Raw genomic sequence first — 57671 nt, forward strand, 5'->3', positions numbered from 1 at the left:
GAGCGAACTGGATGAGCTGTGGCGGACCAAGCGACCAGAGGTGGTGAAGGCGCTGGCCGCGGCGGCCGCCGAGGGCGACCGCTCGGAGAATGCGGAGTACACCTATCGCAAGAAGCAGCTGGGCGAGATCGACCGCCGGGTGCGCTACCTGACCAAGCGGCTGGAGTCGCTGCGGGTGGTGGATACCGTGCCGACCGATCCGCAGGCCGTGTTCTTCGGGGCCTGGGTGGAGCTGGAGAATGTCGACAGCGGCGATACCACGCGCTATCGCATCGTCGGTCCGGATGAGACCGATGCCGGTGCCGGCTGGATCAGCATTGACTCGCCGCTGGCGCGCGCGTTGCTGAAGAAGCGCGTGGATGATGAATTTGAGGTGGAGCTGCCCAGCGGGCGGACCGGGTTTGCGATCCTGGCGGTGGAATATCCTGCATAACCGCGCGCCACGACCAACGGTCGTGGCCTTCCCGGTAGGTCACGACCGTTGGTCGTGACCCGTGACATCGGGATACACCCGCCCCTCACGCAACGGCCGGAAATACCTCGCATCCGCATAAAACCGCGCGTCCTGCCGCGCCCACCATCCCGGCACGCCCATCAGCGGCAGGGGTCGCAGCTCCAGTGGATCACCCAGCACGCGCCCATCCTGCACGGCGCGCGCCACTGCAGTAACAGCACCGGCGTCATCACAGCCCTGCACCACCACACACTTCCCCACCAGCAACCGATCCGTCAGCAGCGCCTGTTCCATCAGCGCATGACCAAACACGGCGGCAATGGCAATGCGCCCGTCAGCCCAGGCGTCGGCCTGCGCGACAAACAACGCGTCCCAGTCATGCGCATCCCACGGCTGCAACAGCGCAGCATCCATCACGCGCACCACCACACCGCTCTCATCAAACTGGGTAAGAGCCGCCTGCGCGCGGTTGCGCTGGTGCCCGCCCCGCCCCTCGATGTGCCGGCATTGCTGCGCGTTGAGCGCACGTTTGAGCGCCGGATAGCGGGCCCAGACCAGGGCATTGAACAGGTCGTGCCAGTTGTCCGCACGGGTGGCAATTGCACCGAGCGCAATGCGCGTTTCGTAGTGAAGGCCGTCCGCCAGCAGCGCATCGGTCTGCTCAGCCAGGCGTTTATCGCCCAAGGCCAGACGTCGGTCCAACGAGGGCACCGACGGCCACTCAGGGCCTGTCAACAGATCCCGGAACTCGGCGATCTGCGCGAACAAGGGGTGGTCAAACGTAGCCGCGGCAACTTCCGCACGCATCGGCGCAACGAACCGGCGGCGCACGCCGCCGGCATCGGCCGCCGCTGTGGTCACAGCACCTTGAGGTCGAGCAGCTTGCGCGCCGGGTTTTCCTCGATCAGCGCGTCGCCATACAGGTCGTGCTCGTCGCTTTCGGTGATCTCGACATTGACGAACTGACCCACCTGCAGACGCGCTTCGTCGGCATTCTGGATGTGCACCAGACCGTCGATCTCGGGCGCGTCAGCCTTGGAGCGCGCCACGGCGATGCCATCTTCAATCGCATCGACCAGGCACTGCTGCACGGTACCGATCTTGGCCTCCAGACGCGCGGCGGAGATTTCCGCTTGGCGGGCCATGAAGCGGGCCAGACGCTCCTGCTTGACCTCGTCCGGCACCGCGCCGGGCAGATCATTGGCGGTGGCACCGGTGACCGGCGAGTAGGCAAATGCGCCAACGCGATCCAGTTGAGCCTCATCCAGGAACGACAGCAGTTCTTCGAACTCGGCCTCTGTTTCACCCGGGAAGCCGACGATGAAGGTCGAGCGCACGGTGATGTCCGGGCACAGCTGACGCCAGCGTTGCACGCGCTCCAGGGTCTTGTCGACCGCACCCGGCCGCTTCATCAGCTTCAGGATGCGCGGGCTGGCGTGCTGGAACGGAATGTCCAGGTACGGCAGGATGCGGTTCTCGGCCATCAGCGGCACCACGTCGTCCACGTGCGGGTACGGGTACACGTAGTGCATGCGGGTCCAGGCATCCAGTTCGGAGAGCCCTTCGCACAGCGACTTCATCCGGGTCTGATATGCCTTGTCACGCCACATGCGCTCGGCATACTTCACATCCACGCCGTAGGCGGAGGTGTCCTGCGATACCACCAGCAGTTCCTTGACGCCACCGCGCACCAGCCGCTCCGCTTCGCGCAGCACGTCGTCCACCGGGCGCGAGACCAGCTTGCCGCGCATGGAGGGAATGATGCAGAAGCTGCAATGGTGGTTGCAGCCTTCGGAGATCTTCAGATAGGCGTAATGGCGCGGGGTCAGCTTGATGCCGTAATCCGGCACCAGGTCCACGAACGGGTCATGCTTGGGCGGCAGCGCGGCATGTACCGCCTCCATCACGCTCTGGTAGTCCTGCGGGCCAGACACCGCCAGCACGTCCGGGTAGGCCTTGCGGATCTCCTCCGGACGCTTGCCCAGGCAGCCGGTGACGATCACCTTGCCGTTCTCGTTCATCGCCTCGCCGATGGCGTCCAGCGACTCGGTCACGGCCGAATCAATGAAGCCACAGGTATTGACCACGACCACGTCGGCCGAGTCATAGGACGGCACGATGTCGTAGCCCTCTGCCCGCAACTGGGTGAGGATGCGCTCGGAATCGACAAGGGCCTTCGGGCAGCCAAGGCTGACGAAGCCGACTTTGGGGTTCAGCTGGGACATGGATCGCGGGACTCTGGGGGCCTGGGCCGCTGCCGGGAGGGCAGGCAGACCTGGGGGCCGGGGCCTGAAAGGCCGCCAGTATACCGGGGTTGGGGGCTGGGCCCTGAATGGTGGACTTGTCCAGCCCCCGGCTGAAGGACAGGGTCAGTTCTCGTGGTTGGGCGGCCGCACCATGTCTGGCTCGCCGACGGTCACGCTGCCTGAGCCGCCACCGCCACCACCGCCCCCCCCACCGTTACCGCCACCCTGACCTCCGCCGCCGGGGTTGCCGCTGCCGCTACCGAGTCCACCGCCGCCGGGCTGGTCTCTGGGAACCTTGCCTTTGGTCATGTAATCGCCATCGAAGGTCTGGTAGTAAGTGGCGCAATGTGTCGCATTGCATATTGTGTAAGTGGTTTTGGTCAGATACATCCAGAACGGGACGTATCCATCGACAGCCACCAGCTTGGATTCCAGGAATCCCTTAGTATTTGCATCTATATCTGGAGCTCCCAGCCCACAAGAGGCGCAGTGGAGTGGCCCCCTGTCAAATGCCTGTATCCCAGCGCAGAAAAGCATAAGAACAAGGAAGCCCGAAACCATCCAAGCTCTCCTCGAAATCGAGATTACTCGATTAGTTACGACAGCATTCATTGTAGATCTCCTTGGATCTTTTATTTGCATCTTCCAGTTGATTGGCCGTCAGCTCCTTCTGCAGGTACCGCATGTTCAGCGGCACAGCGGAATGGGGATCGACTGTTTGCATCGCCATGTAGTAGGCATAGCTGGCGACGGGATCTCTCTCAACTTTCAATCCGTACAGGTGTGCATCAGCAATTCGCGAAAGCGCATCAACACTCCCTCGTTCAGCCGCAGCATTGAGATACTCCATTGCCTGACGCTTGTATTCTTTAACGGCATCAGGATCCTTGAACATTCCAGATATTCCGCCAAGCACCAGCTCAGCATCCGAGGCGAAGCGAATCTGTGCACCAAGGTGACCTTGACTCGCAGCCAATCGCAACCAATCCACTTCCTGCACCAGCCGCTCCGGCGACAGATCCTTGCATTCCTCCCACTGTGAACCTTCGATAGAGGAAGATGTCCCACTGGGTTTAAGCAGATTGCTGCACTGGAACAACTTGAGGTGGATCGCGTAGGACGCCGCTCCACTGCCCGCACGTGCCTGTGCCTCTAGATTTCGAATGACCGCCTCCGCGTCTCCCTCTGGCGCAGCTCCGAAATCTTCAACAGTGAATGCCTTCGCGCCCAACATTCGCTTGGTCAAACCATTTGCAGATTCCGGGTCACGTGACGCAGATGCACGCCTGGCTCCCTCGGCGACCGCGCTCGCCAGTGGGCTGACCGTCGGCACTCCCTCCTGCTTTAATGGCGTATCAGGTGCCGCACCATGCTCACAGCCGCCCAGCACCGACATCATCCCAACCACCAGCATTGCCTTGCGCATGCAGTCTCCTTTTCGTCAGGGGCCCGGCCCAGTGCCGTTCTGGAAGCGTCCGGGTGAGAGAAAGGATGTCCCGGGCATCGATCGCTTCCCATCGGTCGACTGCGCGATGCGGCATGGGCCTTGCCCTGCCCCAGAGGTAGCCAAAATCCGATGGCGAGGATGCGGCCCGGGATTCAGTCCCGACCCGCCCGATGTGGCACATCCGCTGACACCCCGCTAACCCACCGACAGCCGATAATGAACACCTGAACCATCAGGAGTACGGCAATGGGTGAGTGGGTCACGCTGGATACGCATTACGGTCCCGTCCGGGCCTGGCAGGCACTGCCGGAAGGCAAGCCGCGTGGAGGACTGGTGGTCATCCAGGAGATATTCGGGGCCAACCCGCATATCCGTAAGGTGGCTGAAGGATTTGCTCAGCAGGGCTATGCGGTGCTGGCCCCGTCGTTCTTCGATCTTGTCGATGGCCCCGAGGCCGATCCCGACGCCCTGCCCTACGACCAGGACGGGGTGAAGCAGGGCTTGGAGCGGGTCAATGCGCTCGGAGTGGAGAAGGCGCTGGAGATCGTCCGCGCGGCGGCCTCGAAACTGGCCCCGGCGGGCAAGGTCGGGACCGTCGGCTATTGCTGGGGCGGCAGCATTGCCCTGTTGTCCGCGTTGCGCCTGGGCCTGCCCTCGGTCAGCTATTACGGTGCCCGCAACGTCCAGTTCCTGGATGAGACACCCAAGGCACCGATCATGTTCCACTTCGGCGCGCAGGACAAAAGCATCCCGCCGGAGGCCGTGCAGACCCACCGCGAGAAGCTGCCGCAGATGGCCACCTATGTGTACCCGGCCGACCATGCCTTCAACCGGAGCGTCGGACACGCGTATGATCCAGACAGCGCCGCCCTGGCGCTGCAACGCACCCTTGACTTCTTTTCGGAGCATCTTGGATGAGCGAGTTTGAACTGGATTCCCGCCTGGCCACGGACAGTGTGCTGGTAGACGAAGGCCCGTTGTCGCAAGTGCGGTTGATGAATGATGAGCGGTACCCGTGGTTGATCCTGGTGCCGCGCCTGGCGGATATCACCGAGTGGATCGAGCTGGACGGCGAGCAGCAGGACAAGCTGCGCACCGAGTTGAACCGGGCCTGCAAGGCGCTCAAGGGCACCGACGGCGTGGAGAAGATCAACATCGGCTCACTCGGCAACATCGTGCGCCAGCTGCATTTCCACGTGATCGGCCGCCATCAGGGCGACCCGGCCTGGCCTGCGCCGGTCTGGGGCCATGGGCAGGCGCACCGGTTCGACCCGGATGTGCTGACCGAACGTGTCGCGTACTGGAAGGAACGGCTAGGATATTCGCCCCAGCCCTGAGTCCAGACCGAATCCCATGCGTTTCAATCTTGTCGCTGCCATCCTGTTGATTTTGATCGGCCTGTTCATGCTGGCCAGCAACCTGGGCTGGACCCAGTTGAACCTGTCCCGGCTGTTCCTGACCTGGTGGCCGGTGGGCCTGGTGGCAGTGGGGGTGGCGATGTTGTTCGGTCGCGGGAAATAAACCCGCGGACATGAAAAATGCCGGCCCATGGGCCGGCATTTTTGTTTTGCGGATTCGCCGGGCGGAGCCCGGTGCGGATCAGGTGCGCGGCAGGGTGACGCCGGTCTGGCCCTGGTACTTGCCGCCGCGGTCCTTGTACGAGGTTTCGCAGACATCATCCGGGGCGGCCTGGAAGAACAGCATCTGCGCCACGCCTTCGTTCGCATAGATGCGCGCCGGCAGCGGCGTGGTGTTGCTGAACTCCAGGGTCACGTGCCCTTCCCACTCCGGTTCCAGCGGGGTCACATTGACGATGATGCCGCAGCGCGCATAGGTACTCTTGCCCAGGCACACCACCAGGGTGTCGCGCGGAATACGGAAGTACTCGACGGTGCGCGCCAGCGCGAAGCTGTTGGGCGGAATGATGCATTCGTCAGCGGTGATGTCGACAAAGCTGCCGCTGTCGAAATGCTTCGGGTCGACAATGGTGGAGTTGATGTTGGTGAACACCTTGAACTCGCGCGAGCAGCGCACGTCGTAGCCATAGCTGGAGGTGCCGTAGCTGACGATGCGCTGGCCGTTGGCCTGCTTGACCTGGCCGGGCTCGAACGGCTCGATCATGCCGTGCTGTTCGGACATGCGGCGGATCCAGCGGTCACTCTTGATGCTCATCGGGGGGTCCTGGGTGCGTTAAGGCAAGAATTCTAAGCGGATCAGAGCAGCTGGGACAAAATGGGAATGCTGGCGCGCGGGCGCTTGCCCATTTCCTCGACCAGGCGCTCTGCAGCGGCCAGATAGGCCTTGGCCGCCGGCGATTCCGGCGCAGCGGCCACGATCGGCGTACCCACGTCGCCCTGCTCGCGGATGCCGATGTCCAGCGGCAGCGAGCCCAGCAGCGGCACGCCGTACTGCGCGGCCATGCGCTGGCCACCGCCATCGCCGAACAGGTGCTCGACCTGGCCGCAGTTGCTGCAGGTGTGCACGGCCATGTTCTCGACGATGCCCAGCACCGGCACCTCGACCTTCTCGAACATCTTCAGCGCTTTCTTCGCGTCCAGCGTGGCGATGTCCTGGGGAGTGGTGACGATGACCGCGCCGGCCAGCGGGATCTTCTGGGTCAGCGTAAGCTGGATGTCGCCGGTGCCCGGCGGCAGGTCGATCAGCAGGTAGTCCAGGTCGTCCCACAGGGTGTCGTTGAAGAACTGGGTCATGGCCGAAGTCGCCATCGGGCCGCGCCAGATCATCGGGGTTTCGTCCTCGATCAGATAGCCGATCGACATGGTTTCCACGCCGAACGCGCGCAGCGGCTCGATGGACTTGTTGTCCGGGCTTTCCGGGCGACCGCTCAGGCCCAGCATGGTCGGCACGCTGGGGCCGTAGATGTCGGCATCCAGCAGCCCCACACGCGCCCCCAGCTTCGCCAGCGCCACGGCCAGATTCACCGCCGTGGTGGACTTGCCCACCCCGCCCTTGCCCGAGCCCACCGCGATCACGTTGCGAACGCGCGGATGCGGGCTGAGGCCCTTCTGCACCTGGCTGGCATGGGGACGTCGAGAGGGGCTGGCACTCACTGCGGGCACTCCGGAAAAGCAGAACGGGAAAGCCCGCCACTATACAGGGCTGCCCACCCCGGCCCTGCCGCCAGCGGCTCCCTTTGCGTGAAACGCGGCAATCCAGATTGCGCATTCAGCGACCGCGGATGTCCCGCCGTGTCCCGCGACTGTCCAAGGCGTCAAATCCGGCCTGCTACGCAGCACAGGGACGCAACCGGCCACCCCACAAATCGTACCTACGTCACAGTTTGGATTTTGATCGTTCCAATAGAAACCATCTTTTTACCCAGTTACATCAACGCGTTACACGATTAATGAGAACGAAAGATCCGCTTTGCATATCTTGTCTTTATGACTTTTCGATGAACAGTTGACAGGCTGCGTTAAGCCTGTGTTAACTTCGATTCATCAGCTCGTAAAGCTGGTGATGCAGGGGGCAAAGCAACGCCAACACCTGATCCGAGGGCACACGGAGACGCCTGCTGGTCACTGTCGCCGGTGTTTTACGCAAACGTTCGTTCCAAGGGGATCCATTCATGATCAATCGCAAGTCGCTCAGCCGTAACCCGCTGAGCTTCGCCCTGGCCACCGCCATGGTGTTCGCCGCTTCGGCACCCGTGTTCGCCCAGGACAGCAGCACCTCGACCGAAACGAAGGAAGAGGCAGCCGCGAAGAAGAAGGCTACCGACCTGGGCACCGTCACCGTCACCGGCTCGCGCATCAGCCGCGACGTGTTCAACTCGGTCTCGCCGGTGCAGGTCGTGACCCGCGAAGAAACCACCCTGGCCGGTTTCAACTCGACCGCCGCGGCCCTGCAGAGCAACAGCGTCACTGCTGGCAGCTCGCAGATCAACAATTCCTTCGGCGGCTACGTCACCAACGGCGGCCCAGGTGCCAATACCCTGTCGCTGCGCGGCCTCGGTGCCACCCGTACGCTCATTCTGCTCAACGGACGTCGCATCGCCCCGGCGGGCTCGCGCGGTTCGGTCGGCTCGGCCGACCTGAACGTGCTGCCCAGCGCGATGGTCGACCGCGTTGAAATCCTGAAGGACGGCGCATCGTCCATTTACGGCTCCGACGCCGTGGCCGGCGTGGTGAACATCATCACCCGCAAGAACGTCGACGGCGTGGAGTTCGAGTTCCAGCACAACGCCACCGAAAGCGGCGGCGGCGACGAAACCCGCTACTCGCTGGTCTTCGGCAACACCGGCGAGCGTTCGCACTTCTCCGGTTCGTACGAAAACTATCGCCGTAACGAAATGACCATCGGCGACCGCGGCTGGGCCAGCTGCCCGATGGACCGCCTGCGCGACCTGGATGTGGGCGACTACTTCGGCAGCGGTGACTACATCGACCCGACCACCGGCAAGTCCAAGTGCTTCACCCTGGATTCCGGCGGCGTCACCATCAACACCCTGGGTACGGCGACCTTCAGCGGCGCGAACCGCTGGCGCCCGAACCCGGCCGTCACCACCGGCCGTCTGCCGGGCTATGAGGCTGTCGGCTACTACGACCGCGACACCTTCGACCCGGGCCTGCTGAAGGAATCGCTGGTCTCGCCGGCCGAAACCCACACCCTGTTCTTCCAGGGTGGCGTGGACCTCGGCGTGATGGGTGATGCCGAGTTCTACTACGAGTTCCTGGGCAGCAAGCGCAAGTCGACCCAGACCGGTTACCGCCAGCTGTCGTATGACTACTCGGTAGGCAACCCGCTGCTGGGCAACCTGTCTACCCTGCCCGCCTTCGCGCTGCCGACCGAAACCTCGAATGGCCGCAACGTCGCTGCCCGTACCTTCATCGGTTTCGGCAACGACCGCAGCAAGCAGAACGTGGACTTCTACCGCGCGACCGCCGGTGTGCGTGGCTCGCTGGGCTCGGAGTGGAACTATGACTTCATGGTCAGCCACGCCGACTCCGATGCGGACTACACCTTCAACAGCTTCCTGACCAATCGTCTGGCCCAGAGCTTGAACGTGGTCTCCGACGGCGCTGGTGGCTTCAGCTGCGTCGACCCGTCCAACGGCTGTGTCGCTGCACCAATGCTCAACGCACAGACCCTGGCCGGCAACCTGCCGGTGGCCTGGAAGAACTTCGTCTACACCCAGGTGACCGGCAACACGACCTACAAGGAATCGACCGCCAACCTGAACGTCAACGGCCCGCTGTTCGACATGCCGGGTGGCACCGCTGCCGGTGCGTTCGGTATCGAATACCGCAAGGCCAAGATCGACGACACGCCGAGCATCGAGTCGATCAACCGCAACCTGTACAACCTGACCAGCTCCGACCCGACCCGCGGTAGCGACTCGGTATGGGAAGCCTACGGTGAAATCGAACTGCCGCTGCTGTCGGGCGTCACCGCTGCCGAAGAGCTGACCTTCAACGCATCGGCCCGCTACACCGACTACAAGTCCTACGGCGATGACACCACGTACAAGATCGGTGGCCTCTGGACCCCGGTGAAGTGGCTGTCGTTCCGTGCGTCGTATGGCACCTCGTACCGCGCTCCGGCGCTGTTCGAGCAATTCCTGGGTGCCACCAGCGGCTTCCTGGCAGCGTCCAGCGATCCCTGCAACAACTACGGCTCGCGCAACCCGACCACCCCGCGTTACATCAACTGCGCCTCCGAAGGCCTGCCGACCAGCTTCACCGCCACCAACTCGGTGCGTGTGGATTCGATCGGTGGCGGCCTGGTCGGTGCCAATCTGAAGGCTGAAACCTCCACCGCCAAGACCATCGGCATGGTGATCCAGCCGGAATTCGGCAGCGGCTTCGGTGACCTCTCCTTCGCGGTCGACTACTACGACATCGAAGTGGAGAACGGCGTGGCCCAGATGGGTGCCAGCTACATCCTGAGCACCTGCTACAACGGCACCACCGCTGATTTCGCCGCCAACAACGGCGTCTGCCGCCTGATCTCCCGTTCGGCCAACAACACCCTGACCGTCCAGAACGGCTATGCCAACCTGGCCACCGACAAGGTGCGCGGCCTGGACTTCACCACCCGCTATGTGCGTGACATCGGTCCGGGCGAGTTCCGTACCAACATCCAGATCTCGCGCTTCCTGGAGCAGTCCGGCAAGGTGTTCGAAGATGATCCGCTGGTCGATTCCAACGGCCTGATCAACAACCCGAAGTTCACCGGCCAGCTGGACCTGAGCTACAAGTTCAAGGAATGGCGCGTGCGTTACGGCCTGAACTGGGTGGACGACATGTCCAGCTATGCGTACTACGAGGAAGATCCCGCAACCTCGGCGTATGACCTGGCCGTGCCGAACTACATCACCCAGGACTTCTCGGTTCAGTACACCGCCGACAAGTGGCAGGCCACCGCCGGCGTGCGTAACTTCGCCGACAAGGAACCGCCGACCATCAGCCCGGGAGCCGGCGTGTACAACACCATCGGCAATTCCCCGCTCTACAGTGGCTATGACTACTTCGGCCGTACGTTCTTCGTGAACCTCAGCAAGAAGTTCTAAGCCTGCTTCACCAGCCGCCGCCCTTCGGGGCGGCGGTTGCGTTTGGGGCTGCCGCACGCATGCCGGCCCTCTTTCCCGCATGGACTCAGTGAGAAACGCATGAAGCACTACCTGTTCCTGGCCGCGCTGGCTGTTGCCGCGCCGCTGTCGCTTGCAGCCAAGCCGGCCGTTCCCACCATCGAACAACTGGCCGCCTTCCCCGCCATCTCCAGCCTGTCGATCTCGCCGGACGGAACGCAGATCGCCGGCCTGCAGGCCAACGGCGAGGAGCGCGTCATCCTGGTCTGGAAGACCGCAGACCTGGCGGCAAAGCCCACCGTGATCGGTGCCGGCCGCATGAAATTCCAGAGCGTTACGTTCATCAAGAACGGCCTGCTCGCGGTGACCCTCTGGCAGCCATATGACCTGCGCACGGACCGGGTCAACAAGACATTCATCAGCAAGTTCTTCATCACCGACACCGAAGGCAAGCAGTGGAAGGAGCCGATTTCGGTGCCGCGTGCCACCAGTCGCAATGAAGAGCTGGAACAAGCGCTCTCCAACCCGAGCGTGCTTGACAACCTGCCGAACGATCCCGACCACATCCTGGTGGTGAACGGCACTGGCAGCAATTCCGGCGACGTCTACAAGGTCAACCTGCGCAGCTTCACCTCGCAGCGCATCCAGAAGACCGAAGAGCGCGTGGCCGGCTACATGACCGACCTCAACAGCGAGCTGCGTGCCCGCCTGCGCCAGGACGTGGACGGTACCGGTGCCTACATCTCCACCGAGTTCCGAAACGTCGACACCGGCCGCTGGGAGGAACACTTCCGTTCCTACGTGAAGGACCGCGACATCAACCAGGTAGTCGGCTTCGCCGATGACCCGAACATCGCCTTCGTCCAGAGCAACGTCGGCCGCGACAAGACGATCATCTACGAATACGACATCAACGCCCGCAAACAGAAGGAAGTGCTGTACGAGCACAAGTTCTTCAATGCCGCCGGCGTGGCGATGAACCGCTACAAGGGCGTGGACGGGGTCCCGTTCGGTGCGCTGCTCGGCGTGGGCTACAGCGGTCCGCGGGCCAACGAGGTCGAGTGGACCAACCCGACCTTCAAGTCGCTCGAGGCCGGCTTACGCCAGGCGCTGGGGATCCAGTCCAGCGAAGTGACCCTGGTCGACCCGGCCACCGGCCAGCGCGCAACCACCTCGCTCGATGCCGACAAGACAGTTCGTCTGCTGGACTACAGCGCCGACCTGAAGACCTTCCTGGTCTCGGTGTCCGGCCCCTCGAATCCGCCCGAGTACTATCTGTTCAGCAACGGCAAGCTCAGCCTGCTGGCCAAGACGTATCCGCAGATCGATCCCGCCGCGCTGGGTACCACCAAGCTGGTGTATTACAAGGCCCGCGACGGTCTGGACATCCCGGCCTTCCTGACCACCCCGAACACCGAACTGTGCGGTGCCGGCCCCTGGAAGTCAGTGGTGCACCCGCATGGTGGCCCGTGGGGACGCGACAGCCTGGGCTTCGACGGCTCGATGTGGGTGCCACTGATGGCCTCGCGCTGCATGGCGGTGCTGCGCCCGCAGTTCCGTGGCTCGGCGGACTGGAGTCGCAAGCTGTGGATGGCCGGCGACGCCGAGTGGGGCCAGAAGATGCAGGATGACAAGGATGATGGTGCCAAGTGGATGATCGAGCAGAAGATCGCCCAGCCCGGCCATATCGCCATGTTCGGCTTCTCCTACGGTGGCTATTCGGCGTTTGCTGCTTCGGTGCGCCCGAATGGGCTGTACAAGTGCGCCATTGCCGGTGCTGGTGTTTCCGACATCAAGAAGATCTGGTCGCGCTTCTATACCAACCCGTTCTTCCGGCAGGCGCAGGCGAAGACCGTGGATGGTCTGAATCCGCTGGACAAGGCCGGTGAGATGAAGATCCCGTTGATGGTGTATCACGGTGATCGCGACCGTACCGTGCCGATCGAGCAGTCGGAATGGTTCGTGGCAAAGGCAAAGAACTCCGGCCAGCCGGTGGAGTACCACGCCATCGCCGACTACGCGCATGGGCCGGCGTGGACGCGGGCGATCATGGGCGATCAGTTGAAGCTGATTGATGATTACCTCACCAAGGGGTGTGGTGGCGGCGGGTTGTAAGGATTTGAACCGGTGGCACGCCGTGTGCGTGCCACCGGCTTTGTTTCCCCTGCACATGACCATGACCACGCTGATTCAACCGTGGTCTGGCGTAGGGACGCGCCATGCGCGTCCGTTCTTCGTTCCGGCGTCATGAACGTCTGACGCGGGGTTTCGATCATTTCTAAACGCCGGCCGCGGCGCGGTGGCGTTCGTTGATCGGTCTTCGGATGCTTGTGCCGCGCTGCGCGCGGGTACCACGCATGGCGTGGTACCTACGAATTGTTACGTGCGCAGGATGATGGCGTTTTCAATCCGACAGGATCGCCCGCGCCGCGTTATGCCCCGGGGCTCCGGTCACGCCGCCGCCCGGGTGGGTACCCGAACCACACAGATACAACCCCGGCAGCGCCCCGCGATAATCGGCCTGCCCGAGCATCGGCCTTGCACTGAACAACTGATTGAGACTCAGCGCGCCATGGAAAATGTCGCCGCCGATCAGCCCGAATGTGCGCTCCAGGTCCAATGGGCTTAGCACCTGCCGCCCCAACACCAACTGGCTGAAGCCGGGTGCGTGCTGGTCCACGGTGGCAATCATCAGGTCCGCCACCTCCTCGCGATGGTCATCCCAGCTTCGCCCACCTGGCAGCACCGGTGCGACGTGCTGGCAGAACAGGCTGGCCACGTGCTGTCCAGGCGGTGCCAGCGAATCGTCCAGCGTGCTGGGAATCAGCATCTCCACGATCGGTGCGCGCGACCAGCCGTGCTCGCGTGCATCGCTGTAGGCGCGGTCCATGTACGCCAGTGTGGGGGCGATGATGATGCCGGCGGTGAGATGATCGCCAGCACCCGGCAACACCTTGAAATCCGGCAGCGCCGACAGCGCCACGTTCATCCGGAATGTGCCGGATGCACAGCGCCAATTGGCCATGCGCTCACGGGTGGCTGCTGGCACCTGGTCCGGTGCCAGCAACCGTTCGTAAAGCAGCTTGGGATTCACATTGGCCACCACCGCGCGTGCAGGGATCACCTCGCCGCCCTCGGTTTCCACACCCACAGCGCGTCCCTGCTCGACCAGAACGCGGCGCACACCGGCATCCACACGAATCTGCGCACCGGCAGCCTCAGCCGCACGCGCCATTGCCTGGGTGATCGCGCCCATGCCACCGATCGCATGGCCCCATGCCCCTTTCACCCCGTTACTTTCGCCGAAGGCGTGATGCAGCAGCACATAGGCCGTGCCCGGCGCATGCGGACTGGCGTAGTTGCCGACGATGCCGTCAAACCCGAACAGCGCCTTTATGGGTTCGCTTTCGAACCAGCGGTCCAGGTACTCCGAGGCGGAGATGGTGAACAGGTCCAGCAGTTCCTGCCGCAGTGCCGGCTCCAGACCATGCAGGCGACGGCCCAGCTGACCCGCCCGCCACAGTTCGGGCAGCTGCCGCAGCCAACTGCCCTCGCCCACATTAGGCGGTGACTGCAGCGCGGTATCGCGCAGCACATCAGCAAACGCCTCCAGGCGCTGCTCGAACAAGGGGAGCTGCGCTGCGTCGCGCGCAGAGAAACGCGCGACCTCTGCCTGGGTGCGACCCGGACCAGCCAGCAGGTAATCACCGTCCAACGGCAGGAAGTTGTTGATCCCGCGCGGCACCACACGCAACCCATGTGCGGGCAGATCAAGATCCGCGATCACCTTCGGCTGCAGCAGTGACACCGTATAAGAGGCCACCGAATTTCGGAAACCGGGGTGGAACTCCTCTGTCACCGCCGCTCCACCGACCACGCTGCGGCGCTCAAGTACCAGCACGCGCTTGCCGGCCTGGGCCAGGTAGGCCGCACAGACCAGGCCGTTATGCCCGCCGCCAATGATGACCGCGTCCCACACACCCGTAGTGGCTTTGCTCATTCTGGCTGTATACACCGGCCGAACGGTGCCTGTCGCCCCGCGCACCGCGTTCACATGCCGCCGCTTGCCTTCGCCCATGACCTTCGACACCCTTGCAGGTCGGGCCGTCGGCGTATCGTCTGCCCCACGCTCCCGACGGGAGCACCCAATGCATGTCCATACGGCCTGGAGGCCTACCACGTGATCGCACGCACTCCCAAGATGGTTCTGCTGACCCTGGCCGTTTCGGCCGCGCTGGTCGGCTGCGGCAAGACTGATACCCCGGCTACGGACAGCGCGGCCTCCACCGCCACGCCGACGGCCGCACCCGCCGCGACGGACTTCAAGCTGGACGAAGCCAAGCTGCCGGCCTACAACGCCTTCCATCCGTCCGACCTGGACAAGAACCTGGACGCCTGCGCCGCGTTCGGCGACTACGTCAACAGCAAGTGGCTGGCCGCCAATGAAATTCCGGGCGACCGCACCAGCTGGGGCGCGTTCACCATTCTGGACGAGCGTTCGGTTGCCGTGCAGCACCAGCTGGCCGAACAGGTCGCCGCGGTGAAGAACCCGACCGGCATTGAAAAGATCGTCGGCGACTTCTGGGCCACCGGCATGGACGAGGCCAAGATCAACGCGCAGGGCATCGAGCCGATCAAGGCCGACCTGGCCGCCATTGACGGTCTGCAGGACAAGGACGCCATCGCCAACTACCTGCGCAGCTCTGCGGCCAAGGGCCAGAACGTGCTGTTCGGCTTCGGTCCGGAAGCGGACTTCAAGAACTCCTCGCAGAACATCGCCTACGCCAGCCAGGGCGGCCTGGGCCTTCCGGATACCACCTACTACACCGATGCCAAGAACGCCGACAAGCTGAAGGCCTACCAGGCGCACGTGGCCAAGGTGCTGGAACTGTCCGGCGTGGCGGCTGCCGATGCGGCCAAGCAGGCCGAGGAAGTGGTCAAGTTCGAAACCCGCCTGGCCAAGGCCTCCAAGTCCAGCGAACAGCTGTCGCGCGATGTGTCGCTGTACTACAACCCGGTCAGCGTGGCCGACGCCGACAAGCTGACCCCGAACTTCAGCTGGACCGAATTCTTCAAGGCCCAGGGCATTGCCGCGCCGGAGAAGTTCTCGCTGGCCATTCCGACCTTCCACCAGGAAGTGAGCAAGGCACTGGGCGACACGGACCCGTCGGTGTGGCGTTCCTACCTGCGCTTCCACACCGTGGACGCCGCCTCGCCGTACCTGGCCGATGCCTTCGCCGATGAAAGCTACAACTTCTACGGCAAGACCCTGAACGGCCAGAAGGAACAGAAGCCGCGCTGGAAGCGCGTGCTGGGCACCATTGAAAACGACGCCGGCGAAGCCTTCGGCCAGCTGTACGTCAAGGTCGCCTTCTCGCCCGAATCCAAGGCCAAGATGGAAGAGCTGGTCAAGAACCTGGCCGCCTCACTGAAGGAGCGCATCCAGGGTCTGAGCTGGATGAGCGACGAAACCAAGGCCAAGGCGATTGCCAAGTGGGAAACCTTCACCCCGAAGATCGGCTACCCGGACAAGTGGCGTGACTGGAGCGGGCTGACCACCGGCCGTGACAGCTACTTCGGCAACGTGCGTGCCGCCAACGAGTTCAACTACAAGTTCGCCCTGTCCAAGATCGGCAAGCCGGTCGACAAGACCGAGTGGGGCATGACCCCGCAGACGGTGAACGCGTACTACAACCCGCTGCAGAACGAAATCGTGTTCCCGGCCGCCATCCTGCAGCCGCCGTTCTTCGACCCGAAGGCCGACGACGCGCTGAACTACGGCGGTATCGGTGCGGTGATCGGCCACGAAATGACCCACGGTTACGACGACCAGGGCAGCCGCTTCGGGCCGACCGGCAACTTCGAGAACTGGTGGACCGACGCCGACACCAAGAACTTCAGCGGCCTGACCGGCAAGCTGGTCAAGCAGTTCGATGGTTACAAGGTGGGCGACCAGGCGGTCAACGGCAAGCTGACCCTGGGCGAGAACATCGCTGACCTGGGTGGCTTGGCCACCGCCTACGACGCGCTGCAGAAGGCCTCGGCGGGCAAGGAAGACCCGAAGGTCGACGGCTTCAGCCGCGACCAGCGATTCTTCTTCAACTGGGCGACCGTGTGGCGTACCAAGTACACCCCGGAGAACGCCAAGGTCCGCCTGGCCACCGACCCGCACGCCCCGGCGCAGTTCCGCGCCATGGGTGCGCCGTCGAACCTGCCGGCTTTCGCCGCCGCGTTCGAGTGCAAGCCGGGCAAGCCGATGGTCCGCGCAGGCGACCAGCAGGTTGTGATCTGGTAAGCGCTTTCAGGTCTGTATGAATGCAGAGGCCCGGGATTCCCGGGCCTTTGTCTTTGCGGCATGCGGTGTTTTCATGCGGGCTTGGTATAGTTCTGCGGTCTTCAATCCGACCGGATTTGTTTCGCATGCCCAACCTTCGTCCGCTTGCCATTGCCCTGGGTCTGGGGCTGGCGTCCCTGGTGATCACCGATGCCTCCGCCGCGCCGAAGAAGAAGGCCGCCCGTACCCCGGCCGCCAGCGCGCAGTGCACCGACTTCTACGACGCCACCAACGCCGGCTGGCTGAAGGCCAACCCGGTGCCGCAGACCGGCGCGACCACCGCGCTGGGCCAGCTGGCCGACCGCACCCGCCTGCAGCAGCGTGAACTGCTGGACGCCGCGATGAAGTCGCCGCAGGGCAACACCCAGAAGCTGCTGGGTGATTTCTGGGCCAGCGGCCTGGACGAAGCGGCAGTGGAAGCCGACGGCTCCAACCCGATCGCCCCGCTGCTGACCCGCATCAATGCCATCAAGAAGGCCAAGGACGTGCCGGCCTCGATCGCCGCCCTGCACCAGGTTGGCATTCCGGTGGCCTTCAACTTCGCCCCGGACGTCGACCTGAAGGCGCTGGACCGCCACATCGGCTACTTCATGCAGGGCGGCATGGGTCTGCCGGACCCGGCCTTCTACACCCGCACCGACGCCGACACGGTCGCGTTGATGGGCCGCTACCGCAACTACGTGAAGCAGATCCTGGCCCTGACCGGCACCCCGGCGGCCAAGCTGGATGCTGAAGCACAGTCGGTGATCGCGCTGGAAACCGAGCTGGCGCGCAACGCGCAGTCGCTGGCCGGGATCAACAACCCGTTCAACAACTACGCCCCGATCTCCACCAAGGACCTCAACAGCCGCTACAAGAACCTGCAGCTGGATGCGTTCCTGAAGGTGCAGGGCGTGAATGACGACCTGGTGTCGCTGGCCGACCCGAATCTGTTCAAGGCGCTGGACGGCATGGTCACCCGGATCAAGCCGGACCAGTGGAAGGCCTACCTGCGCTGGCGCGTCGGCGATGCGATGGCCCCGTATCTGTCCAAGGCCTACCGCGATGCCGAGTTTGAGTTCCGTGGTCGCGTGATCCGTGGTGAAACCCTGGCTCCGGCTCGCTGGGAACAGGTGCTCAACGCGATCAACGTGGCCGCCGGCCCGATGGTCGGTCGCGAGTATGCTGCCCGTCATCTGTCGGCCGAAGATCGCCGTCAGGCCGCCTGGATCGTCGACAAGGTGCGCGAAGTGCAGATCGACGCGGTCAAGAACAGCAGCTGGCTGAGCGCCGAGGCCAAGAGCGAAGCCCAAGCCAAGCTGGCCGCACTGAAGATCGAGATCGGCACGCCGCTGCGCGACCTGGACTACACCGTGCAGCCGATGGGCCGTGGCAGCTTCGGCGGCAACATGCTGATCGCTTCCACCTGGCGCCACCGCGAGGAAATGAAGCGCATTGGCAAGGGCAACGCCGACCGCCGCTGGGACGTGCTGCCGCAGCAGCCGTCGCTGGCCTATGACATCGCCCAGAACCGCCTGATCGTCACGGCTGCCGCGCTGCAGGGCCCGGTGTTCAATGCCAAGGCCGACGCCGCTGACAAGTTCGGCAGCTTCGGTGCGCTGGTCGCGCACGAGCTGAACCGTGCCGTCGACGCCAAGGGCGCACTGGTGGATGCCAAGGGTGAACTGCGCAGCTGGTGGACGCCGGCCGACAAGACCGCCTGGACCCTGCTCGGCAGCCGCGTGGCCGCGCAGTACAGCGCGTATGACTTCCCCGGCGTGAAGGGGGCCAAGGTCAATGGCGCACTGACCCAGGAAGAGAACCTCGCCGACATCGCCGGTGTGGAACTTGCATGGGCCGCTTATCTGGCGCAGGAACCGAAGGCCAAGCCGGCGCAGCAGCAGGGCTTCTTCCGCGCCTGGGCCGCGCTGTGGCCGCAGCAGCTGTCGCCGAACGAGGCTGCACAGCGCCTGACCGGCGACATCCGCGCACCGGGTCGCTGGCGCACCAATGGGCCGCTGTCCAACCTGCCGGCGTTCGGTGCCACGTTTACCTGCAAGCCGGGTCAGCCGATGCAGCGGGTGGACAACGACCAGATCAAGATCTGGCGTTGATGAAGAGGGCACCTTCGGGTGCCCTTTTTTACGCCGGAAGCAGCCTTCCGCGGTAGCCGACGATCAATCCGATCAGCGGCGCGGCAACCTCCACATCAAACACAAACTGCCCGTCGCGCTCGCTCTCAAACGTGCTGCCGTTGGGCAACAGGCACTTCGGCAACGGCACGCCCAGCAGCGACCAGCGACGCGACACCAGACACAGCCGATCGCCGTCCACCACCAGCGCAATCGCCACGTCGATCAACCCAAAACGTTCGACCAGCAGATAGTCGTTGCGCCCTTTGCCACGTCGCTGCCACGACGAAAAACGGCGGCCGCCAAAGTCGCGGGTCCAGCGTTCGCCACCGCGCTCAGGCGCGAACGACACCGTCACCGGCACCGCCTCGCCCGCCTTCGGGAAGCCGATCACCGCAGCGACGATGCGTGCGAGCACCCCACGCCCACGCCGGATTTCGGCCTGGCCGCTCCAGCGCCGCGGCTGCGCATCGCGATGCAGCGCCTGCACCTGCGGCGGCAGCGTTTCGAAGGCTGTGCCCAGTAGTTGCGGATACAACGCAGCGCCCGGCTGCTCACGCCGGAACCCGGTATGGATCGAACGACCGGCGAACAGGGCTTCGTAGTCCGCCAACTCCAGCGCGTGCGTGGCCGCCCGCGCGCCATCGGCGGGTCGCTCACCGCCCAGCAGCTTGCGGATCACCGCCTCGATGGCCATCGACGGAATGTACGGACCGTCGTCTCCCTCGGCCAGCAGGTGCCAGCTCAGCTCCACCGGCTCGCCTGCGTGTTGACCGCGTGCGCGGACATACATGCCGCCGCGATGCTCACCGAACTTCATCAGGTTCAGCACCCGGTAGAACAGCGGCGACAGCGGCTCCAGTGACGGCAGGTGGAAGCGTGCACGCGCCTTGGCCAGCAGATTGAGCACGCGGTGCAGGATTTCAGGCACCGGCCCGGCCCCCATCCAGATGTCGGTCATGGCCGGATGCTCCGGCGGCAGTACCTGCAGGTCGGGGACGTCCACCAGCGAGAAGTGCAGGTTACGCAGCGGCACCTTGCCCGGCACGGCCACGGTGAAGCGACGGCTCTCGGCCAGCCCCATGCCCTGCCCCGGCCGGCCGTTGCGGCGCAGCTTCACCGGCGAACCCGCATATCCGACGACGGCACGCATCACGTTCAGGCCGATGCCGGCATACGGCGAAGGCGCAATGCCGCCATCGACAACCTGTAGGTCCATGGCCTTGGCCATCTCGCGCAGCACCGCGGCGGTCAGCACCGGGAAGCTGCTCACCCCGGACAACACGAAGATGCCGGCAGCCTTTGCCTGCGCGTCATAGCGGTCGATGCCGAACACGAAGTCGGCGGCGTCGGCGAAATCCAGGTAGGGTATGCGCGCGGCGATGCAGGCTTCCACCACCTGATAGCCCTGTGCACCGTAGTCCTGGAACGGTCCGGAGGCATCAATAACGAGCGCAGGCTGCTCCGCTTCCAGCGCAGCGGCCACCTCGGCGCGATCCAGGCGCAGAGGACGCACCGTTGGCGCGCCGCTGTAGCTGTCGCAGAAGGCCTGAGCAGCGGGCAGGTTGCGCCCGCAGATCAGCAGTTCCAGACCGTGCAGGTCCGACAACAGGCGTGCCAGCCGTCCGCCGAACACGCCATATCCGCCCAGGATCAGAATTTTCACTGTATCGGTCGTCCTTGAATGCGGTTACGCGGTCACATCATTTGACGCTGCGCAGATGATTGGGCCGCTTCGGCGGCCCGCCCCCCGGCGGACGCCGCTTGAACGGTGGCTGGCCGCGCCAGTAGCGGATCAACAACCAGCCGAACAGCATGCCGCCCAGGTGCGCGAAATGCGCGATGCCCGGCTGCCAGCTGGTCGCACCAAATACCAGTTCGGTCAGGCCGATCACGATCACAAAGGTACGCGCCTTCATCGGAATCGGTGGGAACAGCAGCATCACCCGCTGGTTGGGGAACAGCATGCCGTAGGCCAACAACAGACCAAACACACCACCCGAGGCACCCAGAACCGGAGCCGGGTCGACCATCATCGCGCCGACCGCCAGCTGACACAGGCCGGCACCGGCCACGCAGACCAGGTAGAAAATCAGAAAGCGCTTCTCGCCCCAGGTCTGTTCCAGCGGCGAGCCGAACATGAAGAGCGCCAGCATGTTGAACAGCAGGTGCATCAGGTTGCCGTGCAGGAACCCGTAGGTCAGCAACTGCCACGGCTGGAAGTTACCGCCGGGCGAGAACGGATCGAAGCTGCGCAGCGGCTGCAGCATGAACGGCTCGAACGTGCCGTAGCCGAGCAGGAACGGCTGCTGCAGCAGGAACAGCACCGCGTTGGCGATCAGCAGGGCCTTGGTGACAGTGGGCAGTCGCGGAAACATGGAGGCATCCTTTGGAACCGCCCCCATCATAATCGCTCAACCCGGCCCCCACACCGCCGCATCAAGGTCGTCGGCACTTGAACGCGGCATGTGCTTGACCCGCCCCCGCTCCATCACCACGCCTTCGGCGCGCAGCCGCTGATTCTGCTCGCGCCAGCCGCGCGAGCCCTCCGGCATGGCGATGCGCCCGTCCGAACGCAGCACCCGGTGCCAGGGCAGGTCCGGGTCGTCGTTCATGCCCAGCACGCGCGCGGTCAGCCGTGCACGCCCGGGCAGGCCGGCCTTGGCCGCGACCTGGCCATAGCCCATCACCTGCCCGCGCGGAATGGCGCGGATAACCGCCAGAATGCGTTCGCGGGCCTGGGCGGCGGTGTCCTCTTCAGCCGCGGCAGCCGGCTTCACGCGCGTGCGCGGCTGACCAGCAGTACGCCGACCAGCACCAGCGCCGTCCCCAGAATCTGCCAGGGGCCCATGGGTTCGTCGAGCAGCCATAGACTCATCACGATGGTGGATACCGGGCCGAGCATACCGACCTGCGCGGCCAAGGACGAGCCGATGCGCTTCACCGCCAGCATGATCGCCGCCACCGGCAGCACGGTGCAGACCGTCGCGTTGATCAGCGACAGCCAGTACACCGGCTCGGGGGCTTGCAGCAACGCCGGCAGCGGGTGCAGCACGGCGAAGTGCAAAACACACAACACGCAGGCCACACAACTGGCATACGCGGTCAGCCGGATCGCACCGATGCGCGCCACCACCTGCCCGCTACCGAACAGGTATAGCGCATAACTGAGCGCACTGCCGAACACCAGCGCGCTGCCCAGTAGAATGCGCCCACCCTCCAGTTGAAGATCATGGCCAAAGGCCAGCAGCACGCCCAGGTAGCTCAGCACCAGCGCCGCCAGCTGCCAACGCCCCGGCTTTTTCTTCAGCAGCACCAGGCTGATCAGCAGCACCAGGGTGGGATTGAGATACAGGATCAACCGCTCAAGGGTCACACTGATGTACTGCAGGCCCTGAAAGTCCAGCAGGCTGGACAGGTAGTAGCCGGTGAAACCCAGCCACAGCACGCGGCCACGGTCGGCCCAGGACAACGATTCGGCGCGACGCGCCGACCACACCGCCAGCAGCGCGAACAGCGGAAACGCCATCAACATGCGCAGCGCCAGCAGCGTGGTCGCATCCACGCCGTGACGGTAGCCAAGTTTGACGATCACCGCCTTGCCGGACGCGGTGATTGCGCCGATGGCGGCCAGCGCGATGCCGGACGCGGCGATGCGCGGAGAAGAAGTGGCGACCGGGGTCATCGCATCAACACGACTTCTTCGGCGCTGGTCGGATGTATCGCGACGGTGTCATCGAAGCAGGATTTGGTTGCGCCCATTTTTACCGCCACGGCGAAGCCCTGCAGGATCTCGTCCGCGCCCTCGCCGAGCAGGTGCACGCCGACCACGCGCTCTTCCGGGCCCGCGCAGACCAGTTTGAACAGGCTGCGCTGGCTGCCGTTGGCCAGTGCCTGCAGCATCGGGCGGAAGTTGCTGCGGTAGACGCGGACATCATCAAAGCGCGCCCGCGCCTCTTCCTCGCTCAGCCCGACCGCGCCCAGCGCCGGGTGCGAGAACACCACGCTGGCCACGTTCTCATAATCCATTTTTGCGTGTGGCTGGCCGCCGAACAGGCGGTCCATCAACTTGCGCGCAGCGGCAATCGCTACCGGCGTCAGCCCGACCTTGCCGGCAATATCGCCCACGGCATGCACACTGGGCACGGCCGTGGTCTGCCACTCGTCCACCTCGACCTCGCCCTTGTCGCCGACTTCGATGCCCAGCGCCTCCAGTCCCAGGCCCGCACTGTTGCCGCGCCGACCGGTGGCGAAGAACACCTCGTCGAAATGGCCGTCGCTTGGGCCATCGTGGCCGTAGGCCACCACCGCGTCGCCATCACGACGCAGTTCCCGCAGGCGGTAGTTGAAATGCACTTTGACGCCCTGGTGGCACAGGTTTTCGGCCAGTTGCGCGGTCAGCTCCGCGTCGAAGCGCTCCAGCAGGCGATCGCCGCGAACCAGCAACGTCACCCGGCTGCCCAGCGCCTGCAGCAGTCCTGCCAGTTCCACCGCAATGTAACCACCGCCGACGATCGCCACCTGCCCCGGCGCGCTGCACAGATGGAAGAAGTCGTCCGACACCTTGCCCAATTCTGCACCCGGAATGTCCGGACGCTGTGGGTGTGCACCGGTGGCGATCAGGATGTGTGCGCCGCTGATGCGGATGCCATCACTGCATTCCACGGTGTGCGCATCAACCAGACGGCCTTTGCGCGGCACGCGCACCACGCCATTTTCGTTGAGGCGTTTGAGATAGCTGGCGTGGATGTTGGCGATGTACGCCTGCCGGTGCACCACCAGTTCCTTCCAGTCCAATGCAGCGCGCGTGGGCACGTCGAAACCCAGCGCCGCCGCCAGTCCGATGCGCCCGGAGAGATCGGCCGCCAGCCACATGGCCTTCTTCGGCACGCAGCCCACGTTGACGCAGGTGCCGCCGAGTTCACCCGGCTCGAGCATGGCCACGCGGCAGCCATGCTGTGCGGCGCGGAACGCTGCCGCCAGCCCACCGGAGCCGCCACCCAGCACGATCAGGTCATAGTCGTATTGCATGCTCATCGAAAAGGTCCCACCTCAGAAGCCGCCGGCAGCATGCCACGTTCCGGGGCACGCCCGATGTGAGCATGTGCATCAGTGCGTGCCAGCGGTGCGACGCAGCGGCGGCCAGCGCCTATAGGTCATCGCACGCCACACCCACTCCAGCGGACCAAAGCGGAAATGCCGCAGCCAGGCATGTGCGAACAGTACCTGCAGCGCGAACAGCACCAACGCGAAGGGAATCTGCCACAGCCGCGGCAGGCTTTCGAACGCGCCCAGCCCATAACCGTAGAACACCCAGGTACCGACCAGCGACTGCAGGATGTATTGGGTCAGCGCCATGCGTCCGATCGGTGCCAGTACCCGCAGCTGCGCACGGGCGTGCACGATCCAGGCCAGATAGCCGAGGCACATCAGCAGTGAGGCCACCGATGACAGCGCATAAGCGAAGCCGCTGGCCGGGCTGAACGTCCCCGGGGCGACGTAGGGCACCCAGCACGCGCTGATGATCATCAGCACCAGCCCTGCCGGCCACGCGCCCCAGCGCAGGCGGCGGTACAGACGCGGAAAACGTTCCGGGTCACTGAGCGCACCGCTGCGAGCAAACCCGGCCCCGATCAGGAACATGCCCAGCACCTCCGGACCCACCACCAGCATGCCGCCGAGGTTGACCTGCAGGTCGTGCGCTCGCTGCAGCACCGCGTCAGTCCAACTGCCGTGTGCATACGCCTGCCGCTGCAGCTCGATCGCGCGTTGCCCGGCGGCAGCGGCATCGGCCATGGCGCTGTCCGCCTGTGCAGCGATGCCGACCAGCAGCCCCATGCCGATCATCAAGGCAGAGGCGAACAGATAGGTGATAACGCCCATTACCGGCAGCCAGCGCGGCGGCGCTTCCCGGAACGCGAGCAACGGCAGCGATATCAGCGCATACAGCACCAGGATGTCACCGGACCACACCAGCAGGGCGTGGCACAGCCCGATCAGCAGCAGACCGGCGCTGCGTCGCAGGTAAAAGGGAGTGAAGTCACGCCGTGCCGCTTCGGCGCGCTGCGCCATGATCGCGAAGCCGGCTCCGAACAGCAGCGAGAACAGGGTGAAGAACTTGCCCTGCACCAGCACATAGATCAACGCGTCCGCCCAGCGGTCAGCGCCCTGCCAGTGCGGGTCGATACCGGTGAAGGCCAGGTCCAGCGGACCGCTCAGCGCCTCCATGTTCATCAACAGAATGCCCAGCAGGGCCACCCCGCGCAGGATGTCGATGACCTCGATGCGGTCGCCGACGGCAACCGGCTGCAGGGAAGAAGCGACTGGATTCACAGGGCACTCTGGGACCGGGGTGTAGTGCCGCGCCATGCCCGGCAATGCACCGTAGTGCCGGGCTTGCCCGGCACCCGACAAGCAGCCGGGCAAGCCCGGCTCTACATTACATTCAGTGCTGGTGACCGCCGTCCCCGTGCACGTGACCGTGCTCCAATTCTTCGGCCTGGGCTTCGCGCACGTCCACGATCTCCACCGAGAAGTGCAGGTCCTTGCCGGCCATCGGGTGGTTCAGGTCGACGTCGACCACGCTCATGCCGACCTTCTCAACGGTGACCGCACGCGGACCGAAGTTGGTCTGCAGCACCACCTGCTGGCCCGGGACCAGCTTGGCATTGCCGAAGTGCTTCTTCGGCACGCGCTGGGTCAGGCCCTCGCGGCGCTCGCCGTAGGCATCAGCAGCCTTGACGTCGACTTCGAAGCTGGCACCGGCTTCCTGGTCCATCATGGCGTTTTCCAGGCCCGGAATGATGTTGCCATGGCCGATCAGGATCGCCAGCGGCTCACGGTCCTTGGAGCTTTCGATCGGATCCTGGCCCTGCTCGGCCACGGTGTAATGGAAGCGGACGACACTGTCTTTTGCGATCTTCATACGGAACTCTTGTGCTGGGGCTGCCGGGGCAGACGGATGGGACGGGTTGTCGCCCGCCGGTTACGCCGCCATCATGGCGACTTCCAAGGCCGCGCATTATCCGGACATCATGCTGCTGACGCCAGTTTCGCGCTTGACCCGCCTGCCAGCCCAGCTGGCGCTGATCGCCGCTCTGGCCCTGCTGGCCGCCTGTGGTGGCGGTAAAACCACCCGCCCGTCCCCGCCGCCGGCGTCGGCACAGAACTGGCCGGTGGTCACTCCGAACAACCCGCAGGCCGCCAATGCGGTGCTGATGCGCGCCATCGGCCTGGTCGGCACCCCTTACCGCTACGGTGGCAACACGCCCGAATCCGGGTTCGACTGCAGCGGACTGGTCACCTACGTCTACCGCGAGATGGTCGACCTGAAGCTGCCGCGTACCTCGCGCGACCTGGCGGCGGTACAGGGCCCGAAGATCGATCCAAAGCGACTGGCGGCTGGCGATCTGGTGTTCTTTGGCAACCGCGGGAATGTCTTCCACGTGGGTATCTACGTGGGTGAAGGTCGCTTTGTGCACGCCCCGAGTACGGGCGGCACCGTCCGTCTGGACTCGCTCGGTGGGAGCTACTGGAAGGACCATTACACCGGCGCGAAACGGGTTCTACACTAAGCTGAACTGGGCGAAGGGGCGAAAGTGTGACACGCATCACCCATGGGCAAACGAAAATTTAACGAAATTTGTACCTAATCACACGCTTTCCACGGCATCATCACCCATCGTTTTTATTCAGTGACCGCCGCGTGACGACAGCCGACCTGACGTGCAAAGGCCAGACCGCCACCCCACGGCGTCTCACCCGCCCCGCTCTTCTCGCTTTCGCCCTCTGCCTGGCCAGCCTTCCGGCCTGGGCCCAGACGGTGCCGACGGCCGCCCCCGAGGCGGTTGAAACTGAGGCCACGCCGGCCGCCGAGATGACCGCCGCTGCCAAGCCGAAGGCTGCAGCGCCGGTCCGCAGCAAGACCGATGCCGCCGCCAGTGCCACGCTTGCCGCGCTGCTGCCGCACCTGGCTGCCAACGACACCATTCCGCTCATGGACCGCTCGGCGATGGTGGCCGGCGACCTGAGCCGCCTGCTGGCCAACTACGATGCCTCCAACGGCACCATCGTGGCCGCCGACCCGGCCGAGAACGGCAAGGTCCAGTCCCTGCTCCGCCGCGCCATGACCCTGCTGGGCACCCCGTACCGCTGGGGCGGCACCTCGCCGGACAGCGGTTTCGACTGCAGCGGCCTGGTCAGTTATGTGTTCCGCACCGCACTGGGCATCGAACTGCCGCGCGTCTCGCGCGAGATGGCCCGCGATGGCGAGGCCCAGCTGATCAACGACCGCAATGCGCTGGCCGCCGGCGATCTGGTGTTCTTCGGCCGTAAGGGCCGGGTCGACCACGTCGGCATCTACGTCGGCGAAGGCCGCTTCCTGCATGCCCCGAGCACCGGCAAGGACGTCCGCGTGGACAGCCTGGTCACCGGTTACTGGGGTGGCAAGTTCATGCAGGCCCGTCGCGTCGAACTCTGACCGGCCGCGCGCATACCTGAATCCTGAAGGCCGCTGCTCCGCAGCGGCCTTTTTCGTGGCCGGCGTGATGGCCGTTGCCGACTGGAACGCGCGTTGTTCTTTTCACAACCCAGCCCGCCCCCACGGCGAGGCAATGGTACCCGGCGTGGGGCGGCACGCCGGGCAGCGCTGAGCAGGAGACTCCGCCCGGATACCTTTCCGTGAAGGTGACGCATGGCGGCAGTCCCTGAAATTCCGGCCCGGTGTGTGATCTGGTTTGGGCAACCCCTGGCAGCAGAGCGCACGGCCCTGGCCGCCGCAGGCTGGCAGGTCCGCGGCGTAGCGACCGACGGCGCTGTGGCCATCGGCATGCGCGGCAACGACCTGGTGGTCGGGCTGCTGGACCTGCGCAGCGTGGCTCCCTCTCACCTGACCCATCTGCAGGCGGTGCTGGACCAGCATCGGCACCTGCGGGTGCTGGCGATCCTGCCAGCGGGCGCAGCGGCGGTGCATCCGCAGTGGCAGCCGTTGCTGGCCTGCTGCACGGAAACCTTCAGCGCGCCGCTGGATGTTTCGCGGCTGGTGCAGCGGCTGCAGGAGCTGGGCGATGAACAGCAACTACAGCCGCCATCCGGGGCGCAGGCGCTGATTGGCGAAAGCCCGGCGCTGCAGGTCACCCGCGCGGCGCTGCGCAAATTCGCCCCGGTGGAACTGCCGGTGCTGATCACCGGCGAGACAGGCACCGGCAAGGAGCTGGCAGCGCACGCGCTGCATGCGTTGTCATCGCGGCATGCGCGACCGTTCCTGGCAGTGAACTGCGGTGCGATTCCGGCGGCGCTGGTGCAGTCGGAACTGTTCGGTCACGAGCGGGGTGCCTTTACCGGGGCGGCCAATCGCCGGCTGGGTCTGTTCGAAACGGCCAGTGGTGGCACGGTGTTCCTGGACGAGATCGGCGACCTGCCCCTGGACGCGCAGACCAATCTGCTGCGGGTGCTGCAGGAGGGCACGATCGAGCGGGTCGGCAGCAACCAGCCGTTGGCGGTTGACGTGCGGGTGATCGCGGCCACGCACGTGGATCTGGAACAGGCGGTGGAGCGCGGACAGTTCCGCCGCGACCTGTTCTATCGCCTGAACGTACTGCGCCTGCCTTTGCCGGCGCTGCGCGACCGGGGCAGCGACATCACCCTGCTGGCCGAGCACTTCCTTGCCAGCTTCCGCCAGCGCCACGTCACCCGCGCGCGCGGTTTCAGCAGCGAGGCGCTGCAGGCGATGCAGCAGTTCCGTTGGCCAGGCAATGTGCGCGAACTGCTGAACCGGGTGCAGCGCGCGGCGATCGTAAGCGAGGCCGAGCTGATCACGGTGGCCGACCTGGAACTGGAGCCGGAGGGCATCGAAGTGCCGCAGCGCCTACTGCACGATGTCCGCCAGGCTGCAGAGCGGGACGCGCTACTGCGTGCGCTGCGCCAGAACGATTTCAACATCACCGCCTGCGCCCGCACCATGCAGGTCTCCCGCGTCACCGTCTACCGCCTCTGCCGCAAACACCAGCTCGCCCTGCCGGAATTGCGCTGACAGCTCGCGATTGCAGGATTTCCGTGCCGCCGGGCGTTGCCCGGCTTCGGTTGGATTTGGGCGAACAACCGGTGCTCGTCGGTTCCCTGGTTTGGCGGATCGGGATGGGCGTTCCGGGGGACGGCGTGAATCCGTCCATGGAGCCTCGATCGCCGCATCCATGCGGCTCACGCCCCCTCCAGCCCACCCCGACCCGCCATCGACAGTCCATCGGTGGCCAGGAACGAGAGCATTGGCCGTTGCGTTGGCTGTTGCCTGCGCCGTTCGATCCGCATCACGCATTGCATGACGGGGAGGCCGACGAGTAGCCCCCGGAGGGACACTCCACGGCATGGATGCCGTGGAGTAGCCTACATGGACGTACTTGCGGCGTGTCCCGGAGCGGGGCTGCTCGTCGGCCTCCCAACACGCAGAAACTGAAGCGCTGCACTTCGCGCGAACTCACAACATATACGGAATGCGGAAGGCCAAGGTAAAGTCCGGCGCATCCGGGGTCAGCCCGATTCCCAGCTGGCTCACCAGCGTGGTGTTGCGATTCAGCGCATAGGTGATGCCAAGATTGAGCGTGGCCGCATTCGCATCACTGCCGATCACTTTCACCCATTGCCCGCCTTTGTAGCGCGTCGACGCACGCCGGCTGAGCTTGTCACTGAACGACATGCTGAGGCTGGTACGCTCATTGAACGCGAAGGCCACGCCGGCACCGAAGTAGATCGAGCCACCCAGCTTCACATCGCCGGGATTCACCGTGTCCGGATTGCCATCCAGGTCATCGAAACTACCTTCAAAGGAATGGATGTAGCCGATGTTGGCAAACAGGATTGCGGGATCGGCCGTCTTCACCGCTGAAAGTCCCAGGCTGGCCTGCCACACACCATTGCCGGTCGCCTGGTCGCCGGGCACCGCAAAGCGGATGAAATCGTCCTCGTCGCGCTCAAGCACCTTCCAGTCAACACCGTACGGCTCTTGACCGGTGGGCGCGGTGACGCCGACGTTGAGCACCGTCTCCGGCCAGCGCCCCTTCTCCTGGTTCAGTCGCCAGTTGCCGCTCAAGCTGATGTCGCCGATGCCATTGCCGCTGGTCTCTTCCTGCGCGATCGCGGCGGCAGATCCGCCGGCACCGCCCTTCTGGAATACGGTCTTGCGCGCGAGGTAAGGCACATCCAGATTCAGCGTCATGCTGGGTGTCACGCCCCAGCGCGCGGCCAGGTTGTAGGTCAGCGTATCCGACTCGACGTTCTCGATGGCGATGTTGCCGAGGAAGATCGCATCCAGCGCGAGGAAACCATTGAGCGTGACCTGCTTGCGGTCATAACGCGCGTAGCTCAGGCTGTTCTCCAGCGTGAAGCGACGCGTGAACAAGGTCGCGGTCTGCTGCTTCACGTCATCCACGCTGCGTTTGGAGGCCTGCTGCGCCTGTTGCGCCTCAGCCGCACTGCTGGCGTAGCCGTCGCCACTGGGCGGTGTCGTGGCGGCCGCGACCACCGGGGGCGGCGCTGCCGCAGCACCGGTTGCCGGCCCGGTCTTGCCGGATAGCCGCGCCTGCATTGCCTGTACCTGCATGTCCAGTTCGCGCAACCGGCGCACTTCCTGCGCGTAGTTGGCCTTCAGCGTTTCCAGCTGCTGAGCCAGTGCCTTGATGTCAGCCTCGTCGGCCGGCGCGGTCTGCGCCTGTACGCCGGCCGAGGCCATCAGAGCCAGCGCCGCCAGCGCCAGCGGAGTCATCCGATAAGTGTGCATTGCCTTGATCCACGGTGGTGGTAATGCCCCCCACCCGGCCGTTTACTGGCCGGGTCCCATGCCAACGCCACGGACCATGTTCATGGCCTGCGCCACGTTCTGGGTCAGCGGCGCATTGCTCGCCAAGGTCTGCCGCACCAGTTCGATCTGCATGCGGTTGGTCACGGCCTGGCCGTCGCTGCTCAGCGCAATGGTCTGACCGACACTGCCGTTGCGGATCCATTGCTGGACCGCACCGACACCTTCGATCTGCAGTTGCACCTTGGCGTTGTTGCCTTCCATCTGCGCAACCGCGGTTACCCCGTTCTGATGGGCGGTTGCCACGGTTGTGGCCGGTGCGGCCTGTTCTGGTGGCGCACTGCCTTCGCGGACGTTGAGCTGGGTACTGTTGCTGGCCACGTTGTTGTCACCTGCGACCTGGATGGCCTGGGTGACGCCGGCCACGTTCTGCAGGCCGGCCGACTCCACGCTGCGCCCCGGCGTGGCCGGCAACGGTGCGTCGGCGGCCGTGACGGTGACGCTGGGGGTGAAACTGACTTTGGGCGCTGCGGTGCCGTGGGTGAAGTCCATGCCCAGGGTGAGCGCGCTTTCGGCGGCCTTTGTGCCGGCCTGCCATTGCGAAATCATGGTGACGCCGAACCAGGCCACGCTGTTGCCGTTCACGGTGTAACGGCCACGCATCAGGTTCAACTCGGGGTCGGGAATCTCGCTCAGTCCTTTGCCCGCCTTGCGTTGCCCGTCAGTGGCCGGGGCCTCAGCGGCATAGGCCGGTACCATTCCCAGCAGGGCCAGCAGTACCGCACTTCGCGTCCATGGGGTGATGTTCATGATGCCTCCTAAAGCAGGTCGGCGTGGGTAAAGCCGAAATCCACCAGTTCCGCTTCGGTGATCGGCCCCTGCCGGGCGTACAGCGAACGCGCACTGGGGCGTTCACCAGGCTGCAGCAACACCGTGTTGCGATTGAAATCGCTACCGATCACGATGAACACGGCGCGGGACGGCCATGACTGCAGAAATTCTTCAACGGGAATACTGCGGTTGCCCAGAATGGGATCTGCCAGGTCCACCACATCGCCACGGACCTGCTTGAGCACCACGAAGTGGCGGAAACCACGTACATCCATCAGTACCAGTCCGGGCACACGCAGCGAGCGCAGGCGCTCCTCGTTGACGCGGTATCCGCGTCCGCGCATGCCCAGCGATTCAACGTAACGTTTGATGTCCAGCAACGAAAAACCGCGCTGGTGCACCAGCTCCGGGTCGGAGACCCCCATCATGCCCTCGATCACCGTGGCCTCGTCCGCCTCCAGGTTGTAGGCGTAACGCAGGATGGTGGCCAGGGCGGCCGCGCCGCAGCTGTAGTCGGTGTGCTGCCGCACCAGGTTGCGGAATTTCCGCTCCTGCATGCTCTCCACCTGCTGGGTGAACAGCCCGCCATTGGGCAGCACGCCGCTGAAGGCGACGTCGCCGGCGTGCAGCCGACTCATCGGCAGCAACAACAGCAGGACACAGAGCAGACGGCAGATCGACATCGGCGTGGCTCCAGGAAAAGGAAGGAGCCCCTGCCCCAAAGGGGGAGGATGGAACAGGGGCTCCCGGGGAGCCCGGCCATTGGCGGATGACCGGGTTTGTTGCGCTCAACGCGTGTTGCTTGCGAAAACGGACAGACTTACTCGCCGCCACCGCCACCCGGGGTACCGGTGGACGGCTGGGCCACGGCAAGGGCCAGGCTGTTGGCCTGCAGGTTGCCGGTGCCGGCTGCGACGTTCACACCGATGTTGCCGCTGGCACCGCGGAATGCATCGCCGGACAGCGAGGCATTGTTCTCCGCGCGCTCAACCACCCAGCGGGTGGTCTGCACGGTGCCGCTCAGGCTCGCACGCAGATCGGCATAGCCGACTTCGCCGAAGGCCAGCACGCCCTCTTCTTCGGTGTCGAAGCCAAAACCACCGACGCCTTCACGGTTCGGGTTCTGCACCGCGCCCTGGGTCTCGTTGTCGAAGTCAATGTGCCCGGTGGAGCTGCCACCCGAGTGCGAACCGCCGGTCCAGCTGTCCGCGTACAGATTGGACGACTGGTAGGCGTTGCCTTCACCCTTGTAGCCACCGACGCCGATCGCAGCAGTGCCACCGCGCACCGTGCCACGCAGGGTGACTTCGGTGGTGTCCTGCATGCGCTTCACGTAGCCTTCGTTGGACACGTAGTTGCCGGTGGAGACCTGGTTGGAGCTGATGCTCGCCGTGGCCATCCGCGCAGTGGAGACGGACGCTGCCAGTGCGTTCTTCTGCCCGTTGTTGTTGCCGGCCGCGCTGTTCACGCCGATGTTGCCGGTCGCGCCGCGGAAGGCATTGCCGCTGAGGCTGGAATTGTTCACCGTGCCATCGTTCCAGGTGGTGTTACCAGCGCCGTACTGGTTCACGTAGACCTGGGCATCAGACATGCCGAAGGTGAACGAAGCGTCGGCCGCAGACAGCGCAGCCGCGTTGTCCTGGGCATTGTTGTCACCGGCGGCGGTGTTGAAGCCGAGATTGCCGGAGGCGTTCTGGGCGACGTTTTCGCTGATCGACGAGTTGTTTTCCAGCAGCTCGTTCTTGCCTTCGTTGTCGGTGATTGACTGACGGTTGTCGATGATGGCAATCGCCGCCGAGTCGACTTCAAGATCACCGCTCACGGTCGGACGGCCACGGAACTGGACGTCGGCACCGACCTGCAGGTCGGATTCGAGGTTCACATCCACGCCGTGGTTGTTCTTTTCCTTGCGCTCGTCGGCCTGGATGTTGCTGTGCTTCTCGACGTTCTCATTCACGCGTACGTCGCGGGTGTGGTTGACCGTGCGCGTATCGGTGCTGGTGTTGCTGCTGCTGTTGGTGGTGCTGTTGTTGCGGATGCGGGTCCGCGAATCCCAGTCGTTGCGGATGTTGGTGTCGATGTTGGTATCGATATCGGTATCGATATCGGTATCGATGTTGGTATCGATATCGGTATGGATGTCAGTGTCGATGTGGGTATCGATTTCAGTATCGATATCCGGTCCATTGTGGCGGGGATTTGCGGCTACCGACGCAGAAGCAACGGCGATGGCCAGCGCCAGTACGGTCCTTTTCATGGTGGTATTCATGGTGCCCTCTCTCTCATCACGGACTATCGGGTGGGTGAAGCAACTCACGGGGTGGACTGCACCGAGATGCCAAGCTGGTTGGCGGTGACGTTTCCAGAACCCGCGATCTGATTGAGTTGCAGCACGCCGTCAAAGCCCCGCAATGCCGTGTCCTCCACGGCGACGCTGCGGGTACCAGCCGCTTTGCGGCTGTTGGCGAGGTCCTGCCCCCCTGCTGACGCGAGTGCCCCCGAAGCCGCGAGGGCCTCGTCGTCGGACTCGCGTATGCCCTGTTGCGCCAGCGTGCTGGTCACGACGTTGACCGTCGCGTTGCTGATGCCGCTGGCCTGGTTGATCATGGCGACGCCGGTGGCTCCGTTCAGAGCCTGGCCGCCGATGCTGGCGCTGGCGTCGAGCGGCCCGCTGTTGATGCGGTTGCCGGACTGACGCTGGCGTACATTGATGCTGGTGGTGGCCGTCTCGCCGCTGGCCATGCCGAGCAGGTTGGCCTGCTGGTTGAGGTCGCCGGCGACCATGTTCACCGTGATCGCACCGTCGGCGTTGCGCAGCGCGCTGCCATCCAGACGGGTGTGGTTGAGATAGCTCAACATCGCGCCGTAGTCGTCGGCCTGCTGTGCGGCGAGCGGCAGTGGCAGCAGTGCAGCCACGGTGATGCAGACAATGAAACGCTTCATTTGCCGGGCCCACCTGCGGGCTGCCCGCCCATCGGGAACTGCGACAGCGCACCGCGTACGGTGTCGCCGATGCCGCGCGTGGCATTGCCGACCGCATTCAACGGCGTGCTCATGCTCTGGGTCAGGCCACTGCCGGACAGCACACCGTTCTGGGTTGCCTTGCCCAGGGTGGCATTGATGGTGCCGCCGGTAACCCGCTCCACCGTGGTCTGTTGATGACCGGCCGAACCGACGCCGGTGTTGGAGCCCATCGAGGCGAAGTCGTCGTCGCCCAGCTCGTCCATGCCGTTTGAGGTTCCCAATGCGCCGGAAATCTCCTGGTTCGGGGTCGGATCGGCAATCAGGGCGATGCCCGGGGGCGCTGGACGATAAGCGGTGCGTGCGGACACATCACGCAGCAGCACCATTTCACCCGGCTGCGCTTTCACTCCCGTACGCGCACCCGAGGCGTGTGCGGCGGTCGGCAACACCAAGGCAAAGGCGAGCAGCCAAAGGCCGGTGCGTGCGGTTCTGCTGTGTACGGCAACGCTGTCCATCGCGATCTCCCGAAACCATGCAGGAGAGGTAGAGCAGCATTCGTGCCAAGTCTGGAAAGCCCAGCGCAGCAGGGCGTGGGCGTATGCGTGGGGCGCTCAACGCAACGCAGGTGTTACACGTTGGCGTGCGTTCACATTGACTGAACGCGTGGTCGCAAAGCGCTAACGCCTTGATAACAGCGGTTTAACGCGGGGTGTATCACCGCTGTTACACCCGGTGATACACCCTTTACAGCGCGCAGTCAGCTGCCGGACTGCGGCGCGGCAGGGTCTTCGTCCACCCCGACATTGGTGACCGGATTGTTGTAGACCTGCTGGTCCAGCAGCCCGGTTTCCTTCGCCACCAGCACCGGCACCAGCATCTGCCCGGTCACGTTGGTCAGGGTGCGCATCATGTCGAGGATGCGGTCGATGGCATACAGATAGCCGATGGTCTCCAGCGGCAGGTTGGCTGCGCTGAGCACCACCGTGGCCATCACCACCGCCGTGCCGGGCACGCCGGCGGTGCCGAAGCTGCCCAGCACCGAGGCGATCAGCACCACCACATACTGCTCGGGGGTGAGCGGCACGCCGGTGTACTGGGCAATGAACACCGCGCACAGCGCCGGGTAGATCGCACCGCAGCCATCCATCTTGATGCTGGCACCCAGCGGCACGGCGAACGAGGCGTAGTCTTTGTTCACGCCCAGGTTGTGGGTGATCGAACGCATCGCCACCGGCATCGCCGCGAAACTGGACGAACTGACAAAGGCGACCTGCATGCCCGGCGACGCACCGCGGAAGAACTTCAGCGGATTCAGCCCATGTGCCAGCAGCAGGCTGCCGTACACCACCAAGATGTGCAGCGCACAGGCGATGTACAACGCCAGCACGAAGTTGCCCAGCGGCAGCAGCTTTTCAAACCCGTAGCTACCGACCAGCCCTGCGATCAGGCCGAAGGTACCCAGCGGCGTTACTTCCAGCACGAAGCGCGTGATCTGGATCATGATCTCGCTCATCTGCCCGGTCAGCTTGCGCGCCTCGGCCACCTTGTCGCCCAGCTTCACCATTGCGAAGCCGACCAGGCCGGCGAAGAAGATCACCGGCAGGATCGAGCCGCGACCGGCCGCCAGCACGGTCTCGCCGGCCGCATTGACCCGGGTGCCGATGCCGCTCAGCGCGTAGAACACGTTGGACGGCACCACGTCCATGATCACCTTGACCACGCTGGGCACTTCGCGCGGCGTATAGCCATGATCCATGCTCAGGCTGAGGTTGCCGGTGCCGGGCTGCATGACGGTACCCACGGCCAGGCCCACGCACACCGCCAGCGCGGCGGTGATGATGAACCACAGGAAGGTACGGCCGCCGAGCGCCGCCACCGACTTCTGGCCATGCAGCGAAGAGATCGCATTGATGACCGCGAAGAACACCAGCGGCACCGCGATCATCTTGATCAGGGTGACATACAGGTCGCCAAGCGGACCGAACCAGGTTTCAGCGGCCGGACCAAGCAGCCAGCCGGCCAGCGCACCCAGCACGAAGCCGCCAAGGACGCGCTGCCAGAACGGGATCCGCAGCCACGCAGAGACCAGCGTCATGAGCATTCCAGGGGAGAGTGATACAGCCCGTCACAGTAGCTGAACCCGCCCCCGGGAACGAGGTACCGCAGGGGGAATCAGCGTGTCATCGGCGTGCCTTTCTGGGTTCTGCATAATGAACGCCCGTTTCACATCGAGATGACTGCGTTCATGTCCCGTTTTACGCCCCTGGTCGCCGCCCTGGCCACCACCCTGCTGGCCGGCTGTGCCAGCACTGCGCCCTCCTCCCCCGTCTCCTCTGCTGCTGTGCAGGTTCAGGTGCCCACCGTTGCCCATCCGGCCGGTGAAACGCCGCAGTGGTGGTACCGCAACGGCGCGGCCCAGGCGGCCAGTCACGGGGCCATGGGCGGCAAGGCGACGAACGTGATCCTCTTCCTGGGCGACGGCATGAGCCTGACCACGGTGGCAGCGGCGCGCATCTTCGAGGGGCAGCAAAAGGGCAGCTCGGGTGAAGAGAACCTGCTTTCGTGGGAGCGCTTCCCGGCCACCGCGTTCAGCAAGACCTACAACACCGATTCGCAGACCCCGGATTCGGCCGGCACGATGACCGCCATCACCACCGGCGTGAAGACCCACATGGGCGCGATCGGGGTCAGCGCGGGTACCCGCAGCGACTGCGCCGACAGCCTGAACAAGGGACTGCTGACTTGGCTGCAGCTGGCTGACAGCGCCGGCATGGCCACCGGGATCGTGTCCACCGCGCGCCTGACCCATGCCACCCCGGCCGCGACCTATGCGCATTCGCCGGAGCGCAACTGGGAGAACGACACCGACCTGACCGAAGCCGCCAAGGCGGCCGGCTGCCAGGACATCGCCCAGCAGCTGCTGTCGACGTCGCGCTATGGGCGCGGCCCGCTGGTGGCCCTGGGCGGCGGTCGTGCGCAGTTCACCACCATCGAAGAAACCGATCCGGAGTACGACGACAAGGTCGGCCTGCGCCTGGATGGGCGCAGCCTGGTCAATGAATGGAAGCAGACGCACCCGCAGGGCGCATACGTGTGGAATGCGGAGCAGTTGAAGGCCGCGGCCAATGCGCCGGCACTGCTCGGCCTGTTCGAGCCGGATCACATGCGTTACGAGATCGAGCGCAAGGACGACCCGTCCGGCGAGCCCAGCCTGGCCGACCTGACCCGCGCGGCAATTGCCAACCTGTCCCGTCACAGCGAAGGGTATGTGCTGATGGTGGAAGGCGCGCGCATTGACCACGCCAACCACAGCGGCAACGCCTATCGCGCCCTGAGCGATACCGTGGCAATGTCCGACGCGGTGCGTGCGGCGGTCGAAGCCAGCTCCGACCAGGACACCCTGATCATCGTCACCGCCGACCATTCGCACACCCTGAACTTCGTCGGCTACCCGGCGCGCGGCAATCCGATTCTGGGCAAGGTGAAGGACAAGGGCGGCGAAGACGGCGCGGGCGCACTGGACCTGGCCCGTGACGGCACCGGCCTGCCGTACACCACGCTCAGCTACGCCAACGGCCCGGGCTTCACCGGCCAGACCAACCAGCAGCCGGCCGGTCCCAAGACCTACCCGCACGGCCCGAGCAGCTTTGATCCGGCCAAGGGCCGCCCGGACCTGACCCACGTCGACACCGAGCACCCGGATTACATGCAGGAAGCACTGGTGCCGATGAAGAGCGAAAGCCATGGCGGCGAAGACGTCGGCATCTGGGCCCGTGGCCCCGGCAGCCAGGCCATTCGCGGCACGCTGGAGCAGAACACGATCTACCACATGATCGTGCAGGCCACGCCGCGCCTGCGTCAGCGCCTGTGTGACGCCGGCACCTGCGACGCCCAGGGCGTGCCGGTCGAACTGCCCAACGGCAAGGCATTCGAGCGCAAATAGACCCGCGTTCATGCAATCAATCCGATGGCGGCGGTCCACCAGACCGCCGATACTGCCCTGATGACCGCACCCCTCCCGCCGCCGCCCGATCTACCGACGCCGGTGCTGGTGGGCTTCAGCGGTGGCCTTGATTCCACCGTGCTGCTGCATTGGCTGGCACAGTCGCCGGTGCAGCGCGCTGCGGGCCTGCGTGCGGTACACGTCCACCACGGTCTGCAGGCCGAAGCCGATGCCTGGGCCGCGCACTGCGAGACCGCCTGCGCCACGTGGGGCATTCCCTTGCAGGTGATCCGGGTCCAGGTGCCGCACGACAGCGGGCAGGGCCTGGAAGCGGCCGCACGCAATGCGCGCCGCGACGCTTTCGCCCGCGTCCTGCATGAGCACGAGCACCTGGCCCTGGCCCATCATCGCGATGACCAGGCGGAGACCTTCCTGCTACGCGCCCTGCGCGGCTCCGGCGTGGATGGCCTGGCGGCGATGCGTGCCCACGCACCGTTCGCCACCGGCTCGCTGTGGCGCCCTCTGCTGCAGTTCCCGCGGGAGGACCTGCGTGCGTACGCGCAGGCACACGGCCTGCGCTGGATTGAAGACCCCAGCAACGCAAGCGATGCCGCCGACCGCAATTTCCTGCGCCTGCACGTGATGCCGTTGCTGGCGCAACGCTGGCCGCAGGCGGACGCGAGTTTTGCGCGCAGCGCCGAACTGGCGGCCCAGTCGCAGCGTCTGCTGGACGTGGCCGACCACGAATCGCTGCGCCGCTGCATCATTTCGCCAGGAGTGCTGGACTGCAGCCGCCTGCTGCGGCAACCCCGCGAGCGCCGCGCCCGCCTGTTGCGGCAATGGGTGCGCAGTTGCGGACAGCCGCCGTTGCCGGCAGCAGGCATCAAGGCCATCGAACGCGAGCTGCTGCCGGCCGCCCACGATGCCGATGCCCAGTTCGCCTGGCAGGGCGTGCGCATCCGTCGCTGGCGCAATCAGCTTCACCTGCTTTCAGCGGCACTGGCATTGCCCTTGGACTGGAGCGTGCACTGGGAGGGGCGCAGCCCGTTGGCGCTGCCCGATGGGGGCGAACTGGCCCTGCTCGGTCGCGACCGCTTGGCCACGCCGGTGCAGGTGAGCGCGCGACGCGGCGGCGAACGCATCCAGTTGCCGGGCCGCCGCCATTCGCATGCGCTGAAAGACCTGCTGCAACACAGTGGCCTGCCACCGTGGCAGCGCCGCCAGCTGCCGTTGTTGTATGACGGCGAAACCCTGCTGGCCGCAGGAGACCGCGTGATTGCCGCACCGCTGCAGCACTGGCTGGATGAACACGGTGCCCGTCTGCAGTGGACGCCGGGCGTCGCGTGAATTGACCCCACCGGGCTGGCGCATCACACTTGCTTCCATGCCCAAGAAGTCCCCTACTGAAGCCTCCCCTGTAGCCCACTTCGAGCAGTCGCTGGAAGAACTGGAGCAGCTGGTGGAGAAGATGGAAACCGGCGACATGAGCCTGGAACAGTCGCTCAGCGCCTACGAACGTGGCGTGGGCCTGTACCGCCAGTGCCAGCAGGCGCTGGAACAGGCCGAGCTGCGCGTGCGCCTGCTCAGCGACCCGGCCCGCCCGGAAACGGCCGAACCGTTCGACCCGCCCAGCCATGACGGCTGAGCTGACGTTCGCGCGCTGGCGCGACCGGATTGAAAGCCAGCTCGACGCCAGCCTGCCCTCGCCTGAAGCCGCCCCGCAGGGACTGCACCGGGCGATGCGTTATGCGGTGCTGGGCGGCGGCAAGCGGATGCGACCGCTGCTGGTGTACGCCGCCGGCCAGATTTTCGGTGCGGACGAACATGCGATGGATGCGCCGGCGATGGCGGTGGAACTGATCCACGCGTACTCGCTGGTGCACGACGACCTGCCAGCGATGGACGACGACGCACTACGCCGTGGTCGGCCGACGGTGCACATTGCCTTCGATGAAGCCACCGCGATTCTGGCCGGGGATGCACTGCAGACCCGCGCGTTCGGGCTGCTGGCCGACGCACCGCTGCCGGCACTGCTGCGGGTGCATTGCCTGCAGGCACTGACGCATGCGTCGGGCGCAGCGGGCATGTGTGGCGGCCAGGCGCTGGATATCGACGCAACCGGCCGCCTGCAGCCGCTGGCGGACCTGCAGCACATGCACGCGTTGAAGACCGGCGCACTGATCCGTGCGGCGGTCCGCATGGGCGCACTGTGTGGCGATGCGCCGCAGACTGACCTCAACCAGCTGGATGATTTCGCCAGCGCGCTAGGCCTGGCGTTCCAGGTGCGCGATGACATCCTGGACGTGGAAGCCAGCTCCGAGCAGCTGGGCAAGACTGCGGGCAAGGACCAGGCACAGGCCAAGTCCACCTTCCCGGCGCTGCTGGGCATGGACGGTGCCAAGGCTGAACTGGCCGCACTGAGCCAGCGCATGCACGACAGCCTGGCCGGCTACGACGAACGCGCCGACGCACTGCGGGCACTCGGTCGCTTGGCGGTAGAGCGGGATCACTGAGTTTCGCGCGAACAGCCCTCGGCTGTCGGTCTACGTGCTTGGGGCCATCGGATGGGGGGTACGGGACACGCCGTTAACCCATCCATGGGGGCTCGTAGAAAACATCCATGTTTTCTACGGTCCCGTACCCCCCATCCGATGGCCCCCGACAGTTGGCCGGCTGCCACGGAAAATCAAAACCCATTCGCAGCCCCGGTGGGATCGGTCGACAGACGATCGCCGTGAAATTCCCAACATCCGGTAACGCATGACCACGGAACACAGACGCCGTTGATTTGGACGTGGCATTCCCCATGGCCACCGGCCAACTGTCTGGGGCGTGCCGGGGTGGGTTTGCGGGACCGTCAAAAACATGGATGTTTTTGACGGGCCTACAGGGATGTATTCACGGCGTGTCCCGCAAATCCATCCCGGTGCGCCCAAACACGGGAACCGATGACCGACGGGTGTTCGCCCGAATCCAACAGCAGCCGGGCAAGCCCGGCTCTACGCACAAACAAAAACGCCCGGGAATCCCGGGCGTTTTCGCTGTTGCAGCAGGCGCTGATTACTTGATCAGGCGCAGCGCGAACGGGTAGCGGTACAGCTCGCCGTTGTTGGCCTTCACTGCCGCGATGATCGAGAAGACCAGGCTCAGGATGCCGACGATCGGAGCCAGCAGGCCGCCGATGAGGACGAACATCAGGATGAAGCAGATGACCATGGCGATCGAGATGGTGATCTGGAAGTTCAACGCCTCCTTGGCCTGGTCGGTGACGAAGGCCTTGGTTGGGTCATCTTTGTTGATCAGCCAGATCACCAGCGCGCCGATGAACCAGGTGAAGATGCCCAGCAGGTGCGCGGCCAGCGCCATGGTGCGCTGGTCGCTCGGCACCGGGCCGTCGGTGACCGGCGGCGGCGGCGGGGCGGTAACGTTTTCAAAATCGCTCACGTGAAACTCCTTGTTCAGTGTATTGGGTGGTGCGTGGCAGGCTCCCCGCCTGCCAAGGCAGCGCCAATAGGATACGTCAAGGATTGCGTCAATCGTTGAAAACGTCAGTCGTTACCGGCCACGGTCATCCGCCCGACCAGGATCGACCCGACGTGGATGTGCGAGCGTGGATCGATGTCACTGCCCACCGCCTCGATCCGGGTGAACATGTCCTTGAGGTTGCCGGCAATGGTGATGCCGTCCACCGGATACTGGATTTCTCCGTTCTCGACCCGGAAGCCGCCCGCGCCACGCGAGTAATCGCCGGTCACCGGGTTCACCCCCTGCCCCATCAGCTCGGTCACCAGCAGGCCTTCGCCCATCTGCCGGGCCAGTTCCTGCAGGCCCGCGTCCACGCTCGGCTTCACCTGCAGGTTGTACACACCACCGGCATTGCCGGTGGTCTGCAGGCCCAGCTTGCGCGCCGAATAAGCGCCCAGCACATAGCGCTGCAGCACCCCGTCGGCGACCAGCGCCGAGTTGCGCGTGGCCACGCCGTCACCGTCGAAGGCGCTGGAGCGCAGGCCACGGCGCAGCAGCGGGCGCTCGTCGATGGCGAACCAGTCGGGGAAGATCTGCGTGCCCACGCTGTCCAGCAGGAAGCTGGCGCGGCGATACAGCGCGCCGCCCGACACCGCGCCCAGCAGGCTGCCGATCAGCGAACGGGATACCTCCGGTGCATACAGCACCGGCATCTGTGCGGTGGCCATCGAGCGCGGCTGCAGCCGCGCCACGGTGCGCTCGGCGGCGCGACGGCCAATGGCGGCTGCATCCTGCAGATCTTCCCGGGCCAGCGCGCTGCTGTACCAGCCGTCGCGCTGCATGCCGTCACCCTGCCCGGCGATCAGCGCGCAGCCAATCGAATGATGGCTGCTGCGGTCGCGGCCAATGAAGCCGTGCGAGTTGGCATACACCGACAGGCTGGTGGCGGTGGACGCCGACGCGCCGTCGGAATTGCTGATCCGGCTGTCGGCCGCGCGCCCGGCGGCTTCACAGGCCAGGGCCAGGTCTACCGCCTGGTCAGCCTGCAGGGCCCACGGGTGCCAGCCGTCCAGGTCCGGGAACTCACGCGCCATCAGCGCCGCGTCGGCCAGCCCGGCCGCCGCATCGTCCTCGGTGTGACGGGCAATCGCACAGGCCTGGGCCACCGTGGCTTCCAGGCTGGCCGGCTGCAGGTCGGCGGTGCTGGCACTGCCCTTGCGCTGGCCGAAGTAGACGGTGACGGCGATGCCCCGGTCACGGGTGGATTCCACCGTTTCCACCTCGCCCAGACGCACGTTCACGTCCAGGCCGCGCTCTTCGCTGCAAGCCACTTCGGCCTGGCTGGCCCCCAGCGCACGGGCCCGTTCCAGCAGCTGCTGGGACAGGTCGGCCAGGTGTTCCAGACGCGACAGGCTGTCGTCGGCGGTCAGGGCTTCAGGGGAGATCACGTTCAATGCTTTATCCTGTGCAGGTGAGTGCCCGGCGCAACGCGGGGCACAGTATTGGATGTGGAAGAAGAACGATGCGCGGACGCGACGAAGATACCGGTGAATTTCATGACAGCAGCCGCAAGCAGAAGCGCCGCGATGCGCTTGACGTGCTTGCGCTGGGCGAGAAGCTGGTCTCGCTGACCCCGGCCCAGCTGGCGCGCGTGCCGGTGCCTGAAGACCTGCTGCCGCATATCGCCGAGTGCAAGCGCATTACCGCGCATATCGCGCACAAGCGCCAGCTGGCGTTCCTGGCCAAGCACATGCGCCGCGAAGAGGAGTCCACCCTGGACGCCATCCGCGACGCGCTGGACGCCAACAGCGAAACCTCGCGCCGTGAAGTGGCCATGCTGCACCGGGTGGAAGACTGGCGCGAGCGCCTGCTCAGCAACGGCGACACCGCGCTGGCCGCGCTGCTGGACGAGTACCCGCAGGCCGACCGCCAGCAGCTGCGCACGCTGGTGCGCAATGCGCAGGCCGAGAAGGCCAAGAACAAGCCGCCGCGTGCGTTCCGCGAGATCTACCAGGTGCTGCGCGTACTGATGCTGCCGGCCGCACTGGGCCTGGACGCCGTCAACGCCGCCCCGGAGGACGACGAAGACGACCAGGACAGCGTCGAAGACTGAGCGCATGCCCGGGCTCAGGCCTGGGTACCGCCCACGGTGATGCCGTCGATCAGCAGCGACGGCTGACCCACGCCCACCGGCACGCTCTGCCCGTCCTTGCCACAGATGCCGACGCCTTCGTCCAAGGCCAGGTCGTTGCCGATCATGCGCACCTTCTGCATGGTTTCCGGCCCGTTACCGATCAGGGTCGCGCCCTTCACCGGCGCAGTGACCTTGCCGTCCTCGATCAGGTAAGCCTCGGTGGCCGAGAACACATACTTGCCGCTGGTGATGTCGACCTGGCCACCGCCGAAATTGACGGCGTACAGGCCGCGCTTGACCGAGCGGATCATCTCCTGCGGGTCATGCTGGCCGGCGCGCATGTAAGTATTGGTCATGCGCGGCATGGTCAGGTGCGCGAACGACTCACGCCGGCCATTGCCGGTGGGGGCCACGCCCATCAGGCGCGCGTTGAGCGAATCCTGCATGTAGCCGACCAGAATGCCGTCTTCGATGAGGGTGGTGCACTGGGTGGGATGGCCTTCGTCATCCACATTCAGTGAGCCACGGCGGCCCTCGAGGGTACCGTCATCGACGATGGTCACGCCCGGCGCGGCCACGCGCTCGCCGATGCGGCCGGCGTACACGCTGGTGCCCTTGCGGTTGAAGTCACCTTCCAGGCCGTGGCCGACCGCCTCGTGCAGCAGCACGCCGGGCCAACCGGGGCCCAGCACCACGCTCATCACCCCGGCCGGAGCCGGAATGGCCTCCAGATTCACCAGCGCCTGGCGCAGCGCTTCCCGGGCGAAGGCCTCGGGGCGACCATCGGCGAACAGTTCGGCATAGCTGTAACGGCCACCGCCCCCGGAGTACCCGGATTCGCGGCGACCGTTCTGCTCCACGATCACCTGCACGTTCAGCCGCACCAGTGGGCGGATGTCGCCGGCCAGCACGCCGTCACTGCGGGCGATCAAAACGGTGTCGACGCCGCCGGACAGGCTGACCATCACCTGCTGCACGCGCGGGTCGGCTGCACGCAGGTAGCGGTCCAGGCGCTTGAGCACCTCGACCTTGGCTTCGTTGCCCATGCCGTCAATCGGGTCCAGCGCCGGATACAGCGCGCGCGCATTGCCGCGGGCCAGGGCCCGGGCCGGCTGCGCCCCACCATCACGGGAGATGGCGCGGGCCGACTGCGCGGCCGCCAGCAAGGCGTCGCTGTGGATGTCATCGGAGTAGGCGAAGCCGGTCTTTTCGCCGGCAATGGCGCGCACGCCTACACCCTGCTCGATGGAATGGGCACCGTCCTTGACGATGCCGTCTTCCACGCTCCAGCTTTCGCGCCGGGCGTGCTGGAAATACAGGTCGCCGAAATCAATACCGGGGCCCAGCAGGGTCCCGAAGGTGCGTTCCAGGCCCGTGGCGTCCAGCCCGGCGGGCAGCAGCAGGCGATCCTGGGCAAGTGTCAGTGCGTTGTCGGTCATGGTCCTGATCTATGGGCAGGGGCCGCTATCGCAAGCAGCACAGAAGGGAATGTTCACGGTTTTGCCGGCGCAGCGGCCGGCACCGGCGGCAAGGGCGGCGCGTCGTCACGGTCGATCACCTCGACCTTGGGCTCCGCCCACGGCCCGGTGACCCGGTAGGTCTTGGCCCCGATCTCGCCCAGCGGCTTGGACAGCACGGCATTGGCCGCCGCGCCCACCGCCGCACCCACCGGGCCACCGGCGACCGCGCCGACCACGGTCAGCAGGTTGCCGGCGCGCGGGTTCACGTCGATGGTCTGGTCGAACTGCTGGCGGCGCAGGTCGGTCTGACCGCGGATGCTGATGTTGGCCGCCGGGCCTTCGATCAGCACCTTGTCGGTGGTGGCCATGCCGTCTGCAAAGGCCAGCGTGCCCTCAACCTGGTTGAAGGCGAAGCCCTTGGAGAAGAAGTCGCGGAAATCAAACATCAGCCGGCGCGGCAACTGGGTCACGCTGAGCAGACCGAGCACGCGCCCCGCCCCCGGCTCCAGTTCCAGCAGCTGGCCATTGCGTGCATGCACCTGCAGTTGTCCTTCCAGAGCCCCCAGGGCGAAGTCGGACGGCCCGCCAGGCCAGCCCGCCTCCAAGCGCAATGTGCCTTCGCCACCCCGCAGCTGGCCGCCGTAGTCCAGGTTCTGCATCAGCCCGCCCAGATCTTCGCTGTTCACCTGCACCTGCATCTGGGTGTTGGCGGTCGCGCCCATGCCCAGCCAGCGGCCCTGGATGTCGATCTGCTGCTTGGGCGCACGGAACTGCAGCTGGTCCACGCTGAGCCCGTTGCCGAACGGATGCGTGCGCAGCACCGCCTGGCCGAGCTTGGCCTTGCCGAACTGCAGGTCGTTGATATCCAGCGACAGCGGCGGAATCCTGGCTGGATTGGTGTCGTTGGCACTGGCCTGCACCCGCGCCGGCAGCGTGGCGTCGTCGGGCAGCACGATGGCCGCGCCGTCGTCGGGGCGCTTGACCGGGGTCGGAAGCGACTTCCAGTGCACCCGATCCAGCTTTCCGACAATGGGAGCCCCGTCAGCATTGGGCACGCTCAGATCGCCCGCCAATGAGGGGCCGTCCATGCGCACTTCAATGCTGGCCGGGGTCGGTCGCAACTGCAGGCGGGTCTGTTCGAACACGCCGCCGGCCAGCAGCAGCTGCCCAACCTGCACGTCCACGTGCCGCAGCGGCATCGGGTCGTCGCCGCCACCGCCGGGCGAACGCGCCAGCGCGATCCATTCCAGCGCATCCAGCGAACCGCTGCGCCCGTTCACCGCCAGCCCGCTGGCCGGTGGATCGCGATCCACGCGGTCGCTGCCCAGGGTGACCTGCACGCCGGTCTGGTTGTTGTGGGTGCGCGCCGCGAGCGCCAGCCGCTGACCGAAGGCGACATCAACGCGCCCAGCCCCCATCGGCAACTGTGCGTTCACCGTGGTCGGCAGTGACACCGGTGCGGGTTTGTCGAGCGGAGCCGGCAGGTCCAGGCGCGTGCCGACCAGATCCGAATGCAGGGTCAGCAGCGTCGGCGGCTCGATCTTCGCCCCCGCCGCGACCTTGGGCAGGGTCACCCCGATGGTCCAGCGCGAGGTCCCTTCAATGTAAGGCTTGATCCAGCTCAGCTCGGGCGCACGGTCCAGCAGCAACCCGGCATCGAGCGATGCGCTGAGTTCGGATTCGAACGCCTGCGCCGGATCCTTCACGAAGCCACCTGCGCGCAAACTGAGCTGACCGTCCTGCCCCAGGTGACGCACAGCCAGCTGCTCGGCACCGAAGCCGTCGTTGCTGTAGCTGGCCTTGCCATGCATGTTGTCGAAGGTCAGATCGAAGCGTTTGTCACTGAGCGTGGCTCCGGCCAGCTCGACCGACCCCTGAAGACGACCTGGGCCGGCATCGTGGTGCAGCGGCTGCAGCAGGTCGAAGCCGACCACCGCCGGGCCCTTGGCGGTCAGCGCATTGAGCGAATCACCGTAGGTCTTCTGCAGCGGGCTCTGCTTGAGCATGGCCAGCAACGCGCTGGCATCGCTGCGCGTATTGGCCTTTACATAGAGGTCTGACTGCCCGAAATCGGCGATGCCGGCTTCGAAATGGTTCACCGGGACCCCGGCCAGATCGCCGCGCCCGTGCAGTTCGAAACCCGGGCCAATGAAGGCGATGTCGGCGTCGACCTTGTTCATGGTCGGCCAGTCGTGCTGGAAGCGGATGTTGCCGTTGTCGATGTGGCCGGTGGCTTCGAAGCGACCGTTGTTCTGGTCGAACGGCCAGTCTTCCAGGTCACCGGTGACCAAGCCCACGCCACCGCGCACATGGCCTGAAACCAGTGCCGCATCCAGCCAGTCGGTCGCGCCCTTGCTCATCTTGGAGTGTATCCAGAAGCGCTTGGCGGCGGTCATCGGCACGTCGTCGATCTTTGCGGCCAGCTGCAGCCACGGACGCGTGCCGTTGCCCTGGAACCACACCCCGCCGCGCACGTCGGCGGCATAGTCGGTGCCCTGCACGCGCAGTGCAGGCGTGCCGACACGCCAGCCGCCGGCCTCATCACGCCAGCCCACCACGCTGCCGGCCAGATGCACGTCGTGGCGCACGCCGAACCCGGACGGCCAGTCGAACTGCATCACGCGGGTGGGCTGCAGGTCCAGGCGGAACCCATCGGCGTCGCCCTGGAAGTGCCCCCCGACTCCGCTCAGGCCCGGCGCGTGCCCGGCCGCGGCGAAGCGGATGTCCTCCAGATCGCCTTCAAAACGCAGCGCCCCGGCGCGCTCACCACTGAAGCGGACACGGGTCATGCGCACCTGCGGTGCCGCCGCATGCAGCCAGCTGCGCAGACCGGGATCGATCCGGTCGGTCAATGCCAGCCCACGCAGCAGCGCGGTGGCGTCGATGTTGTCACCGGCCAATGCCATATGCTCGCCGCCGGCTACCAGCAGCCCATCCAGGGTCTGCTCGCTGCCGTCCATGCCAATGCGCAGGCGCGACGCATCGGCACGCCAGCCGCCTTTGACCCAGCGCCAGCGTGCACGCAGCTCCAGGTTCTGCAGGGTCATCTGCGGGCGCTTGCCGTCGGCCAGCGGTGCCCCCTGCAGTTGCACATCGTGCAGATCGGCATCGGTGGTCACCATCACCAGCCGCGAATCGCGCACGTCCACCCACGCATTGAATTCGCCGGTGCCCTGTTGCAGGCGTGCACCGCCAAACTGCAGCAGGGACGACCATGCGCTGAAGTCGGCCGGATCCGCGCCCAGCCAGACCTGACCGTCGCCGCGCTTGCGCTCGAAGTCCAGCACGGCGGTCAGCGGTTGCGTCTTTTCGTCAGCCCAGGCGCGCGCGCCCACGCGCAGCCGCTGGCCATTCACGCGCAGGCGCAGATCGATGCGCGGCAGTTCGGTATGCAGCTGCAGCGACGGCGCATCCACGGTCAAGCGACCGCCGATCACCTGCAGCTCGCCCAGCCGGCGCAGCGACTCCAGCGGGTCGCCGTGGCCTGACTGTGGCAGGCCCTGCACCGACCAGCGGCCGTCGTCGGCGCGCTGCAGTTCCAGCGCCAGGCCACGAAGGCGCAGCTCGGTCAGCGATTGGCCGGGCAGCAGGCCGGCATACATCGACACCAGCACCTCGGCTTCGCCGATGCGCAGGCCCTGCCCTTCACCGATGCGCAGCCCCTGCAGGGCCAGCAGCGGACCGCGCCGGGTCCAGCGGGTATCGAGCTGGTCAAAACGCACCGGCTGGCCGGCACGCGCGCTCAACCACGCGGCAACCTTGTCGGGATGCCGCTCGGCCAGCGGCAGCAGCTGGCTGACCGTGCCGACCAGCACGGCAACGCCCACCAGCACGATGGCCAGGGCATAGACAACATGGCGGCGGATCCTTCGCAGCCGCAGTCGCAGCGGCGTGGTCATCGACCTGCCGGCACGCCACGGCGTGCCAGTGCGTGAAGATCAGAGCAGCACGACATCGAACTGCTCCTGCAGGTACTGCTCGTCGGCCTGGAACCGGATCGACTTGCCGAGGAATTCCTCCAGCTCGGCCACTGCCGCAGATTCCTCGTCGGTGATGCGTGCCACCACCTTGGTGGAGGCGATCACCAGCAGTCGCGCCGCGTCGAACTGGCGCACCGCGCGGGTGATCTCGCGGAAGATCTCGTAGGTGACGGTTTCGGTTGTCTTGATGCTGCCGCGACCGCTGCACTGCGGGCAGGTTTCCGAGAGCTGCCGTTCCAGGCTCTCCACGGTGCGCTTGCGGGTCATTTCAACCAGACCCAGCGGCGAGAAGTCGTACACCGTGGTCTTGGCGTGATCACGCGCCAGCGCCTTTTCCAGGGTGCGCAGCACCTGACGGCGGTGCTCGGCGTCATCCATGTCGATGAAGTCGATGATGATGATGCCGCCCAGGTTGCGCAGCCGCAGCTGGCGCGCCACCGCCTGCGCCGCTTCCAGGTTGGTGCGGAACACCGTTTCTTCCAGGTTGCGCTGGCCCAGGAACGACCCGGTGTTGACGTCGATGGTGGTCATCGCTTCGGTCTGGTCGATGACCAGATAACCACCGGACTTGAGCGGGACCTGCTTGTCCAGCGCGCGCCCGATTTCGTCCTCCACCCCGAACATGTCGAAGATCGGGCGGTCGCCGCTGTACAGCTCCAGCTTCTCGGCCAGCACCGGCATGTACTTGGCCACGAAGGCCTGCAGCTGGGCGAAGGTTTCCTTGGAATCCACCTTCACCTTGTCCACGTCCTTGCGGATCAGGTCTCGGACCGAACGCAACGGCAGGCTCAGGTCCTCATAGATCACGCTGCAAGGTGCCGCTTCGCGCCCGCGCCGCTCGACCACGTTCCAGACCCGCGACAGGTAGGCGATGTCTTCGGCGATGGCCTCGGCCGGCTGACCTTCGGCATTGGTGCGCACGATGTAGCCGTAGCCCCCGTGCTGGGCCGACAGTTCGGTCACCAGGGTTTTCAAACGCGCACGTTCGGCCTCGTCCTCGATCCGCGCCGACACCCCCACCACCTTCGACTGCGGCAGCAGCACCATGTAGCGCGAGGGAATGCTGATCTGGGTGGTCAGGCGCGCGCCCTTGGTGCCGATCGGGTCTTTCACCACCTGAACCACGATGTCCTGGCCGTCGCGCAGCAGTTCCACGATCGGCACCGAGGATGGCGGTGGCAACGTGGTGCCCTCGGTGTCGCCGCTGGCCACCGGCGCGGGGCGCACTACGTCATTGGCGTGCAGGAACGCCGCGCGCTCCAGCCCGACCTCGACGAAGGCGGCCTGCATGCCGGGCATCACCCGCTGCACCTTGCCCTTGTAGATGTTGCCCACCACTCCGCGACGCCAGCCGCGCTCGATGTGCAGTTCCTGCAGCATGCCGTTTTCGATGACCGCCACGCGGGTTTCGCGCGGAGTGACGTTGACCAGGATTTCCTCAGACATGGGCGACTCCCTTCGGTTCGAACGCCAACAACAATTGTTCGGTCTGCTGCAGGGGCAATCCCATCACACCCGAATAGCTTCCCGCCAGATGGCGGATGTAACGCTCGGCCCCACCCTGGATGGCGTAGGCCCCGGCCTTGCCCATCGGCTCGCCACTGGCCACGTAACTGGCAATGGCGACGTCGCTCCAGTCCATGAAGGTGACCTCGGACACCACCAGCACGCTCTGCTGGCGGTCGGCGGCGACCACGGCAACCGCGGTGGCGACCTGGTGGGTGTGGCCGGACAACCGGCGCAGCATGGCGGCGGCATCGGCAGCGTCGACCGGTTTGCCGAACACCTCCCCTTCCAGGATCACTTCGGTGTCCGAGCCCAGCACCACGGCATCGGGGTCGGCACCGACCAGGGCCAGACCGGCCCTGGCCTTGTCGGCGGCCACGCGCTGCACATAGTCCAGGGCGGTTTCCCCGGGGGCACGGACTTCAGGCACGTCCAGATCCAGCGCGCGGAAGGGCCGGTCCAGTCGGGACAACAATTCGGTTCGTCGAGGCGAACGGGAGGCAAGATAAAGCATCGCGGAAGGATAACCTGCGGCCGCTGTCTGAATCGCGCACAACCGGACAGAATCCGCATCAACCCCGCTCAGCCTCACCACGCGTTCATCGCCCCGACACCAACCTCAACGCCTTCACAAGGAGATGTTCATGCGCCGCTTGACCCTGTCCCCGCTGCTGCTCGCCCTGTCCCTTGCCCTGGGAGCCACCATGACCGCCCACGCCCAGACCGCCCCGGCCATTGCCGCCCCTATCGACGGCACCCTGCTCAACGTGTCGGCCAACGCCGAAGCCAAGCGCGTACCCGACGTGGCCACCCTGTCGGCCGGCGTGGTCACCCAGGCCACCGATGGCAACACCGCGATGCGCCAGAACGCCGAACAGATGACCAAGGTGCTGGCCGCGATCAAGACCGCCGGCATTGCCGAGCGCGACGTGCAGACCAGCGGGGTCAACCTGAGCCCGCAGTACCGCTACGCCGAAAACGAGGCCCCGAAGATCACCGGCTACCAGGCCAGCAACACGGTCAGCCTGAAGGTGCGTGACATCGCCAAGCTCGGCAAGGTACTGGATGCCCTGGCCGCACAGGGCGCAAACCAGATCAACGGCCCGCAGTTCGAGATCGACCAGCCCGAGCCGGTGTATGACGAAGCCCGCCTGGCCGCACTGAAGAAAGCCCAGGCGCGCGCCGAGACCTATGCCAAGGCGCTGGGTCTGCGTGTCCGCCGGATTGTGAGCATCTCGGAAAGCGGAGGCGGCAATTTCCGCCCGGTGATGATGCGCGCGGCCGCCGCCCCGATGGCCGCTGACATCTCGACGCCGGTGTCGCCGGGCGAGTCGAGCGTGTCAGTGAACCTGGACGTGGTGTTCGACCTGGGCCGGTAAGGGTCAGCGGACCAACGGTCCGCTGCTACCGGAAAGAATGACTGGCAGCCAAACGCTATACCCACCCCTGCCTTCCGGCGGGCGCGCCACTCCAGTATTCCTGTCATTGCGCGGCCCCGCGTGGCCGCGCCGCAACGTTGATGTTCCCGCACACCTGGCAAGGAGAGTCGAGCATGGTCCGGACCCATCCCCGCGTTGTACCCCTGCAGATTGAAGCTTCACGCGTGCTCGGCTGGAGTACCGCCATCGCGGTGCACGCGCTGGCCTTCCTGCTGCTGTTGATCCCCGCCACCTATGTGGCCGCCCCGTTGCCGCGCGAACGCACGCCGGTGACCTTCTTCGAAGCGATACCCGAACCGCCGCCACCGCCGGTCATCATCCGCAAGGAAGAGCCCAAGCCGATCACCCCGGCAACCTCCACCCCGGTGCCGCGTGTAGCCCCGTTGCCGCCACCCACCGCCGTTGCCAGCGACTCACTGGCGGTACCGCCACTGCCCGCCGCGGATACCCAGGCCCCGACCCTGGCTCCCGCCGATCCGGCACCGGCCATGCCGACCGGCGTGCAACTGCAATACCGCACCGCGCCGCCACCGACCTACCCCATCGCCGCCATCCGCGGCAACGAACAGGGCACGGTCGTGCTGCGGGTGCGGGTTGAGCCAGACGGCAAGGCCTCCAGCGTGATGATCGAGCGCAGCAGCGGGTCGCGGGCGTTGGACAACGCCGCACGCCAGCAGATACTGCGTCACTGGCGCTTCGTACCGGCCCAGATGAACGGACAGACGGTCGCGGCCGAGGGCCTGGTGCCAGTGACGTTCTCGCTGCCGGATTGAACAAATGAGACACGCAGCGCGTGTTCGTACAAGGTAGTGGCCGGGACGCGCAAGCAGCGCGTCCCGGCTTTGTGACACGCATGAGAAAGCGTCGCCAATTAAGCAATTTTTCACGGCTGCGTCACCTGCAGGAAACATAGATTTGCGCGGTCGCCACTGAACCCAGTGCGATCCACCGACTTCGATGGTTTTCCCAGTCAGGAGAGAAGCTGTGAAACACCCGATCCAACGGCCCACCCTCGGCCGCCGCAACAATCTGGCTTACTCCGTATCCGTCGCGCTTACCAGCGGCCTGCTCCTCCTGAGCGGTGCCTTGGCGTCGTCGACGGCCATGGCCCAGGATCAGGCCACCAACCTTGACCGCATCACGGTCACCGGCTCCAACATCCCCCGTACCAACACCGAAACCCCCTCGCCCGTGCAGGTGGTGACGCGCCAGGAAATCGACCGCACCGGCAAGACCACCGTGGCCGAATACCTGCAGACGCTGACCTCCGACGGCGCAGGCTCCATTCCCAAGACATTCGGCAACGGCTTTGCCGGCGGCGGCGCGGGCATCTCGCTGCGCGGCCTGGGTGCCGGGTCCACCCTGGTACTGCTGAACGGTCGTCGCATGGCGACCTACGGCCTGGCCGATGACGGCCAGAAAGTGTTCACCGACCTGAGCACCATCCCGCTGGACGCGGTGGATCGCGTTGAAGTGCTGAAGGACGGCGCATCCGCGATCTACGGTTCGGACGCGATTGCCGGCGTGGTCAACATCATCCTGCGCAGCGATTTTGAAGGCGGCATCCTGCGTGGCTCCTACGGCATGTCCGAAGACGGTGACGGCGACGCCAAGAAAGCCACCCTCACCATCGGTACCGGCAACCTGATCGAAGATGGCTGGAACGCCTTCATGAGCCTGGACGTTGGCAAGACCGACGCAATCAAGATCAGCGACCGCAAGAACCGCAAGTGGATCGGCACCGGCGACCTCCGTCGCTGGGGCATTTCCGCCGCCGATTCGCAGTTCATCGGCGGTGCGTTCCTCAATGGCGGTACCAGTGGCGGTGCCAGCCCGAACGGCTCGGTGTTCAACGACGCACTGGATCCAGCCACGCTGGTGCCGCTGCCTGGCTGTCAGGGCCTCACCACGATTCCCGGCCAGACTGACGCCTCCATCGCCGAGGACGGCTGCTTGTGGAATCCAGCACAGCTGTATCGTGACCTGAGCCCCAAGGAGGAATACGTCAACGTGTTCGGCCGCGCCAGCTTCGCGTTCGGCGAGGGCGGCGAGATCTACACCGAAATCGGCTACTCGAAGAAGGAAACCACCTTCAGCAACACGCCGTCTGGCGTGTCCGGCAGTTGGGGCTACCCGCGCGGTCCGCAGAATGCCAGCAGCGGTGACGGTGCGGTGGTGCTGTCCCCGACCCATCCGGACAACCCGATTCCGGGCCAGGAATCGCGCCTGCGCTATTCGGCCTGGGACGTGGGCCCGCGCGTGACCGAGAACACCAACGAGTTCAACCGCTTCCTGGTGGGCGTCAAGGGCAACTGGGGTGAGTGGAGCTACGACACCGCTTACCTGCATTCGGGCACCGACCTGACCAACGTGCGTACCGGCTTCCTGCGTTACAGCGCCGTGCAGTGCGCGCTGGGCAACCCGGCCTGCCCCGGTGGTGTGTGGCGCATCGGCGACGATGCCGGGCTGAACTCGCAGGCGCTGTATGACTACATCTCGCCGACCATCAGCGCACGCGCCAAGTCCAGCCTGGACATGTTCGACTTTACCGTGTCGCGCAGCCTGGCCGACCTGCAGGGCGGCCCGCTGGGCCTGGCACTGGGTACCGAATGGCGCAAGACCAGCAACAGCCTGACCCCGCAGACCTACACGGACGAGGGTGACATCATCGGTCTGGGCTACTCTGCCTACGACGGCACCCAGAACGTATACGCCGGCTACGTGGAACTGTCCGCACCGGTGCTGGAGCAGCTCGAACTCACCGGCGCAGTCCGCTACGACAAGTACGAGAGCGGTGAAGGCAAAGCCACGCCGAAACTGGGCGTGAAGTGGACGCCGGTGGACTGGATCGCACTGCGTGCCACCTATGCCGAAGGCTTCCGCGCACCGAACCCGGCGGAAAACGGCGACGGCGGCCTGGCGGCGTTCTCGACCGCACGCGACCCGGTGCGCTGCGCCGCGGACCCGACCACCACCAATTGCGGCGCACGCCCGGTGGCGATCATCACCAGCCCGAACCCGGACCTGAAGCCGGAAGAGTCCAAGAGCTACTCGGTGGGCATCGTGCTGCAGCCGACCTCGAGCACCTCGCTGACGGTGGATGCCTGGCAGATCAAGCGCACCAACGAAATCGCCCAGGGCAGCACCGCCCAGGCGATCGCCGACGGCGACGTGCTGCGCGACACCGACCTGATCAACGGCGTCCCGGGTACCGGCAGCATCCTGGCGGTCAACACCGCCTACGTGAACGCCAACTCGTCGCGGGTGCGGGGTATCGATACTGATATCCGCCAGACCTTCGACATCGGCCCGGGCCAGCTGGAGATGGACCTGCAGTGGAGCCACGTGCTCAAGTTCGAGCGCACCGAAGGCGGTGAAACGGTGGATTACGTGGGCACGCACGGCAACTGCGACGTGACCAACTGCATCGGCACGCCGGAAGACCGGGTCAACTTCGGCACCACCTGGAAGCAGGGACCGTGGAGCGTGAGCGGCGTGGTCAACTACATCTCCAGCCTGGAGAACAAGGACCACCGCGGTGGCGACTACCTCGCCTTCTATGCCGACGGCTCGCCGGTGGAGAAGATCTCCTCGTTCACCACCTTCGACCTGTCCGGTCGTTGGAACATCAACGACGCGTTTGAACTCAACGCATCGGTGCAGAACGTGTTTGATCGTATCGCCCCGCTCGACCCGACCACCTACGGTGGCGTCAACTACAACCCGCTGCATTTCAGCGGCGCGATTGGCCGCTACTTCACGGTGGGGGCGAAGTACACGTTCAATTGATCGATCAATTAGTGACCTAAGCAGAATGCCCGGGCATGCCCCGGGCATTTTGCTGCCCGTAGCGCCACGCCCTGCGTGGCTGCGCGGACAAAAAAAAGCCTCGCATCGCTGCGAGGCTCTGAAACTTGGCGCCCGAAGTTGGACTCGAACCAACGACCCCCTGATTAACAGTCAAGTGCTCTAACCGGCTGAGCTATTCGGGCGGGGTGCGCATTGTAACCGGGATTTTCACAGGATGTAACCCCTGTGACGCGCCCATGCTGTCAGGCGCGGTGATACGGATGATTGGCGAGCATCGCCGCCGCACGATACAGCTGCTCGGCCACCACCAGCCGCACCAGCATGTGCGGCAGGGTCAGCGGACCGATCGACCATTTTTCATCGGCCAGCGCAGATACCTCCGGCGAATGCCCTTCCGGGCCACCGATCAGGAATGCCAGATCGCGGCCCTGGCTCCGCCAGTGTTCCAGGCGCTGCGCGAGCTGCTCTGAACTGAGCTGGCGGCCCGGAACATCCAGCGCTACCACGTACGCGTTCTTGGGCAGCGCGGCAATCACCCGCTTGCCTTCGTCCTCGGTGGCGCGACGCGGGTCGCGGCCTTTGCCGCGCAGCCCCGGTTCGATTTCCACCAGCTCAAATGGCAGCCAGTGCGAGAGTCGCTTCTGGTACTCGGCGAAGCCCTGCGCGACCCAGGACGGGGCGCGTTCACCGGTGGCGATCAATCGTGCTTTCATGGTGTGTATGGGTTGCCGGCCAGCGGCCGGCACTACCGTCGAACGATGACCCTTAGCGTGCGGTGTAGCTGTCTTGCTCGTCGTCGTGGCCGTCTTCGTCGAGCAGGCTCGGCGGCTGGTCGCCGACCGTCCACAGACGTTCCAGCGCATAGAACTCACGCACGCGCGGCAGCATCACGTGAACAATGACATCGCCCAGGTCGACCAGCACCCACTCGGCCTCGCGCTCGCCTTCCACGCCCAGCGGCATGTTGCCGGCCTGCTTGGCGAACTTGACCACTTCGTCGGCAATCGACTTGACGTGGCGGCTGGAGGTGCCCGAGGCGATCACCATGTAATCGGCGACGCTGGACTTGCCGATAACGTTGATCTCAACGATATCCTTGGCCTTCAGCTCTTCGGTCGCCGCGCGTACGCATTCCAGCAGCTGCTGGGTGGACGGTGCGGGATGGGGCAGTTCGACCTTGATGGTCTGAGGCTGGGTCTGGTCGCTCAA

At 65.4% G+C, this 57671-nt stretch carries 48 protein-coding genes and 1 tRNA gene (1 of these 49 cut by a window edge); 19 read left to right on the forward strand and 30 right to left on the reverse strand.

Translation table 11 applies throughout. The annotated features are described in order from the left end of the window. Positions 1 to 433, forward strand: the 3' portion of a protein-coding gene (greB, locus tag PDM29_RS01055; protein WP_311192057.1) for a transcription elongation factor GreB. 71 nt of this gene lie to the left of the window's left edge; 433 of the gene's 504 nt are visible here — the last part of the coding sequence; the start codon falls outside the window, past its left edge; the stop codon is at positions 431 to 433. Positions 434 to 472: 39 nt separating this feature from the next. Here the strand turns inward: greB and PDM29_RS01060 are convergent, their stop codons facing one another. The 4 genes from PDM29_RS01060 to PDM29_RS01075 all read right to left on the reverse strand — a co-directional run bounded on the left by PDM29_RS01060 (position 473) and on the right by PDM29_RS01075 (position 4126). Next, on the reverse strand, positions 473 to 1261 hold the full coding sequence (locus PDM29_RS01060; protein ID WP_311193859.1) for a DUF3025 domain-containing protein: 789 nt from the start codon (positions 1259 to 1261) through the stop codon (positions 473 to 475). Positions 1262 to 1311: 50 nt separating this feature from the next. After that, entirely contained in the window at positions 1312 to 2679 is a 1368-nt protein-coding gene (rimO, locus tag PDM29_RS01065; protein ID WP_311192058.1) for a 30S ribosomal protein S12 methylthiotransferase RimO, read from the reverse strand. A gap of 144 nt (positions 2680 to 2823) precedes the next feature. Then, the gene (locus PDM29_RS01070) at positions 2824 to 3312 is read right to left on the reverse strand and encodes a hypothetical protein (RefSeq protein WP_311192059.1); all 489 of its coding nucleotides are present in this window, start codon (positions 3310 to 3312) and stop codon (positions 2824 to 2826) included. Beyond that, positions 3293 to 4126 (reverse strand): SEL1-like repeat protein, encoded by an 834-nt coding sequence (locus PDM29_RS01075; protein ID WP_311192060.1) that lies wholly within the window; start codon positions 4124 to 4126, stop codon positions 3293 to 3295. Before PDM29_RS01075 ends, PDM29_RS01070 begins: the two co-directional genes overlap by 20 nt. Before the next feature lie 267 nt (positions 4127 to 4393). On the opposite strand from PDM29_RS01075, the gene PDM29_RS01080 reads away from it, so the two are divergent. Genes PDM29_RS01080 through PDM29_RS01090 form a run of 3 tightly spaced genes read left to right on the forward strand, consistent with a single transcriptional unit; the run spans position 4394 to position 5668 of the window. After that, positions 4394 to 5065: a dienelactone hydrolase family protein gene (locus tag PDM29_RS01080; protein WP_311192061.1), complete on the forward strand. Its 672-nt coding sequence runs from the start codon at positions 4394 to 4396 to the stop codon at positions 5063 to 5065. Further along, positions 5062 to 5484 carry an HIT domain-containing protein gene (locus PDM29_RS01085; protein ID WP_125359781.1) on the forward strand — a complete coding sequence of 141 codons (423 nt, stop codon included), beginning with the start codon at positions 5062 to 5064 and terminating at the stop codon, positions 5482 to 5484. Before PDM29_RS01080 ends, PDM29_RS01085 begins: the two co-directional genes overlap by 4 nt. Before the next feature lie 16 nt (positions 5485 to 5500). Then, positions 5501 to 5668, forward strand: a complete 168-nt coding sequence (locus tag PDM29_RS01090) for a LiaI-LiaF-like domain-containing protein (RefSeq protein WP_185750090.1) — start codon at positions 5501 to 5503, stop codon at positions 5666 to 5668. 78 nt (positions 5669 to 5746) lie between these two features. Here PDM29_RS01090 and dcd read toward each other — a convergent pair whose 3' ends face one another. Both dcd and apbC read right to left on the reverse strand, forming a co-directional pair. After that, complete coding sequence (gene dcd, locus PDM29_RS01095) at positions 5747 to 6319, reverse strand: dCTP deaminase (RefSeq protein WP_311192062.1); 573 nt, start codon at positions 6317 to 6319, stop codon at positions 5747 to 5749. 41 nt (positions 6320 to 6360) lie between these two features. Then, positions 6361 to 7218 (reverse strand): iron-sulfur cluster carrier protein ApbC, encoded by an 858-nt coding sequence (apbC, locus tag PDM29_RS01100; protein ID WP_425508698.1) that lies wholly within the window; start codon positions 7216 to 7218, stop codon positions 6361 to 6363. A 518-nt stretch (positions 7219 to 7736) separates the two neighbouring features. On the opposite strand from apbC, the gene PDM29_RS01105 reads away from it, so the two are divergent. Continuing rightward, positions 7737 to 10679 carry a TonB-dependent receptor plug domain-containing protein gene (locus tag PDM29_RS01105; RefSeq protein WP_311192064.1) on the forward strand — a complete coding sequence of 981 codons (2943 nt, stop codon included), beginning with the start codon at positions 7737 to 7739 and terminating at the stop codon, positions 10677 to 10679. 99 nt (positions 10680 to 10778) lie between these two features. Then, entirely contained in the window at positions 10779 to 12812 is a 2034-nt protein-coding gene (locus PDM29_RS01110; protein ID WP_311192065.1) for an alpha/beta hydrolase family protein, read from the forward strand. Between the two features lie 289 nt (positions 12813 to 13101). Here PDM29_RS01110 and PDM29_RS01115 read toward each other — a convergent pair whose 3' ends face one another. Further along, positions 13102 to 14697 (reverse strand): phytoene desaturase family protein, encoded by a 1596-nt coding sequence (locus PDM29_RS01115; protein ID WP_311192066.1) that lies wholly within the window; start codon positions 14695 to 14697, stop codon positions 13102 to 13104. A 183-nt stretch (positions 14698 to 14880) separates the two neighbouring features. On the opposite strand from PDM29_RS01115, the gene PDM29_RS01120 reads away from it, so the two are divergent. Both PDM29_RS01120 and PDM29_RS01125 read left to right on the forward strand, forming a co-directional pair. After that, positions 14881 to 16992 (forward strand): M13 family metallopeptidase, encoded by a 2112-nt coding sequence (locus PDM29_RS01120; RefSeq protein WP_311193860.1) that lies wholly within the window; start codon positions 14881 to 14883, stop codon positions 16990 to 16992. Positions 16993 to 17117: 125 nt separating this feature from the next. Further along, positions 17118 to 19124 (forward strand): M13 family metallopeptidase, encoded by a 2007-nt coding sequence (locus PDM29_RS01125; RefSeq protein WP_311192067.1) that lies wholly within the window; start codon positions 17118 to 17120, stop codon positions 19122 to 19124. A 28-nt stretch (positions 19125 to 19152) separates the two neighbouring features. On the opposite strand, the gene PDM29_RS01130 is transcribed toward PDM29_RS01125, so the two are convergent. The 7 genes from PDM29_RS01130 to PDM29_RS01160 all read right to left on the reverse strand — a co-directional run bounded on the left by PDM29_RS01130 (position 19153) and on the right by PDM29_RS01160 (position 26067). Then, positions 19153 to 20808 carry an SDR family oxidoreductase gene (locus PDM29_RS01130; protein WP_311192068.1) on the reverse strand — a complete coding sequence of 552 codons (1656 nt, stop codon included), beginning with the start codon at positions 20806 to 20808 and terminating at the stop codon, positions 19153 to 19155. A gap of 37 nt (positions 20809 to 20845) precedes the next feature. Then, positions 20846 to 21520, reverse strand: coding sequence for a rhomboid family intramembrane serine protease (locus PDM29_RS01135; protein ID WP_311192069.1), 675 nt, complete (start codon positions 21518 to 21520; stop codon positions 20846 to 20848). Positions 21521 to 21556: 36 nt separating this feature from the next. Further along, positions 21557 to 22012, reverse strand: a complete 456-nt coding sequence (locus PDM29_RS01140; protein ID WP_425508699.1) for an MGMT family protein — start codon at positions 22010 to 22012, stop codon at positions 21557 to 21559. After that, on the reverse strand, positions 21919 to 22827 hold the full coding sequence (locus PDM29_RS01145; RefSeq protein WP_311192071.1) for a DMT family transporter: 909 nt from the start codon (positions 22825 to 22827) through the stop codon (positions 21919 to 21921). Before PDM29_RS01145 ends, PDM29_RS01140 begins: the two co-directional genes overlap by 94 nt. After that, complete coding sequence (gene gorA / locus PDM29_RS01150; RefSeq protein WP_311192072.1) at positions 22824 to 24179, reverse strand: glutathione-disulfide reductase; 1356 nt, start codon at positions 24177 to 24179, stop codon at positions 22824 to 22826. Before gorA ends, PDM29_RS01145 begins: the two co-directional genes overlap by 4 nt. Positions 24180 to 24251: 72 nt before the next feature. Further along, positions 24252 to 25511, reverse strand: a complete 1260-nt coding sequence (locus PDM29_RS01155) for a DUF418 domain-containing protein (RefSeq protein ID WP_311192073.1) — start codon at positions 25509 to 25511, stop codon at positions 24252 to 24254. A gap of 76 nt (positions 25512 to 25587) precedes the next feature. Then, complete coding sequence (locus PDM29_RS01160) at positions 25588 to 26067, reverse strand: FKBP-type peptidyl-prolyl cis-trans isomerase (RefSeq protein WP_311192074.1); 480 nt, start codon at positions 26065 to 26067, stop codon at positions 25588 to 25590. A gap of 73 nt (positions 26068 to 26140) precedes the next feature. Between PDM29_RS01160 and PDM29_RS01165 the strand changes: the two genes are divergently transcribed. The 3 genes from PDM29_RS01165 to PDM29_RS01175 all read left to right on the forward strand — a co-directional run bounded on the left by PDM29_RS01165 (position 26141) and on the right by PDM29_RS01175 (position 29172). Then, a complete protein-coding gene (locus PDM29_RS01165; RefSeq protein ID WP_311192075.1) occupies positions 26141 to 26716 on the forward strand; it encodes a C40 family peptidase in 576 nt (191 codons plus the stop codon). 131 nt (positions 26717 to 26847) lie between these two features. Beyond that, positions 26848 to 27621, forward strand: a complete 774-nt coding sequence (locus PDM29_RS01170; RefSeq protein ID WP_425508700.1) for a C40 family peptidase — start codon at positions 26848 to 26850, stop codon at positions 27619 to 27621. 213 nt (positions 27622 to 27834) lie between these two features. Then, positions 27835 to 29172 (forward strand): sigma-54 interaction domain-containing protein, encoded by a 1338-nt coding sequence (locus tag PDM29_RS01175; RefSeq protein ID WP_311192076.1) that lies wholly within the window; start codon positions 27835 to 27837, stop codon positions 29170 to 29172. A 441-nt stretch (positions 29173 to 29613) separates the two neighbouring features. Here the strand turns inward: PDM29_RS01175 and PDM29_RS01180 are convergent, their stop codons facing one another. The 7 genes from PDM29_RS01180 to PDM29_RS01210 form a co-directional block, all read right to left on the reverse strand. After that, complete coding sequence (locus PDM29_RS01180) at positions 29614 to 30912, reverse strand: hypothetical protein (protein ID WP_311192077.1); 1299 nt, start codon at positions 30910 to 30912, stop codon at positions 29614 to 29616. A 42-nt stretch (positions 30913 to 30954) separates the two neighbouring features. Then, positions 30955 to 31740, reverse strand: coding sequence for a hypothetical protein (locus PDM29_RS01185; protein ID WP_311192078.1), 786 nt, complete (start codon positions 31738 to 31740; stop codon positions 30955 to 30957). An 8-nt stretch (positions 31741 to 31748) separates the two neighbouring features. Then, positions 31749 to 32444, reverse strand: a complete 696-nt coding sequence (locus tag PDM29_RS01190) for a C39 family peptidase (RefSeq protein WP_311192079.1) — start codon at positions 32442 to 32444, stop codon at positions 31749 to 31751. A gap of 137 nt (positions 32445 to 32581) precedes the next feature. Further along, positions 32582 to 34030 carry an adhesin gene (locus PDM29_RS01195; RefSeq protein ID WP_425508701.1) on the reverse strand — a complete coding sequence of 483 codons (1449 nt, stop codon included), beginning with the start codon at positions 34028 to 34030 and terminating at the stop codon, positions 32582 to 32584. Between the two features lie 44 nt (positions 34031 to 34074). After that, positions 34075 to 34704 (reverse strand): hypothetical protein, encoded by a 630-nt coding sequence (locus tag PDM29_RS01200; protein ID WP_311192081.1) that lies wholly within the window; start codon positions 34702 to 34704, stop codon positions 34075 to 34077. Beyond that, positions 34701 to 35240, reverse strand: coding sequence for a hypothetical protein (locus PDM29_RS01205; RefSeq protein WP_311192082.1), 540 nt, complete (start codon positions 35238 to 35240; stop codon positions 34701 to 34703). The genes PDM29_RS01200 and PDM29_RS01205 overlap by 4 nt, the downstream gene beginning before the upstream one ends. 242 nt (positions 35241 to 35482) lie before the next feature. Then, the gene (locus PDM29_RS01210; RefSeq protein WP_311192083.1) at positions 35483 to 36820 is read right to left on the reverse strand and encodes a dicarboxylate/amino acid:cation symporter; all 1338 of its coding nucleotides are present in this window, start codon (positions 36818 to 36820) and stop codon (positions 35483 to 35485) included. A gap of 150 nt (positions 36821 to 36970) precedes the next feature. Here PDM29_RS01210 and PDM29_RS01215 point away from each other — a divergent pair, with 150 nt between their 5' ends. The 4 genes from PDM29_RS01215 to PDM29_RS01230 are packed head-to-tail and all read left to right on the forward strand — an operon-like array spanning position 36971 to position 41181. Continuing rightward, on the forward strand, positions 36971 to 38668 hold the full coding sequence (locus PDM29_RS01215) for an alkaline phosphatase (RefSeq protein WP_311192084.1): 1698 nt from the start codon (positions 36971 to 36973) through the stop codon (positions 38666 to 38668). 60 nt (positions 38669 to 38728) lie between these two features. Continuing rightward, positions 38729 to 40015 carry a tRNA lysidine(34) synthetase TilS gene (gene tilS / locus PDM29_RS01220; protein WP_311192085.1) on the forward strand — a complete coding sequence of 429 codons (1287 nt, stop codon included), beginning with the start codon at positions 38729 to 38731 and terminating at the stop codon, positions 40013 to 40015. A gap of 37 nt (positions 40016 to 40052) precedes the next feature. Next, entirely contained in the window at positions 40053 to 40313 is a 261-nt protein-coding gene (locus PDM29_RS01225; RefSeq protein ID WP_311192086.1) for an exodeoxyribonuclease VII small subunit, read from the forward strand. Further along, complete coding sequence (locus PDM29_RS01230; RefSeq protein ID WP_311192087.1) at positions 40303 to 41181, forward strand: polyprenyl synthetase family protein; 879 nt, start codon at positions 40303 to 40305, stop codon at positions 41179 to 41181. Before PDM29_RS01225 ends, PDM29_RS01230 begins: the two co-directional genes overlap by 11 nt. Before the next feature lie 547 nt (positions 41182 to 41728). Here the strand turns inward: PDM29_RS01230 and PDM29_RS01235 are convergent. Next, positions 41729 to 42112, reverse strand: a complete 384-nt coding sequence (locus PDM29_RS01235; protein ID WP_311192088.1) for a DUF4870 domain-containing protein — start codon at positions 42110 to 42112, stop codon at positions 41729 to 41731. A gap of 104 nt (positions 42113 to 42216) precedes the next feature. After that, a complete protein-coding gene (gene pmbA / locus PDM29_RS01240) occupies positions 42217 to 43587 on the reverse strand; it encodes a metalloprotease PmbA (protein ID WP_311192089.1) in 1371 nt (456 codons plus the stop codon). A gap of 68 nt (positions 43588 to 43655) precedes the next feature. On the opposite strand from pmbA, the gene yjgA reads away from it, so the two are divergent. After that, complete coding sequence (gene yjgA, locus PDM29_RS01245) at positions 43656 to 44246, forward strand: ribosome biogenesis factor YjgA (protein WP_311192090.1); 591 nt, start codon at positions 43656 to 43658, stop codon at positions 44244 to 44246. 14 nt (positions 44247 to 44260) lie between these two features. Here yjgA and tldD read toward each other — a convergent pair whose 3' ends face one another. Genes tldD through PDM29_RS01265 form a run of 4 tightly spaced genes read right to left on the reverse strand, consistent with a single transcriptional unit; the run spans position 44261 to position 51727 of the window. Then, entirely contained in the window at positions 44261 to 45706 is a 1446-nt protein-coding gene (tldD, locus tag PDM29_RS01250; RefSeq protein ID WP_311192091.1) for a metalloprotease TldD, read from the reverse strand. 53 nt (positions 45707 to 45759) lie between these two features. Beyond that, complete coding sequence (locus PDM29_RS01255) at positions 45760 to 49626, reverse strand: YhdP family protein (RefSeq protein WP_311192092.1); 3867 nt, start codon at positions 49624 to 49626, stop codon at positions 45760 to 45762. A gap of 39 nt (positions 49627 to 49665) precedes the next feature. After that, on the reverse strand, positions 49666 to 51153 hold the full coding sequence (rng, locus tag PDM29_RS01260; RefSeq protein ID WP_311192093.1) for a ribonuclease G: 1488 nt from the start codon (positions 51151 to 51153) through the stop codon (positions 49666 to 49668). Then, entirely contained in the window at positions 51146 to 51727 is a 582-nt protein-coding gene (locus PDM29_RS01265; RefSeq protein WP_311192094.1) for a Maf family nucleotide pyrophosphatase, read from the reverse strand. Before PDM29_RS01265 ends, rng begins: the two co-directional genes overlap by 8 nt. Positions 51728 to 51857: 130 nt before the next feature. On the opposite strand from PDM29_RS01265, the gene PDM29_RS01270 reads away from it, so the two are divergent. The 3 genes from PDM29_RS01270 (at position 51858) to PDM29_RS01280 (ending at position 56441) form a co-directional block, all read left to right on the forward strand. Beyond that, positions 51858 to 52592 (forward strand): SIMPL domain-containing protein, encoded by a 735-nt coding sequence (locus tag PDM29_RS01270; RefSeq protein ID WP_311192095.1) that lies wholly within the window; start codon positions 51858 to 51860, stop codon positions 52590 to 52592. A gap of 173 nt (positions 52593 to 52765) precedes the next feature. Then, entirely contained in the window at positions 52766 to 53425 is a 660-nt protein-coding gene (locus PDM29_RS01275; RefSeq protein WP_311192096.1) for an energy transducer TonB, read from the forward strand. 211 nt (positions 53426 to 53636) lie between these two features. Further along, a complete protein-coding gene (locus tag PDM29_RS01280; protein ID WP_311192097.1) occupies positions 53637 to 56441 on the forward strand; it encodes a TonB-dependent receptor in 2805 nt (934 codons plus the stop codon). 126 nt (positions 56442 to 56567) lie between these two features. Here PDM29_RS01280 and PDM29_RS01285 read toward each other — a convergent pair. The 3 genes from PDM29_RS01285 to rsfS form a co-directional block, all read right to left on the reverse strand. Then, positions 56568 to 56644 (reverse strand) — tRNA-Asn (locus tag PDM29_RS01285). A 60-nt stretch (positions 56645 to 56704) separates the two neighbouring features. Further along, positions 56705 to 57175 carry a 23S rRNA (pseudouridine(1915)-N(3))-methyltransferase RlmH gene (rlmH, locus tag PDM29_RS01290; protein WP_311192098.1) on the reverse strand — a complete coding sequence of 157 codons (471 nt, stop codon included), beginning with the start codon at positions 57173 to 57175 and terminating at the stop codon, positions 56705 to 56707. 52 nt (positions 57176 to 57227) lie between these two features. After that, positions 57228 to 57671 (reverse strand): ribosome silencing factor, encoded by a 444-nt coding sequence (rsfS, locus tag PDM29_RS01295; protein ID WP_311192099.1) that lies wholly within the window; start codon positions 57669 to 57671, stop codon positions 57228 to 57230.

The sequence above is a fragment of the Stenotrophomonas oahuensis genome (genome assembly GCF_031834595.1).
Taxonomy (GTDB): Bacteria; Pseudomonadota; Gammaproteobacteria; order Xanthomonadales; family Xanthomonadaceae; genus Stenotrophomonas; species Stenotrophomonas oahuensis.

What these genes read in the sequence shown, in the direction of transcription:
- PDM29_RS01090 (WP_185750090.1), top strand. Translation starts at nt 5,501, where the DNA reads ATGCGTTTCAATCTTGTCGCTGCCATCCTGTTGATTTTGATCGGCCTG.
- PDM29_RS01135 (WP_311192069.1), bottom strand. Translation starts at nt 21,520, where the DNA reads ATGTTTCCGCGACTGCCCACTGTCACCAAGGCCCTGCTGATCGCCAAC.
- PDM29_RS01185 (WP_311192078.1), bottom strand. Translation starts at nt 31,740, where the DNA reads ATGAACATCACCCCATGGACGCGAAGTGCGGTACTGCTGGCCCTGCTG.
- PDM29_RS01155 (WP_311192073.1), bottom strand. Translation starts at nt 25,511, where the DNA reads ATGGCGCGGCACTACACCCCGGTCCCAGAGTGCCCTGTGAATCCAGTC.
- PDM29_RS01145 (WP_311192071.1), bottom strand. Translation starts at nt 22,827, where the DNA reads ATGACCCCGGTCGCCACTTCTTCTCCGCGCATCGCCGCGTCCGGCATC.
- yjgA (WP_311192090.1), top strand. Translation starts at nt 43,656, where the DNA reads ATGCGCGGACGCGACGAAGATACCGGTGAATTTCATGACAGCAGCCGC.
- PDM29_RS01105 (WP_311192064.1), top strand. Translation starts at nt 7,737, where the DNA reads ATGATCAATCGCAAGTCGCTCAGCCGTAACCCGCTGAGCTTCGCCCTG.
- PDM29_RS01205 (WP_311192082.1), bottom strand. Translation starts at nt 35,240, where the DNA reads ATGGACAGCGTTGCCGTACACAGCAGAACCGCACGCACCGGCCTTTGG.
- PDM29_RS01075 (WP_311192060.1), bottom strand. Translation starts at nt 4,126, where the DNA reads ATGCGCAAGGCAATGCTGGTGGTTGGGATGATGTCGGTGCTGGGCGGC.
- gorA (WP_311192072.1), bottom strand. Translation starts at nt 24,179, where the DNA reads ATGAGCATGCAATACGACTATGACCTGATCGTGCTGGGTGGCGGCTCC.
- PDM29_RS01225 (WP_311192086.1), top strand. Translation starts at nt 40,053, where the DNA reads ATGCCCAAGAAGTCCCCTACTGAAGCCTCCCCTGTAGCCCACTTCGAG.
- PDM29_RS01215 (WP_311192084.1), top strand. Translation starts at nt 36,971, where the DNA reads ATGTCCCGTTTTACGCCCCTGGTCGCCGCCCTGGCCACCACCCTGCTG.
- PDM29_RS01175 (WP_311192076.1), top strand. Translation starts at nt 27,835, where the DNA reads ATGGCGGCAGTCCCTGAAATTCCGGCCCGGTGTGTGATCTGGTTTGGG.
- rlmH (WP_311192098.1), bottom strand. Translation starts at nt 57,175, where the DNA reads ATGAAAGCACGATTGATCGCCACCGGTGAACGCGCCCCGTCCTGGGTC.
- PDM29_RS01210 (WP_311192083.1), bottom strand. Translation starts at nt 36,820, where the DNA reads ATGACGCTGGTCTCTGCGTGGCTGCGGATCCCGTTCTGGCAGCGCGTC.
- PDM29_RS01265 (WP_311192094.1), bottom strand. Translation starts at nt 51,727, where the DNA reads ATGCTTTATCTTGCCTCCCGTTCGCCTCGACGAACCGAATTGTTGTCC.
- tilS (WP_311192085.1), top strand. Translation starts at nt 38,729, where the DNA reads ATGACCGCACCCCTCCCGCCGCCGCCCGATCTACCGACGCCGGTGCTG.
- PDM29_RS01190 (WP_311192079.1), bottom strand. Translation starts at nt 32,444, where the DNA reads ATGTCGATCTGCCGTCTGCTCTGTGTCCTGCTGTTGTTGCTGCCGATG.
- tldD (WP_311192091.1), bottom strand. Translation starts at nt 45,706, where the DNA reads ATGACCGACAACGCACTGACACTTGCCCAGGATCGCCTGCTGCTGCCC.
- PDM29_RS01140 (WP_425508699.1), bottom strand. Translation starts at nt 22,012, where the DNA reads ATGGCTGCTCGACGAACCCATGGGCCCCTGGCAGATTCTGGGGACGGC.
- PDM29_RS01275 (WP_311192096.1), top strand. Translation starts at nt 52,766, where the DNA reads ATGGTCCGGACCCATCCCCGCGTTGTACCCCTGCAGATTGAAGCTTCA.
- PDM29_RS01160 (WP_311192074.1), bottom strand. Translation starts at nt 26,067, where the DNA reads ATGAAGATCGCAAAAGACAGTGTCGTCCGCTTCCATTACACCGTGGCC.
- PDM29_RS01085 (WP_125359781.1), top strand. Translation starts at nt 5,062, where the DNA reads ATGAGCGAGTTTGAACTGGATTCCCGCCTGGCCACGGACAGTGTGCTG.
- PDM29_RS01180 (WP_311192077.1), bottom strand. Translation starts at nt 30,912, where the DNA reads ATGCACACTTATCGGATGACTCCGCTGGCGCTGGCGGCGCTGGCTCTG.
- PDM29_RS01200 (WP_311192081.1), bottom strand. Translation starts at nt 34,704, where the DNA reads ATGAAGCGTTTCATTGTCTGCATCACCGTGGCTGCACTGCTGCCACTG.
- PDM29_RS01270 (WP_311192095.1), top strand. Translation starts at nt 51,858, where the DNA reads ATGCGCCGCTTGACCCTGTCCCCGCTGCTGCTCGCCCTGTCCCTTGCC.
- PDM29_RS01195 (WP_425508701.1), bottom strand. Translation starts at nt 34,030, where the DNA reads ATGAATACCACCATGAAAAGGACCGTACTGGCGCTGGCCATCGCCGTT.
- PDM29_RS01115 (WP_311192066.1), bottom strand. Translation starts at nt 14,697, where the DNA reads ATGAGCAAAGCCACTACGGGTGTGTGGGACGCGGTCATCATTGGCGGC.
- rng (WP_311192093.1), bottom strand. Translation starts at nt 51,153, where the DNA reads ATGTCTGAGGAAATCCTGGTCAACGTCACTCCGCGCGAAACCCGCGTG.
- PDM29_RS01110 (WP_311192065.1), top strand. Translation starts at nt 10,779, where the DNA reads ATGAAGCACTACCTGTTCCTGGCCGCGCTGGCTGTTGCCGCGCCGCTG.
- PDM29_RS01125 (WP_311192067.1), top strand. Translation starts at nt 17,118, where the DNA reads ATGCCCAACCTTCGTCCGCTTGCCATTGCCCTGGGTCTGGGGCTGGCG.
- PDM29_RS01230 (WP_311192087.1), top strand. Translation starts at nt 40,303, where the DNA reads ATGACGGCTGAGCTGACGTTCGCGCGCTGGCGCGACCGGATTGAAAGC.
- rimO (WP_311192058.1), bottom strand. Translation starts at nt 2,679, where the DNA reads ATGTCCCAGCTGAACCCCAAAGTCGGCTTCGTCAGCCTTGGCTGCCCG.
- PDM29_RS01165 (WP_311192075.1), top strand. Translation starts at nt 26,141, where the DNA reads ATGGCGACTTCCAAGGCCGCGCATTATCCGGACATCATGCTGCTGACG.
- PDM29_RS01080 (WP_311192061.1), top strand. Translation starts at nt 4,394, where the DNA reads ATGGGTGAGTGGGTCACGCTGGATACGCATTACGGTCCCGTCCGGGCC.
- PDM29_RS01255 (WP_311192092.1), bottom strand. Translation starts at nt 49,626, where the DNA reads ATGACCACGCCGCTGCGACTGCGGCTGCGAAGGATCCGCCGCCATGTT.
- PDM29_RS01060 (WP_311193859.1), bottom strand. Translation starts at nt 1,261, where the DNA reads ATGCGTGCGGAAGTTGCCGCGGCTACGTTTGACCACCCCTTGTTCGCG.
- PDM29_RS01070 (WP_311192059.1), bottom strand. Translation starts at nt 3,312, where the DNA reads ATGAATGCTGTCGTAACTAATCGAGTAATCTCGATTTCGAGGAGAGCT.
- dcd (WP_311192062.1), bottom strand. Translation starts at nt 6,319, where the DNA reads ATGAGCATCAAGAGTGACCGCTGGATCCGCCGCATGTCCGAACAGCAC.